General features: G+C 50.7%; 53 protein-coding genes, 1 tRNA gene, 1 pseudogene and 1 other annotated feature (1 of these 56 running past the window's edge). Of the genes and pseudogenes, 8 read left to right on the top strand and 47 right to left on the bottom strand.

The genetic code is table 11. From position 1 onward, the window contains the following. The first annotated feature begins 109 nt into the window (after positions 1-109). Positions 110-328, top strand: a binding site (T-box leader). Positions 329-573: 245 nt separating this feature from the next. Next, positions 574-2445, top strand: coding sequence for an arginine--tRNA ligase (locus B212_RS0103055; RefSeq protein ID WP_019908881.1), 1872 nt, complete (start codon positions 574-576; stop codon positions 2443-2445). Between the two features lie 387 nt (positions 2446-2832). Here the strand turns inward: B212_RS0103055 and B212_RS0103045 are convergent. After that, a tRNA-Arg gene (locus B212_RS0103045) sits at positions 2833-2906 on the bottom strand. 203 nt (positions 2907-3109) lie between these two features. Beyond that, positions 3110-3466, bottom strand: coding sequence for a hypothetical protein (locus tag B212_RS0103040; RefSeq protein WP_019908880.1), 357 nt, complete (start codon positions 3464-3466; stop codon positions 3110-3112). A gap of 143 nt (positions 3467-3609) precedes the next feature. Here B212_RS0103040 and asnB point away from each other — a divergent pair, with 143 nt between their 5' ends. Next, positions 3610-5454 carry an asparagine synthase (glutamine-hydrolyzing) gene (gene asnB / locus B212_RS0103035; protein WP_019908879.1) on the top strand — a complete coding sequence of 615 codons (1845 nt, stop codon included), beginning with the start codon at positions 3610-3612 and terminating at the stop codon, positions 5452-5454. A gap of 123 nt (positions 5455-5577) precedes the next feature. Here asnB and B212_RS0103030 read toward each other — a convergent pair whose 3' ends face one another. The 7 genes from B212_RS0103030 to B212_RS0103000 all read right to left on the bottom strand — a co-directional run bounded on the left by B212_RS0103030 (position 5578) and on the right by B212_RS0103000 (position 11682). Next, positions 5578-6414: an aldo/keto reductase gene (locus tag B212_RS0103030; RefSeq protein ID WP_019908878.1), complete on the bottom strand. Its 837-nt coding sequence runs from the start codon at positions 6412-6414 to the stop codon at positions 5578-5580. A 481-nt stretch (positions 6415-6895) separates the two neighbouring features. Continuing rightward, positions 6896-7351: a cupin domain-containing protein gene (locus B212_RS0103025; protein WP_019908877.1), complete on the bottom strand. Its 456-nt coding sequence runs from the start codon at positions 7349-7351 to the stop codon at positions 6896-6898. Between the two features lie 105 nt (positions 7352-7456). Continuing rightward, positions 7457-8392, bottom strand: coding sequence for an SPFH domain-containing protein (locus B212_RS0103020; protein ID WP_019908876.1), 936 nt, complete (start codon positions 8390-8392; stop codon positions 7457-7459). Beyond that, on the bottom strand, positions 8392-8826 hold the full coding sequence (locus tag B212_RS0103015) for an NfeD family protein (RefSeq protein ID WP_019908875.1): 435 nt from the start codon (positions 8824-8826) through the stop codon (positions 8392-8394). The genes B212_RS0103020 and B212_RS0103015 overlap by 1 nt, the downstream gene beginning before the upstream one ends. Positions 8827-9044: 218 nt before the next feature. Then, on the bottom strand, positions 9045-9686 hold the full coding sequence (locus tag B212_RS0103010; protein WP_019908874.1) for an XTP/dITP diphosphatase: 642 nt from the start codon (positions 9684-9686) through the stop codon (positions 9045-9047). 1 nt (position 9687) lies between these two features. After that, on the bottom strand, positions 9688-10446 hold the full coding sequence (rph, locus tag B212_RS0103005; RefSeq protein WP_019908873.1) for a ribonuclease PH: 759 nt from the start codon (positions 10444-10446) through the stop codon (positions 9688-9690). A 111-nt stretch (positions 10447-10557) separates the two neighbouring features. Then, positions 10558-11682 carry a GerMN domain-containing protein gene (locus tag B212_RS0103000; RefSeq protein WP_019908872.1) on the bottom strand — a complete coding sequence of 375 codons (1125 nt, stop codon included), beginning with the start codon at positions 11680-11682 and terminating at the stop codon, positions 10558-10560. Between the two features lie 182 nt (positions 11683-11864). Between B212_RS0103000 and B212_RS0102995 the strand changes: the two genes are divergently transcribed. Together B212_RS0102995 and B212_RS0102990 are read left to right on the top strand one after the other, a co-directional pair. Next, positions 11865-12440: a phosphatidylglycerophosphatase A family protein gene (locus tag B212_RS0102995; protein ID WP_019908870.1), complete on the top strand. Its 576-nt coding sequence runs from the start codon at positions 11865-11867 to the stop codon at positions 12438-12440. Further along, on the top strand, positions 12437-13219 hold the full coding sequence (locus tag B212_RS0102990; RefSeq protein WP_019908868.1) for a hypothetical protein: 783 nt from the start codon (positions 12437-12439) through the stop codon (positions 13217-13219). The genes B212_RS0102995 and B212_RS0102990 overlap by 4 nt, the downstream gene beginning before the upstream one ends. Before the next feature lie 93 nt (positions 13220-13312). Here the strand turns inward: B212_RS0102990 and B212_RS0102985 are convergent, their stop codons facing one another. From B212_RS0102985 to nifB, 14 genes are all read right to left on the bottom strand, one after another. Beyond that, positions 13313-14344: an MBL fold metallo-hydrolase gene (locus tag B212_RS0102985; protein WP_019908866.1), complete on the bottom strand. Its 1032-nt coding sequence runs from the start codon at positions 14342-14344 to the stop codon at positions 13313-13315. 43 nt (positions 14345-14387) lie between these two features. Next, positions 14388-15122, bottom strand: coding sequence for a class I SAM-dependent methyltransferase (locus B212_RS0102980; RefSeq protein ID WP_019908865.1), 735 nt, complete (start codon positions 15120-15122; stop codon positions 14388-14390). 229 nt (positions 15123-15351) lie between these two features. After that, positions 15352-17043, bottom strand: a complete 1692-nt coding sequence (locus tag B212_RS0102975; RefSeq protein WP_019908864.1) for a glycoside hydrolase family 13 protein — start codon at positions 17041-17043, stop codon at positions 15352-15354. Positions 17044-17455: 412 nt separating this feature from the next. Next, the gene (locus B212_RS0102970; protein ID WP_019908863.1) at positions 17456-18229 is read right to left on the bottom strand and encodes a Cof-type HAD-IIB family hydrolase; all 774 of its coding nucleotides are present in this window, start codon (positions 18227-18229) and stop codon (positions 17456-17458) included. 164 nt (positions 18230-18393) lie between these two features. Beyond that, positions 18394-19536 carry a homocitrate synthase/isopropylmalate synthase family protein gene (locus B212_RS0102965; RefSeq protein ID WP_019908862.1) on the bottom strand — a complete coding sequence of 381 codons (1143 nt, stop codon included), beginning with the start codon at positions 19534-19536 and terminating at the stop codon, positions 18394-18396. Further along, positions 19533-20285: a HesA/MoeB/ThiF family protein gene (locus B212_RS0102960; RefSeq protein ID WP_019908860.1), complete on the bottom strand. Its 753-nt coding sequence runs from the start codon at positions 20283-20285 to the stop codon at positions 19533-19535. Before B212_RS0102960 ends, B212_RS0102965 begins: the two co-directional genes overlap by 4 nt. Before the next feature lie 40 nt (positions 20286-20325). Beyond that, the gene (locus B212_RS0102955; protein WP_019908859.1) at positions 20326-20892 is read right to left on the bottom strand and encodes a DUF269 domain-containing protein; all 567 of its coding nucleotides are present in this window, start codon (positions 20890-20892) and stop codon (positions 20326-20328) included. Continuing rightward, on the bottom strand, positions 20876-21286 hold the full coding sequence (nifX, locus tag B212_RS0102950; RefSeq protein ID WP_019908858.1) for a nitrogen fixation protein NifX: 411 nt from the start codon (positions 21284-21286) through the stop codon (positions 20876-20878). Before nifX ends, B212_RS0102955 begins: the two co-directional genes overlap by 17 nt. Then, entirely contained in the window at positions 21261-22589 is a 1329-nt protein-coding gene (gene nifN / locus B212_RS0102945; protein ID WP_019908857.1) for a nitrogenase iron-molybdenum cofactor biosynthesis protein NifN, read from the bottom strand. Before nifN ends, nifX begins: the two co-directional genes overlap by 26 nt. Beyond that, entirely contained in the window at positions 22579-23973 is a 1395-nt protein-coding gene (gene nifE, locus B212_RS0102940; protein WP_028530579.1) for a nitrogenase iron-molybdenum cofactor biosynthesis protein NifE, read from the bottom strand. Before nifE ends, nifN begins: the two co-directional genes overlap by 11 nt. A 29-nt stretch (positions 23974-24002) precedes the next feature. After that, positions 24003-25562 (bottom strand): nitrogenase molybdenum-iron protein subunit beta, encoded by a 1560-nt coding sequence (gene nifK, locus B212_RS0102935; protein WP_019908854.1) that lies wholly within the window; start codon positions 25560-25562, stop codon positions 24003-24005. After that, on the bottom strand, positions 25559-27016 hold the full coding sequence (gene nifD / locus B212_RS0102930) for a nitrogenase molybdenum-iron protein alpha chain (RefSeq protein WP_019908853.1): 1458 nt from the start codon (positions 27014-27016) through the stop codon (positions 25559-25561). The genes nifK and nifD overlap by 4 nt, the downstream gene beginning before the upstream one ends. Positions 27017-27112: 96 nt before the next feature. Then, entirely contained in the window at positions 27113-27979 is an 867-nt protein-coding gene (gene nifH / locus B212_RS0102925; protein WP_019908852.1) for a nitrogenase iron protein, read from the bottom strand. 6 nt (positions 27980-27985) lie between these two features. Continuing rightward, on the bottom strand, positions 27986-29356 hold the full coding sequence (gene nifB / locus B212_RS0102920) for a nitrogenase cofactor biosynthesis protein NifB (protein WP_019908851.1): 1371 nt from the start codon (positions 29354-29356) through the stop codon (positions 27986-27988). A 701-nt stretch (positions 29357-30057) separates the two neighbouring features. Here nifB and B212_RS0102915 point away from each other — a divergent pair. Next, complete coding sequence (locus tag B212_RS0102915) at positions 30058-30885, top strand: TerC family protein (protein ID WP_019908850.1); 828 nt, start codon at positions 30058-30060, stop codon at positions 30883-30885. A 118-nt stretch (positions 30886-31003) separates the two neighbouring features. Here B212_RS0102915 and B212_RS0102910 read toward each other — a convergent pair whose 3' ends face one another. The 14 genes and pseudogenes from B212_RS0102910 to B212_RS0102840 all read right to left on the bottom strand — a co-directional run bounded on the left by B212_RS0102910 (position 31004) and on the right by B212_RS0102840 (position 46014). Next, entirely contained in the window at positions 31004-33355 is a 2352-nt protein-coding gene (locus B212_RS0102910; RefSeq protein WP_019908849.1) for an S-layer homology domain-containing protein, read from the bottom strand. A gap of 189 nt (positions 33356-33544) precedes the next feature. Then, a complete protein-coding gene (locus B212_RS0102905) occupies positions 33545-34885 on the bottom strand; it encodes a sensor histidine kinase (RefSeq protein ID WP_019908848.1) in 1341 nt (446 codons plus the stop codon). After that, positions 34878-35594 carry a response regulator transcription factor gene (locus B212_RS0102900; RefSeq protein WP_019908847.1) on the bottom strand — a complete coding sequence of 239 codons (717 nt, stop codon included), beginning with the start codon at positions 35592-35594 and terminating at the stop codon, positions 34878-34880. Before B212_RS0102900 ends, B212_RS0102905 begins: the two co-directional genes overlap by 8 nt. 69 nt (positions 35595-35663) lie before the next feature. Continuing rightward, positions 35664-35918, bottom strand: coding sequence for a hypothetical protein (locus B212_RS0102895; RefSeq protein WP_019908846.1), 255 nt, complete (start codon positions 35916-35918; stop codon positions 35664-35666). A 169-nt stretch (positions 35919-36087) separates the two neighbouring features. Further along, positions 36088-36840, bottom strand: a complete 753-nt coding sequence (locus B212_RS0102890; protein WP_019908844.1) for an ABC transporter permease — start codon at positions 36838-36840, stop codon at positions 36088-36090. Then, the gene (locus B212_RS0102885) at positions 36834-37610 is read right to left on the bottom strand and encodes an ABC transporter ATP-binding protein (protein ID WP_019908842.1); all 777 of its coding nucleotides are present in this window, start codon (positions 37608-37610) and stop codon (positions 36834-36836) included. Before B212_RS0102885 ends, B212_RS0102890 begins: the two co-directional genes overlap by 7 nt. Then, the gene (locus B212_RS0102880) at positions 37591-38607 is read right to left on the bottom strand and encodes an ABC transporter substrate-binding protein (RefSeq protein ID WP_019908841.1); all 1017 of its coding nucleotides are present in this window, start codon (positions 38605-38607) and stop codon (positions 37591-37593) included. Before B212_RS0102880 ends, B212_RS0102885 begins: the two co-directional genes overlap by 20 nt. 375 nt (positions 38608-38982) lie before the next feature. After that, the gene (locus tag B212_RS30635; protein WP_019908839.1) at positions 38983-39468 is read right to left on the bottom strand and encodes a hypothetical protein; all 486 of its coding nucleotides are present in this window, start codon (positions 39466-39468) and stop codon (positions 38983-38985) included. 15 nt (positions 39469-39483) lie between these two features. Continuing rightward, positions 39484-40068: a nitroreductase family protein gene (locus B212_RS0102865; RefSeq protein ID WP_442950095.1), complete on the bottom strand. Its 585-nt coding sequence runs from the start codon at positions 40066-40068 to the stop codon at positions 39484-39486. A gap of 32 nt (positions 40069-40100) precedes the next feature. Then, positions 40101-41498, bottom strand: a complete 1398-nt coding sequence (sufB, locus tag B212_RS0102860; protein ID WP_019908836.1) for a Fe-S cluster assembly protein SufB — start codon at positions 41496-41498, stop codon at positions 40101-40103. A gap of 24 nt (positions 41499-41522) precedes the next feature. After that, the gene (sufD, locus tag B212_RS0102855) at positions 41523-42833 is read right to left on the bottom strand and encodes a Fe-S cluster assembly protein SufD (RefSeq protein WP_019908835.1); all 1311 of its coding nucleotides are present in this window, start codon (positions 42831-42833) and stop codon (positions 41523-41525) included. Further along, positions 42830-43617: pseudogene (sufC, locus tag B212_RS30630) on the bottom strand (Fe-S cluster assembly ATPase SufC). The gene sufD and the pseudogene sufC overlap by 4 nt, the downstream one beginning before the upstream one ends. Then, a complete protein-coding gene (locus B212_RS0102845; protein WP_019908833.1) occupies positions 43617-44129 on the bottom strand; it encodes a MarR family transcriptional regulator in 513 nt (170 codons plus the stop codon). The pseudogene sufC and the gene B212_RS0102845 overlap by 1 nt, the downstream one beginning before the upstream one ends. A 166-nt stretch (positions 44130-44295) precedes the next feature. After that, the gene (locus B212_RS0102840) at positions 44296-46014 is read right to left on the bottom strand and encodes a cellulase family glycosylhydrolase (protein WP_019908832.1); all 1719 of its coding nucleotides are present in this window, start codon (positions 46012-46014) and stop codon (positions 44296-44298) included. 297 nt (positions 46015-46311) lie between these two features. Here B212_RS0102840 and B212_RS0102835 point away from each other — a divergent pair, with 297 nt between their 5' ends. The 3 genes from B212_RS0102835 to B212_RS0102825 all read left to right on the top strand — a co-directional run bounded on the left by B212_RS0102835 (position 46312) and on the right by B212_RS0102825 (position 48382). After that, positions 46312-46647 (top strand): hypothetical protein, encoded by a 336-nt coding sequence (locus B212_RS0102835; RefSeq protein ID WP_019908831.1) that lies wholly within the window; start codon positions 46312-46314, stop codon positions 46645-46647. A 203-nt stretch (positions 46648-46850) separates the two neighbouring features. After that, entirely contained in the window at positions 46851-47036 is a 186-nt protein-coding gene (locus tag B212_RS0102830; RefSeq protein ID WP_019908830.1) for a hypothetical protein, read from the top strand. Between the two features lie 377 nt (positions 47037-47413). After that, the gene (locus B212_RS0102825) at positions 47414-48382 is read left to right on the top strand and encodes a bile acid:sodium symporter family protein (protein WP_019908829.1); all 969 of its coding nucleotides are present in this window, start codon (positions 47414-47416) and stop codon (positions 48380-48382) included. 116 nt (positions 48383-48498) lie between these two features. Here B212_RS0102825 and B212_RS0102820 read toward each other — a convergent pair whose 3' ends face one another. The 10 genes from B212_RS0102820 to B212_RS0102775 all read right to left on the bottom strand — a co-directional run. Next, entirely contained in the window at positions 48499-50430 is a 1932-nt protein-coding gene (locus tag B212_RS0102820; RefSeq protein WP_019908828.1) for an AraC family transcriptional regulator, read from the bottom strand. 229 nt (positions 50431-50659) lie between these two features. Next, positions 50660-51247, bottom strand: coding sequence for a nitroreductase family protein (locus tag B212_RS0102810; protein ID WP_019908825.1), 588 nt, complete (start codon positions 51245-51247; stop codon positions 50660-50662). 30 nt (positions 51248-51277) lie between these two features. Further along, positions 51278-53251 carry an AraC family transcriptional regulator gene (locus B212_RS0102805; RefSeq protein ID WP_019908824.1) on the bottom strand — a complete coding sequence of 658 codons (1974 nt, stop codon included), beginning with the start codon at positions 53249-53251 and terminating at the stop codon, positions 51278-51280. 363 nt (positions 53252-53614) lie between these two features. Further along, the gene (locus B212_RS32945; protein ID WP_019908823.1) at positions 53615-54376 is read right to left on the bottom strand and encodes a hypothetical protein; all 762 of its coding nucleotides are present in this window, start codon (positions 54374-54376) and stop codon (positions 53615-53617) included. A 54-nt stretch (positions 54377-54430) separates the two neighbouring features. Continuing rightward, a complete protein-coding gene (locus B212_RS33605) occupies positions 54431-54574 on the bottom strand; it encodes a S26 family signal peptidase (RefSeq protein ID WP_084673225.1) in 144 nt (47 codons plus the stop codon). Positions 54575-54641: 67 nt separating this feature from the next. Continuing rightward, positions 54642-55115: a hypothetical protein gene (locus tag B212_RS0102795; RefSeq protein WP_028530576.1), complete on the bottom strand. Its 474-nt coding sequence runs from the start codon at positions 55113-55115 to the stop codon at positions 54642-54644. A 14-nt stretch (positions 55116-55129) separates the two neighbouring features. After that, positions 55130-55441 (bottom strand): DUF6933 domain-containing protein, encoded by a 312-nt coding sequence (locus tag B212_RS35865; protein WP_442950108.1) that lies wholly within the window; start codon positions 55439-55441, stop codon positions 55130-55132. 824 nt (positions 55442-56265) lie between these two features. After that, positions 56266-56652 (bottom strand): retropepsin-like aspartic protease, encoded by a 387-nt coding sequence (locus B212_RS0102785; RefSeq protein WP_019908819.1) that lies wholly within the window; start codon positions 56650-56652, stop codon positions 56266-56268. Then, a complete protein-coding gene (locus tag B212_RS0102780) occupies positions 56649-56897 on the bottom strand; it encodes a hypothetical protein (RefSeq protein ID WP_019908818.1) in 249 nt (82 codons plus the stop codon). The genes B212_RS0102785 and B212_RS0102780 overlap by 4 nt, the downstream gene beginning before the upstream one ends. 156 nt (positions 56898-57053) lie before the next feature. After that, positions 57054-57671: the 3' portion of a hypothetical protein gene (locus B212_RS0102775; RefSeq protein ID WP_019908817.1), read on the bottom strand. The gene runs 411 nt beyond the window's last position; 618 of the gene's 1029 nt are visible here — the last part of the coding sequence; the start codon falls outside the window, past its right edge; the stop codon is at positions 57054-57056.

Below are 57671 nucleotides of genomic sequence, written 5' to 3'. Positions count from 1 at the left end.
ACTGCAGATTGACCCGGTGCTCCACCGACCTATGCGCATAACAGGGCTGTCCATCTGCACATCGCTATTGCTTTCTCCCAAAAAATCGCTATACTGATAAAAAATCATTCTACAATCAATGAACGGGAAAGTAGTGATCTTGATCTAGTCCCAGCGAGCCGGGAGAGTGGAAACCGGTACAGACCTTATCATGAAGCGCACCCGGGAGATGGACTTCTGAACTGGCAGTAGGAAGCCCCGGCGAAAGGCCGTTAACCTGTGAGGTGGCTGAACCGCTGTGTTCGGCAACGAGAGTGGTACCGCGAGCGCTTAGGCCCTCGTCTCTTTTGGAGACGCGGGCTTTTTTGTGTTTGCAGGACCGGTGTATTTTTATTGCGGCTACGCTATATAAGTTAAACATCATAAAAAAAGGCAGGAGTGCGGAGGGGAAGTTGGGATACTTACGGAGCGAATGCGTACGCCTTTATGTTTGGAATTCCACCGAGATCAGCGGTTCCAGTCAGAGAAATCCAAACCTAACAGCGGCCGGAAGTTCAACTTATATAGCCGGCAATCTTGAAGGAGGGGGATCTTTTGTTAAGTCAACTCATTAAACAGCATTTGGAACAAAGTGTGCATAACGTATTCAGCAGCCTTGGCGCTGCCGGTGCAGCTCAGGTAACAATCGCTCTGGAGCAGCCCGCCAATGCCGATTTCGGTGATTATTCAAGCAGCATTGCCATGCAATTGGCCAAAACCCTGCGCAAAGCGCCTATGATTATCGCAGAGCTGATTACAGGTGAGCTTCAGCAAATGGGTGCTGCCAGCGGCGTGCTACAGCGGATTGAGATTGCCGCTCCGGGGTTCATTAATATGTACATCAACTGGCAGGCCTGGGCGGGCCATTCCTTTGAACTTCCCCCGGCTGGCGGGGATAAGGTCATCATAGAGCATACTAGCGTAAATCCGAATAAAGCCTTGCATATCGGGCATCTGAGAAACTCCTGTATTGGAGATGCACTAGTCAGGATTTTGCGGAAAACAGGATATAACGTGGAAGTCCACAACTATGTGGACGACCTGGGCAATCAACTGGCGGATACGGTGGTAGGTCTGCTTCAGGTGCCGCTATCGGGAGAGTATGTCCGTTTCGGGGATTACTGCTGGGATCTTTACGCCGCCATCAACAAGGAATATGCGCAGCAGCCGGAGACGGTACACAAACGCACCGAGATTCTCCACGCACTGGAGGAAGGCCACGGCAATACCGCCTGGCTGGGCAGCCTGGTTGCTGAAAGGATTGTAAGAGAGCATGTGGAGGAACTGAAGAGCTTCGGCATCGGCTACGACCTGCTCGTGTGGGAGAGCAATATTCTGAAAGAAGGCTTCTGGTCCTCCGCTTTTACCTTGCTCAAGCAGACAGATGTCTTTGTTCAGGAGACCTGGGGGAAGCTCGCAGGCTGCTGGATTCTGAAGCAATCGGCTGTGGAAGGAGCAGAGCTGGATTCGGAGGAGCAGCAGAAGGATAAGGTGCTGGTGCGTTCGAACGGGATTTTGACCTATACCGCCAAGGACATCGCCTATCATCTCTGGAAATTCGGCTTGCTGGATAAGGATTTCGCCTATAACGAGTTCAGTGAGGGGTTGTGGACCACTGGCTTGACTGGAGCACAACTGCCTTTTGGACAAGCGGACATGGTCATCAATGTCATCGACTATAGACAGGAGTACCCGCAGGCGATGGTGAAGCAGGCCTTGGAGGTGCTCGGGTACACCGCGCAGGCAGAGAAGCTGCATCATGTAAGCTACGGCGTGGTTTCGCTAAGTCCGGCTTCCGCCGCTGAGCTTGGCATTGACACCTTGGACGGCAAAAGCTCATACGCCATGTCCGGCCGCCAGGGCATCGGCGTCAAGGTGACGGATCTGGTCCAGCTCATGGAGAACACCATCGAAGCCACCCGCCCGGACAAAAGCGGACTCCCCAGCCGACTCATCGCCACCGCCGCAATCCGTTATTATCTCCTGCGCTTCAATCTGGGCACGGAGATCGTGTTTGATTTCAAGCAGGCCACAGAAATATCCGGCAATACCGGAGTCTACCTGCTCTACACCTACGCCCGTGCAGGCAGTGTGCTCAGCAAAGCGGAGAGCAGCAGAGCTGTGGAGGGAACGGGATCACTTCCCCTGTTCCCTCCGCAGCTAGACAAAGCAGAGCATGCCCTGCTGCGGCATCTTAGTGCCTGGCAGGACATCTTGTATACGGCGAGCATCGAGCTGACGCCTAATACGATCTGCAATTACGCGCACGCGCTGGCTTCGCTGTTCAACAATTTCTATTCAGCCTGCCCGATTCTCAAAGGGGAGGAAGCCGCCATACGTTTCCGTCTCTGGCTCACCCTCCGCTTCCAAGCCACCTTAGGCGAGGTTCTTGATGTGCTTGGCCTGCCTAAGCCGGAGCGGATGTAGGTAAGAGTTGTCCGTTTATCACGGACCCGGGCACAACCATAGGGCAATCGCTTAGGAAATGAACTAAAAACCGTAGGCAGGCTTATTCGATCTGAAACAACGGCGGAACTGCCGTTGTTGGAGCGAGGAGGGGTGATTCGATCTGAAATAACGGCGGAACTGCCGTTGTTGGAGCGCGATTGGGTGATTCGATCTGAAACAACGGCAGAACTGCCGTTGTTGGAGCGAGGAGGGGTGAAGTGGGGAAAATCCACCTCACTTAACTTCTTGTGCCTCTTCGGGCTGATTGCGAAGCGGGCGCTAACGAAGACTATGCTCCAACGAACCCAAGGCGTTCTCTTCCTCCTGACGCACAAACAGCCTTCCCGAAGGAAGGCTGTTTTGTGACGTCCCGGAAGGGATTCGAACCCCCGACCGTGCGCTTAGAAGGCGCATGCTCTATCCAGCTGAGCTACCGGGACAAATGTGCAAATGGAAAGATTTTATTACATATGTATTAACGCAACGTTATTTATTATAACTTATTCAGCAAATTTTTCAAGGCCTCGCTCAAAAAAGTGGAATCTTTATCACCTATTCCGACAGCTCTAACCCCGGAGCGGAATCACAAAGGGATTCCGCTCCTCTCTCTAATCCGCCGCCACAGCAGGCTCAGCGGCATGTCTCAAGACGGCTTGTGAAAATGCGCCTCCAGTTGTTTTTTCAGATCACCAAAAATAAGCAGCTCACGCTGGAACTTGGAACGCTCATCCTCAGGGCTCATGACAGGGCTGCCGGTGAATGCACTGACTGTCACATCCTGAAAGGCATCATGCAAATTGTTATCAAACCAATCGGTTGCCGTATCCGCATCATTCGTTAGAATGCGTACAATTTCATAACCTTCCTCGCGCTGGTCCTCCACAATGTACACCAAAAGTGCGGAATCGCCCACAGCTCCCGGCAATACGCCAACTTCTGCACAAGGCGCACCGTCATATTCGGTCATTCTGCGGATTTTGGCATCTTTAATGTAATACATGGATTATCATCCCTCCTGGCTAATTTCCTTCTGCCTTAGTGTTCGGATAAGGACATACATTTTATCCCTTCCTTCGGCATATATCTGTATTACTTGGCAAAAAAGAAAGGACAACAATCGCACAAAAGAGAGGATGAACCATAATGTGCGGAATAACCGGATTTATCCAGTGGCGCGGCGACCTCACACAGCACTCGCAACTGCTTGTAAAAATGACTGAAACCTTGGAGAATCGCGGGCCGGATGCCGCCGGAACCTGGATCTCCGGACCCTGTGCCTTCGGACACCGCAGACTTAGCGTTATCGACCCCGAGAACGGTGCCCAGCCGATGATCGCCCGCCATGACGATAAGGTCTACGCGATTGTGTATAACGGCGAACTATATAATGCTCCTGAGCTCAAAATCGAACTCAAGCAGCGGGGGCATCATTTTCTCACAGAATGCGATACCGAGGTTCTGCTCCACGCCTATATCGAATGGGGACCGGAATGCACGGTGAAGCTCAACGGGATATTTGCCTTTGCCGTCTGGGACAGCTTGCGCGATCAGGTATTTCTGGCACGCGACCGTCTCGGGGTGAAGCCGCTGTTCTACAGCCAGGTGGACGATGTGTTCGTCTTTGGCTCTGAGCCCAAAGCGTTGCTTCAGCACCCCAAAGTGAAGCCGAATGTAGGACCGGAGGGCCTAGCCGAAATTTTCATTATTGGTCCGGCCCGTACACCGGGACATGGGGTATACAAAGATATATTCGAGCTTCGTCCCGGTCATGCCATGATTTACAGCAGAAATGGAATCCGCAAGTACGCTTATTGGGAACTGGAAAGCTACACGCATACAGACAACGTGGACGAAACGGCCGCCAGAGTGCGTGAATTGCTTCAGGATACGCTGGAGCGCCAACTGGTTTCTGATGTTCCGGTCTGCTCGCTGCTCTCCGGGGGACTCGATTCCAGTGCGCTGACCGCGCTCGCCGTAGACTATTACAACCGGACCGGCCAAGGCCGGGTGGACACCTACTCCGTCGATTATGTCGATAACGACAAGCATTTTAAAAGCCATGCCTTTCAGCCGGGAGCAGACGGTCCTTGGATTAAGCGGATGGTCGATGAATTGAACACCAACCACCATTATGTGAACTTTGATACTCCCGAGCTGGTAGCCGCGCTGGACAACGCCCTCTATTCCCGCGATTTGCCGGGGATGACCGATGTGGATTCGTCGCTGTACTTATTTTGCCGGGAGATTAAAAAGAACGCCACTGTCGCCATTTCCGGCGAAGCCGCTGATGAGATTTTTGGCGGATACCCCTGGTTCCACCGTGAGGAGATGCTGTCTTCCGGCACCTTCCCCTGGTCCGTAGCTCCGGACATGCGCGCGGGCCTGCTGTCCCCGGAAATCCGTGAATGGATTCGTCCGCTGGAATATTTGGGCGACAGATACAGCGATGCAGTAGCCGAGGTGCCAAAGCTTGACGGCGAGAGCGGCAAACAGGCGCAAATGCGCGTGATGTCCTATCTCAACATTACCCGCTTCATGCCCACCCTGCTGGACCGCAAGGACCGGATGAGCATGGGCGTAGGTCTGGAGGTCCGCGTGCCTTATTGCGATCACCGCCTGGTGCAATACGTCTTCAACATTCCCTGGGAAATCAAGACCGTCGGCAACCGCGAAAAAGGCATTCTCCGCAAAGCGCTGGAAGGCATCCTGCCGGACGATGTGCTCTACCGCAAAAAAAGCCCATATCCCAAAACGCACAACCCTGCTTATTTGAATGCAGTCCGGGCGCAAATGCTGGGCATTCTGGATGATTCCACTTCTCCGATTCTGCCTTTAATTGACGCCGCCAAAATCCGTGAAATTGCCGCGTCCCCGGAATCTTCAAGCAATCTGCCGTGGTTCGGCCAACTGATGTCCGGCCCGCAACTGTTTGCCTACCTGGCCCAGGTCAATCTCTGGCTGCGTAAATATAATATTTCTATTGGTTAAAATGGACGGCGTTTCAGCGGCTTATCTGCCGCTGTTGTCTTATCCCAAACCAAAGAGCAAGTCCCGCGAAGGAGACTTGCTCTTTGGGCAATACAATATTTTACCGGTACCGTTCACTCCGGTTTAGAAGTTGAAGTTATCCGGGTCCGGGCCGAAGCGGTGGTTCCGGTTCAACGCCTCGATGGCCTTAACATCCTCATCGCTGAGGGTAAAATCGAAGAACCCGGCATTCTCGGCAATGCGCTTGGCATGCACAGACTTCGGAATCGTAACGACGCCTTGCTGCAGATCCCAGCGCAGCACGATTTGTGCTGCGGTTTTGCCGTATTTGCCAGCCAGCTCCTGCAGCAGTGGCAGATCCAGATTGCCCTGCATCAGCGGGCTCCAGGCCTCTACCTGAATGTCATGAGCTTTTGCATATTTCAGCAGTTCACGCTGGGTGAGCAGCGGATGGAACTCCACCTGATCCACAGCAGGCACGACTCCGGTATCCTCAATAATTTCCTCCAGATGATGTGGCTGAAAATTGCTCACGCCAATGGATCTGACCAGCCCCTCTTGTTGCAGATGCACAAGCGCCTTCCAGGAATCACGGTACTTCCCGGCCACCGGCCAGTGGATTAAGTACAGGTCCACAACATCCAGGCCAAGCTTTTTGCGGCTAACCTCAAAAGCCTTCAGCGCCGGCTCATAGCCCTGATCGCCATTCCAGAGCTTCGTCGTGATGAACAATTCATCCCGGGGCACACCGCATTCACGGATGGCTTGTCCTACACCCTCTTCGTTCTTATATCCGGCAGCCGTATCAATACTGCGGTAGCCCGTCTCCACTGCCAGCTTTACTGCATTGATGACCTCATCACCGTTCTTAGCCTGCCATACTCCCAGCCCCAGCCAGGGCATCGTTACTCCATCATTTAGCGTAGGTCCTCCAGAAAATGGTCCGTTTGCTTCCGTCATTATTAACCCTCCAAACGTAGTGGTATGAAGTGGACACGACTCCGCGCCCTTTACACCGGACGGCATCCGTCCCCGCTTACAAGTATGAGGATGATTTATCCATATCCAAAATCAGTATAACAGTTCATACTCAGGATGCCAAAAATACCAGTCCAAAACACCAAACAACGGTATTTCTGCCGTTGTTACTGAGCATATCCACCCATGCTGCTCCAACAACAGCATTTCTGCCGTTGTTACCGACAAATCTGCCCGCGCTGCTCCAACAACGGCAATTCTGCTGTTGTTACTGAGCAAATCCGCCCGTTCGGCTCCAGCAACGGCATTTCTGCCGTTGTTACTGGCCCCTTGCCCCTCAGGCGATTATAGTCCAAAGTAGCTTCCTTCCAACTCCATATAACCCTTACCACATGTAAAAAATCATACTTCCCCTACAAAAAAATAGAGTGCGGCTGCCTACACAGTCCACACTCTATTCCCTTTACTTCCCGATCAGCTTGAAATCGTCGAAATGGAATTCCGGCGATACGATGCAGGAGACCAGCGTTGGCTCCTCGCCGAGCGGGCGGGCGGCCTGCCATACCCCTGGCGGAATCACAACCTGCGGCTGCTGTCCGGCGGCAATATCAAGGCCAAGAATCACTTCGGTCACATCCTGCGGCTTGTCGCCGTTGCCGCCAAGGCTCAGGACAATCGGGCTGCCGGAATGCCATAGCCAGATCTCAGAGGACAGCACTGTGTGCCAATCCGAGGTTTCATCAGCATGGAGCAAAAAATAAATAGAAGAGGCCGAGGCTCTTGGCCCGGAGTAGCTCTCACCCAGATGTTCCCGGGGAATTTCAAAAGGAGCATTCCACAGCCGTTTGTACCAGCCGCCTTCGACGTGTGGCTGCAGCCCCAACGCTTCTACCAGCGGTGAAATTTCTTTTTGCGTCATCATGTTCTCTCCTAAGAGTTTTGCGTAGCAAAACTGGCATCGTAAGCTTGCGCTTCGTTTTGCTTTTACTTTAACGGAATGTGGCTCAATTGTAAAATATCCCGCTTACTTGCTCTCCTTGCTCGCCTTGAACACCTCGGCCATAGCCCCGAGCGTGCCGAGCGTTTCAACGGCGCTGGTTGGCAGGAATACCTTGTTCGCAGGCCCCTTGGAAATTTCGGTCAGCGCGTCAAAGGATTGATACGCCAGCACCCGCTCATCCAGCCCTGCGCTGCTGATCAGCGCAATCCGCACTTTCTCCGCTTCAGCTACCGCCTGGATCGCTTTGGCCTGGCCCTGCGCTTCCAGCTCCTGTGCCTGCCGCAAGCCTTCCGCCTGACGGATACGCGCTTCCTTGTCGCCCTCCGCCTTCAGGATTTTGCTCTGCTTGTCACCTTCGGCACGCAGGATCATATCCTGCTTCGCGGCTTCCGCCTCCAGCACAATCGCGCGTTTGCTGCGCTCAGCCTTCATCTGCTTATCCATCGCTTCCTGAATATCAAGCGGCGGCTTGATATCAATAACCTCTACGCGCTCAATCCGCACGCCCCATTTCTCGGTCGCTTCATCGAGCGCGAGGCGGATATCCGAAGAAATCTTTTCCCGGCCGGACAAGGTTTCATCCAGCTCCAGCTTACCGATAATCTGCCGCATTGTCGCTGTGGAAATGTTGCGCACACCGTACACATAGTCGGAGATTCCGTAGGTTGCTTCCTCCGGACCCACCACCTGATAGAAAATAATCGTATCAATCTGCACCTGCACATTATCCTTCGTAATCACCGTTTGCGGCGGCACATTGGCCTGCTGAATCCGCAAATCGTGGTACGTGCGCACATGATCAATGATCGGAATCAGAATATTCAGACCCGGTGTGAGCAAGCGGTGGAACTTACCGAGACGCTCTACAACGCCTACCCGCTGCTGAGGTACAATTTTGATCGTCAACGCCACAAATACGACAACAACAAAAATAATAATCCCTATAATAGCCAATTCCATCAGTACATATCCCCCCATCGGACTACTTCAATAATTGTGGAGCTTCTGCCAACCACCTTGACTATTTCATCCTTGCCCAGCGGCTCTATTGAGGTTGCGCTCCAGATGTCGCCGCCTACCTTAACCTGGCCATAACGCCCCGGCTCAATGGGCTGCACGACCAGGCCCTGTCTGCCTACAATATCTGTCCCTGCATCCTTAAACCCGCGTGAGCTGCGGAATCTCGCCACCAGCGGCTTCGAGAATACCGTCAGTCCCAGCGCCACCAATGAACCTGCAACGACCTGAAGCAATATCGCATCCGGCAGCAAAAGCGAAACGAGACATGCCGCCAAAGCCCCAATGCTTAACCAAAGCAGATAGAACGTAAGCGTCATCATTTCAACGACAAACAGGACACCGGCTGCAATTAACCAAAACACCCAGATCACCATCGGCGAACCCACCACCTTCCGCTATATACTACTATAACGAAATTAAAGGCGTGACGTTGCAAAACTTTTAAAAAAAGCTCACAAAACATCTATATTTCCAGGTGAGAACGGCTACGCCGTCCATACAAATTATATTTGCAAAAAAGGCCCGCCCGCAATGTTGCGGACAGGTCCCTCTTAAGCATCCTGCCAAAAAAATATTCACACGCACCGGTTCGTTAGTTCCCTTGCTGCTGCTCAGCAGCCAGCTTCTCGGTCAGAAGACGCAGCGCCATACCCCGGTGGCTGATGGCCTGCTTTTCTTCCAGCGTCAGCTCGGCCATTGTTTGTCTGAACTCCGGCAAGTAAAACAACGGATCATAACCGAAGCCGCCTCCGCCCGCCTGCTCTGAGGTAATCCAGCCTTCCACTGTGCCTTCGGCAGCCAGTTCTTTTCCAGTAGCCGGATCATACAGGGATAAAACACAGACGAAGCGTGCTGTGCTGAGCAGCGGCTGATCGGTATCCTCACCCTGCTTCAGCTTCTCCAGCTCACTCAGCAGCTTCAGGTTGTTCTCTTTGTCATCTGCATCTTCCCCCGCATAACGGGCCGAATAGACACCCGGTCTTCCGTCCAGGGCATCTACGCAAAGACCGGAATCATCCGCCAGGACAGGCAGGCCGAGGGCATCTCCGACTGCTTTCGATTTTTTCAGAGCATTCGCGGCAAAAGTATCGCCATCCTCCACCACATCCGGCAGCTCAGGATAATCGAACATGCTCTTCACCTCCAGCCCCAGCGGTGCAAAAGCATGCTGGAACTCGCGCACCTTGCCCTTGTTCTTCGTCGCCACAATCAAAATTCCGCCGCCGGATTTCATGCTACACCCCTTGCCCCGGCTGGCCGGAAGCAATTTTGAGCGCTATTTCGCCCAGCACCTCTTTTTGCACAGCGATCAGCTCGTAAATCCCCATCTCGCCCAGGCCCAGCAGCTCGTCCAGCTCCTGCCGGGAGAACGGGCGCTCTTCGCCGGTGCCCTGCAATTCAACAAAAGCCCCTTTGCCCGTCATCACCACGTTCATATCGACCATCGCCTTGGAATCCTCTTCATAGTTCAGATCGAGCAGCGCCTGATCACCTACAATGCCGACGCTGACCGCAGCCAGATAGTCTGTAATCGGGAATACGCTCAGCTTATGCTGCTGCGCAATTTTTTGGATGGCAAAGGCCATAGCCACAAAAGCGCCCGTAATCGAAGCCGTCCGTGTTCCGCCATCCGCCTGAATGACATCGCAGTCCAGGGTGATGCTGCGTTCGCCCAGCGCGTGTAAGTTCACTACAGAACGAAGCGCCCGGCCGATCAGCCGCTGAATTTCCATCGTACGTCCGGTCAGCTTGCCGCGTGCCGCCTCCCGCTGATTACGCGTCTGTGTCGCGCGCGGGAGCATGGAATATTCGGCGGTCACCCAGCCTTTACCCTGTCCCTTCAGGAACGGCGGAACCTTCTCATCTACGGTTGCCGTACAAATGACCTTGGTGTCCCCCATTTCAATAAGGACAGAGCCCTCAGCATATTTATTGGTTTGGGTAGTTATCATCAGCGGCCGAAGCTGGTCCTGATTGCGCCCGTTTGATCTCATCTTTTCTGCCTCCTGCGTCTCTAGCTATATGTTTGGTTGCCGCAAATTCATAGCAAGCTTTATTCTACCAAAGAGCAGGCACAAAAGCATCTTTTAGCCTTTACAGACATTTTACAAAGGCAGGGCGTTCACATATTCCGGTGCCGATACCGGCTGGCCGTAGTCCACGTTGTCTGTGCCGGTAACCTTCTTTTGTCCGTTGAGGCGGATTTGCACCATAGCATCCTCCGAATTCTGCGCGACAGTCAGCACAACGGACTCCAGCATTTCAGCCGGCACACCTTGACCGTCCGCAAACATATCATCCTTCAGCGAAACGGTGACAACCCCATTCTGCCCGGCTTCCACGGAATCCAGCACGGTATCCTGCGTCATTACCATCTCCAGACCATTGTCCGGGTCGGGTCCGGCAATCAGCTCCTTTAACGCCGCCTTTACCGTGTCCTGCCCTGCGGGTACGAAACGGGTCACCGGCACATAATACTGATAAGAGCCATCAGATGCTGCAGCGGAAAAATAAACCGTCACCGCGCTCGAATTCATCAGCAGCGGTCCATGCTTCGGCAGGTTGATGCCGATGGTGCGGGACAGCGGGCGGTCAAGCGGAGTCCCCTTCAGCGGCATCTCCGTCAGCTTTTTGCCGTCTACCCAAAGCTGTACCCCTTGAATTCCGTCCTGGCCGGTCAGGGTCCAGGTGATCGCTTCAAGAATTTTACGTTCATCTGCGGCCTCATAATCATTAAACTTCGAGTTGAATTCGACTACAGCCAGCTTGGCTTTGTCTACGGAGACATTTTTCACTTCCGTTCCGGCCGGCAGCACACCCGTGAAACCCTCCGGCAATGCCGAAGCATATGCGCCCTTGCTGACCAGTGCCGTTAGTGAATCCTTCAGCATTGCGGCAGCATCGCCTTTTGGAAGACTCACGGATACCGGAGCGAGCAGGCCGTGCCCATCCTCCAGGAAGACGGTTGTCCGTTCTCCAGCCGCCGCAGGAGCCGCTGCATCAGTACTGACACCTGCCGTAAGATCCGTGCCGTCGAGTGCCGCGGGTGCGAACACTCCTGAATCCGGCGTGCCGCCGTCACTAACCTGGAGCATTTGCGCTTCAGCTTGGGCAGGCGGAGGATCAACTGCCGCCGATTCCGAACCAAACAGACTGCAGCCCGATAACGTTAATGGAACAGCGAGCAGGCAAGCCGCAGACAGCCCGCGGATTTGTTTCCTATGCTTCATAAATGATTACCCCTTTCAACACTTAAGTTCAGTTGTATTGCTATGTATACGAGCCCTCTGTCCAAAAAATAACAACTGCTTATCCTAAATTGCCCGGGGTTCCGGATCATTGGACAATTCCCGCACAACTGGGTACAATTTTCTATGCAATTAACTAATGACTCACTACGGGGTGATTGATCATGGCTCATTCAAAAATACCTTACAGTCTTAACAGTCAAAAGGTCGCAGAGGCAACCCGGTTCTGGCTGGACAAACGCGGAGTAACCCTGGAGGAAATCGCCGAGCTTGTGCTGTTATTGCAAAGCAAATATTATCCGGGTCTGACCCTGGAAGAATGTGTGCATAACGTGGAAATGGTGCTGAGCAAACGCGAGGTGCAGAACGCCGTGCTGACCGGCATCCAATTGGATGTGCTGGCCGAAGAGGGCAAGCTGCTCTCTCCCCTGCAGGATATGATTGAGAATGATGAGGGATTGTACGGCGTTGATGAGATTCTGGCTTTTTCAATAGTGAATGTATACGGCAGCATCGGCTTCACGAACTATGGTTACGTGGATAAGCTGAAGCCGGGTGTGCTGGAGCGGCTGAACGATAAAACAACCGGCCAAATCCACACCTATTTGGACGATATTGTTGGCGCTGTTGCCGCAGCCGCGAGCAGCCGCATTGCCCACCGGAAGCAGGCCGAACGCGAGCAGGAGCTCGGGCAGCCGCACGCGCCGGAAGACCATGAGGAAGGTAAACAAAAACAATGACCTATTCGTTCGTAATCAATCCTGTTGCGGTACAAGAGTTCGACAGTGAGGATGAGCTGATCGAACGGTGCAAGGAATGGAATCTGTTATCCAGTACGGCAACCCGAGTCAAAACCTATCTGTACAAAGGACACGGCCATTCGCTGCCTTGTGAAATTGTAGGATACGTAGATACTCTGACTGTTGTCATACAATTCGAGAATAAGCAGCAGCATTGCATTCATCCCGCCTACTTAAAAGAAATGCAGACAGCAAGCTTTGGCCAAAAAACAGGCGCATTGACGGAGGCTGCGAAGGCGGACGACGCCGAAGAGACGGCGGAAGAAGCCGGGGTAGAGGTAAGCAGCACAGCGGCAAGCGGTGCAGAAATACCTGCAGGCGAAGAAGTTCCCACCGTGACTCTTGATCAAGAAGCGGAGGCAACGGAAACTGCAGAACCGGAAGCTCCCAAGAAGCCGGAGAAGTCCAAAAAGAAACCCGCTATCGTCCTGCCCGAAGAAAAGCTGGAAATGACAGCCATCGTAAAGGAGTTTACGACAGTTCCCAATCATTTCTCCGATAACGATGACGAAGTCATTATTTATGAAGGAGTTACTATCGCAGGACACGAGCTTGCAATTGAGGAAGTCTGGTCGAGCCACAGTGCAACGCTGAAAAAGCTGGAGCTGGCCATTGGGGATAAGGTTTCCTTTGAAGCCAAGATAGTTGCCAAGAAACTCACCCAGCATCCGGTAAAATATAAAATCAACAACCCGTCTAAAATGAAAAAAATAGACTAGTCAGTAAAAAGGCCAGGCAACGTATGAATGGTATCGGAAACCGATCCATACGTTGCCTGGCCTTTTTTATACTCTGCTGCTGTTCGCCGCAGCTTACTCAACTGCCGCGAACAGCGTCACTCCGCCGGGCTCCGGCTGGATGACGCTTGCCCGCTCCCGGCGCACCAGCTCAGCGAGATGCGCCATCGCTTCGCTCATGGCGAAGCGCATCTGGTGCGCGCTGGACACGCGGCCCCGGAACAGCGCTTCGCATACCGCGAAGCCGCTGAGCGGGCCGCCCCCCAGCAGAGCGGCTGCCGTATCCAGCCGCTCCTCATGATGGCGGAGCAGGCTGTCCGCCCGCTCCGCGAACCCCGTGAACGGTTCCCGGTGGCCCGGGAACGCACGGCTTACCCGGAGGCCGCGCAGTTCGCGCAGCCCCTCCATAAAGGTCAGCAGCGGCTGCGGTTCGCCGCCGGGCTGCAGGCCGACATTGGGCGAAATCAGCGGCAGCACAGCATCGCCGCACAGAATCTGCCCGCTGTCGCCGTGGTACAAAGACACGTGCCCCGGCGCATGTCCGCCGGTGACCAGCGGCTGCCACGCACGGTTGCCCATGATGAACGGCTCCGCCGTGTTCATATAGCTCACAACCGGCTGCGGCGTAACCTGGGGCAGGAAGCGCTCCAGATGCTCCCTGATTCCCTGCACCCAGTCCTCCGGCATGCCGTTCCGGGTGAAATACAGCGGCAGCGTCTCGTTCAAGACGGCCTCCGCTCCCCAGGTCCGCTGCGCCTCGTCATGGGCGCGCTCCGACATCCATACCTTGCCGCCGCTGCGGGCCTGCAGCCAGCCGGCAAGACCATAGTGGTCAGGATGATGATGCGTTACCAAGATATCGCGAATGTTATTCCAAGAATAGCCCGCACTTTGCAGCACATTCTCCCAAGCCTGCTCCGCCTCCGGCGTGTGCGGCCCAGGGTCAATAACTGTAAGCTGTCCGTTCCGGTCAGGCAGAATATAGCTGTTCACCCGGCGCAGCGGCGGGTCCATCGGAACAGGGAACTGGATAATGCCCCCTTCCCATGAGGTCAGCTCCGAAACAGAGTCCCCGCCATTTGCTGCCTTCAGGTCTTTTTCCCTCACGATGCCATCATCTCCTCCCCTGAGTCCTCTTCCCGATATCCGACTAAGGACGCACGCCAGTAAAAATCATCCGCACCGAGCTTTCCGCCTCATATTCATCTTCCTCATAGCTGCCGTGTACAGACTCAAGCTGCAAACCAGCAGCCTCAATCATCTCGCGGAATTTCTCCAGCGGATACAGCTTGACCCTTTCGTGATACACACGTGGTGTGCCGTCAGCCTTGGAGGTGAGGATAATGTCCTTCTTCACATAGCCATGCTCTATCCGCCGGGACTCGTCGATCAGAGTATTCCCGTCCTCGCGGACGGAGTGCGGCACCAAATTACGGATCACATGAGCCGGATTCAGAAAATCAACAATGAATTTGCCGCCGGGCACCAGCATCCGGTGAATTTCCTTCAGTACCTTAAGCTGCTCCTCATCCTCCTCGAAATACCCAAAAGAAGTGAACAGATTAACCACCGCGGCAAAACCGCCCTCAAGCGGCAGCTTGCGCATATCCGAACGTATCCAGGTGACAGCTTCGGCCCTCGCTTGTGCCCGTGCTTCACGCAGCAGCGCTTCCGACAGATCCACCCCTGTAACCTCGTAGCCCGCTTCCGCAAGCGCCAGAGAATGGCGGCCCATGCCGCAGCACAGATCGAGCACCTTGGCCCCTCGCGGCAGCTCCAGCCAGCCGATCATCCGCTCCACCTCGCGCCGCGCCCCGCCGAAATCCCTGTGGCGATATACGATTAAATAATCCTCGCCAAAACTGTCCTCATACCATTCACCCATAATCTTCCTCCTCCCGCAGCAGCACCCTGTACCAACCTCTATATGTATCCCAATGCGTGTATTTCAACCTAAGCTCTCCTGGTTTTCACAACTGTGCCCCTGCTTATCCTCCTAATACTTGGTTCAAATACATCGCCTAATGTAACGCAATTGTACCGTCTTTTGCCCGTAAACTCAAAAAAGAGTCGCCATTCCGCCACACTTTCCGCAGCAATGGCAACTCTATGCCTTACAACAACTTTTCCAGATACACTCTCGCTTCATAGGGACGCAGCGTCAACTTCCTTAAGCTCTCCTCTGTACCCGGCGTATAATTGGAGATCAGCAGCTCCAGCTTCTCCGCTTCCCAATCCTCCGGCAGCTCGAACACCGGCTCCCGCTCATAGAAATTCAGAATGACCAGCAGACGCTGCTCCTCCAGCGTGCGGGTATAGGAATAAATTTCCGGGTGCTCCGCAAGCAGCAGGCCATATTTGCCGTAGACTATGACCTGATGCTGTTTTCTTAGTTGAATCAGCTTCTTGTAATAATGATAGATCGAATCGGAGTCTTTCACCGCGCTGTCCGCATTAATCTCCCGGAAATTGGAGTTCACCCGAATCCACGGCACACCTGTCGTAAAACCGCCGTTCTCCCGGTCGTCCCATTGCATCGGCGTGCGGGCGTTGTCCCGGCTTTTTTTCTGGATAGCGGTCATGATCTCGGCTTCGGGAACACCATTTGCACGTTTGTCCTCATAATAATTAAGCGTCTCGACATCCCGGTAATCGTCAATCGACTGGAAGCCCGCGTTCGTCATGCCGAGCTCCTCGCCCTGATAGATGTATGGTGTGCCTTCCAGCATGTGAATGAAGGTTGCCAGCATTTTGGCCGACGGGATGCGGTAATACAGATCGTTGCCGAACCGCGATACCGAGCGCGGCTGGTCATGGTTGCACAAATAGTTGGCGTTCCAGCCTTTGTTATGCAGGACAGTCTGCCAATTGCCGATAATTTTTTTAAGCTCCAGGAGGCTCCAGGGTACCGTGTCCCATTTCCCGCCGCCAGGGGCCGCGCAATCGAGGTTCATATGCTCAAACTGAAAGGTCATGTTCAGCTCGCGGCGTCCGTCGCCAACATAATCCAGCGCCCGCTCCGGCCCAAGGCCCGACGTTTCTCCCACCGTCATAATGTCGTAATAATAGAGCACCTGATCGTGCAGATTCTGCAGCAGCGTGTGTACGTGCTCCAGATTGGAGAACATATCATAGGCCCTCACCGTTGCCGTCCCGTCAGGGTTAAGGGCATCTGGATAACCTTCTGTCTTCACAATATGGGCAATTGCGTCAAAACGAAAGCCGTCAATCCCCTTTTTCAGCCACCACTGCACCATTTCGTGCAGCTTCTCGATCACGGCGGGATTCTCCCAGTTAAGATCCGGCTGGAATTTGGAATACAGGTGCAGATAATATTCATCCGTAGCGGGATCAAGCTCCCAGACCGACCCGCTGAAATAAGACTCCCAGTTATTCGGGGGACCGCCGTTTTTGCCTTTTCTCCAGATATAATAATCCCGTTTGGGGTTAATCTTTGAGCTTCTGGATTCAATGAACCAGGGATGCTCGTGCGAGGTGTGGTTGAGCACCAGATCCATCATCAGCTTCATCCCGCGGTAGTGCAGCTCCTGCAGCAGCCGGTCAAAATCCTCCATCGTACCGAACTCCCGGTTAATATCGCAATAATCACTAACATCATAGCCGTTGTCATGGCCCGGCGATGTATAAATCGGACAGATCCAGATCACATCCACTCCCAGATCCTGCAAATAATCGAGCCTCGATATCACTCCGCGTAAATCTCCAATTCCGTCACCGTTGCTGTCCATGAAGCTGACCGGATAAATCTGGTACACAACGCTTTCCTTCCACCATTTAGGGTTCACTCAGGGTTCCCTCCGCTTCTGTGCTTCCTGCTTAGTTTATCTTGTCCACACTGACAGAAGAGAATAACCCGTTTGCAACGGACTAGGCAGCTCTTATTTCTACTGGAAGTCCTGTTTCCGCAAGTGAACGGACTCCAGCGCCTTTACGGGCGGACATGTACCCCAAATATACCTGCCGAAGAGGCAATAAGGGCTTTACAGTGCTTTACAGTCCGTTAAGAATCAGGAGGATGAATACGATGCCCCCCTCTCCCAACCACAAAAGCTCCGTCCTAAGTAAGCCACAAATTTAGAACGGATGCTCTGTACTAACTGTCCGGGCGGGAGACAGCCTAAGCCAAAAAGGACAAATCCACTGCAGCAAGCGCACTGGATTCGTCCCTTAGCTTCACAATATTTTAGAATTACCTTCCTACAGCAGACCCACCATCCGCAAGCCCTCAAGGATTCCATTCTCACTGACATGCTTGGTGACGTAACGGGCGACAGCCTTCACCTCATCCTCCGCATTGCCCATCGCGATACCATGCCCTGCAAGGCTGAGCATCTCCAGATCATTCAGACCATCGCCAAAAGCATAGATTTCTTCCATCCGGGCTCCGAGACGTTTGATCATTTGCTCTATGCCGGCTGCCTTGGAGCCGCTATCCGGCAGCACATCCATACACAGCGGATTCCAGCGGATAAAGTTGAACTCCGGGAACCTCTCTTCATACACAATCTGACTCTCCTGCGGACAAAATAACATCGCCTGATAGATGTCATTCTGAAGATAGTATCCGGCATCATACATCGGGAACGCCATCTTTAGCGAACCGATGCTCGTCTTGATGTACTCATGGTCTGGGACATTTACGCTCATGCCCACAGCATCAACATACGCTACAGGATGATCCTGTTTCTCAGCGAACAAGGTCATTTCCTGCAGAGAAGCCCTGGCCAGAGGATTGCGGTAAATCACTTCGCCTTCAAAAATAACATACTGTCCGTTGAGCGACACATAAGAATGAATGTCCAGCTCTTCGCGCAAATCCTCGAACATATACGGCGCTCTTCCGGTAGCAATAGCCACATTGTGGCCCCGTCTCTTAAGCTCCGCAATGGCTTCCTTTGTGGATGCGGGAACCCGCTTCTCCTCATCATAAATCGTTCCGTCAATATCAAAAAAGATCGTTTTTTTCGTCATCGCTTCTCCATTCTCCCCGCACTCGCTGCTTTTCTGTCTTGTTAAAATTGTAGTGGCTTGCTGCGCGCGATGCAAGAAGTCTTTGCACAAAAAAGCAAGCGGTGGTTGTCCTTCCTATAAGAAAGACAGCCGCGGCTTGCTATCATCGCCCTAACCTCTCAACCCTAAACCACATTACGCCCCCGCTGCCGCTCCTCCATCAGCCACTGCACCAGCATATATTCCGGCACCGTGCCTTTGCAGGCCTCCGCATATTCACGTACCCGCTCCAGCAGACGCTCTGCAGTATCCATGCTGACCGCAAGACCCCATTGATTCAGCGCATGGATCACGCCGCCAGTACCGGAATGCTTGCCCAGCACGAACCGTTGGCTGCGGCCCACCTCCGCAGGATCGAAGGTCTGGTACGTCGCTCTCTCCTTCATCAGCCCGTCCACGTGAATGCCTGACTCATGCGTGAACGCCAGGTGTCCCACAATCGGCTTCGCATCGCCAATATTGCGGCCGGATGCGGCAATGACCTTATCCGCCAGACCTTTGAGAAGATCCGGCCTCACACTGCACTCGCCGCCGTACAGATGCTTCCAGGCCATGACGACTTCCTCCATCGCTGCGTTCCCGGTGCGTTCACCGATTCCCGCTACTGTAGTGCTGGCCCAAGCCGCACCAGCAGCAATGCCGCTAAGCGTATTGGCGCAGGCCAGACCAAAATCGTTGTGGCAATGCACCTCCAGCTCGACGTCTTCAGGGACGGCACCTAGCAATGTGCTTACGCGCTCCGCGATTTGGCCGGGATGGTGGGCCGATACCGTATCCGCATAGCGGAATCTGCGAATACCTTCGTTGTACAGCAAATTCACCAGCCTGACCAGATAATTCATATCGGCTCTGGACGAATCCTCCATTCCCACCGACACCGTCATGCCCAGGCGCAGGCCATATTCGGCAGCACCAAGCAGCTTCTTCAGTCCCTCGGCAGGTGTGAGTCCCAGCTTACCCTGAAGCTGAATCTCCGAGACGGGAATAGACACATGGCTCCAGTTCACTCCCGTGGCCCGCGCCTTGTCGATATCCCCCGTAACTGAGCGGTTCCAGGTCATCAGCTTCATCGGGAGGTTGAGCCCGGCAATCGCCGTTATGTCCTCCTGCTCCCGCTTCCCCATAGCCGGAATTCCTACCTCGGCCTGCTCTACTCCGCTCTCCGACAACAGCCTTGCGATTTCCAGCTTTTCCGCCCTCTTGAAGGATACTCCCGCCGCCTGCTCCCCATCCCGCAGTGTCGTGTCGCAAAGCTTAAGACGTTTCACAGCTTACCTCCTTCTCCGCAGCAAGCGCAATTCGGATTACGGGAAATATGGACGCTGTAACAGGCGAAGTCGAGTGAGCTGAAGCGATGCATTACGCCCGCATAAGTTGTCCCTACCCCTGTAATCCATTTTACGGCCTCCAGTGCAGCCAGACAACCTGCGATCCCGGAGGTAGCTCCCAGAACCGGGAATCCGAATGGCTCCCACTGCGGCTGCACATCCGGGTACAGACATTCAAGACAGGGCGTGACGCCAGGAAGGACTGTGGTAAGCGAGATTTCAAATCCATACATAGCGGCTTCCACCATAGGTGTTCCGGTATCTACACACAGGCGGTTCAGAGCATATCTTTCCGGAAAATCGTATCTGGCGTCAATCACTATATCAGCATCCCGCACCCAGGGCTTGGCAAGATCATATTCAATTCTGGCATTATAGCCTTCGATTTCAACAAAAGGGTTCAGCCGCTTCAGGTGGGCAATCGCCGTACTCATCCGTTCCATCCCCAGATGGTCACTGTCCATCAGGATTTGCCGGTTGAGGTCGGGAGGAACAATAACCCCTTCATGGGCCAAAATCAGCTTGCCGACGCCCGCCGCAGCCAGATACAGCGCAGCCGTTCCTCCAAGTCCGCCGATTCCGGCCACCATGACCGTCGCTTCCTTCAGCGCCTTCTGCCCGTCTTCCCCCAGCAGCTTAAGCTGCCGGGTATACCGCTCCAGCTCCAAACCTCCGGCAAGCTGCTCCATTCCCGATTCCCCCTGTAACTGATGATGAACTTGCGGCCTGCTAGCCTTCCAGACTCAGCAGTCCGTGGAAGGCCGTCATTTCATTATATTTTTGCAGAAAAGCAAGGCCCTCCTCCACACATTCCACTCCATAGCGGATAGCCTTCTCCTCAGAGGTGAACGGGAACGGGAAGCCGGCCCGCAGACTCTTCAGCACCAGAACGACACGCCCGCTGTAGAGCAGCCCCCGGCCAAAGCCCTCCATATTTATCTCGGCAGTGCTTTGGACCATAATTCCGCTTTTCTCCTCCATGACTCCTGCAATGGCTTGAAAAATCACAGGAACCTGCTGGCGCACCTTCGGGGATACCGCACAGTTGAAATCGGATTGATTCCTATCTCCGGAGGAAGCCAGGAACAGCTTCGCGATCTTCTCCTGCGGGGACAGTGCAGCATACCGGCCAAAGAAATCGCCAGTGTCCAAAAGATGGCATAAACGGCGGACAAAAGCATCCGCCGTATCCTTATCCAGCTCTTTACCCGCCTTGCGGCGGCGGTTCCTCACCGTCTCACCAGCCTCTACAGCTTCAACCTGAAGCGCCGCCGTCTCATTAGCCATCGGTTCCATCCGCTTCCTCTCCTTCCCCTTTGCCTTCCTCTTCCGCCCGCAGCACCTTGGCCAGCCACATCGGCGGCTTGCCCTGCAGCAGTTCAACCAGGCGTTTCACCTGCTCATCAATGGGACTGCCGAAGGCTACTTTGACAGGCATAATCTTGCGCCGGGTTACCCTCGCAGCCGCTGAAGCCCCAATCTGCATAATGAAGATCAGTATACAGTCACTCACCGCTTCCAGTCGGCTGTCAATTTTCCCGGCCTCATCCTGGTTCAGATGTGCCGGCAGCTTGCGCAGCTCGATCAGCTCGCCGCCATTTTTGGTCACATTATAAACCGCAAACATTGAGCTTTGCCCGAAGTGGGCATTTACGCGGCTGCCGTCATCTGTGGCGAATGCTACTTTCACGGTGCCTAGCCTCCCTCTGCATCAACAAATTCCCTGCCTTATTGCTCCACTCCATAGCCCCCCTATAGCCTACAGAGACAGACATATACGCTCCCAGCTCACTCCAGACCGGGAAGCCTGCCGCCATAAATGCCGCGTCAATCCGCTGTGCTCCGGCAATGCCGTGGGAATTGCTGATCCACAGCTCAGCACCATTGCCGAGCACCTCGGCATCATCCAGATCCCCGATCCATACTTCGCGCTCCATCCCGGCAATAAGCGGTGTTTCATAGGAGGCAATCAATGCCTTCTGCTCCACCCCCAGCTCTTCAAGCCAGCCGGAGACGGAATACAGATGATCCGGCTCAAGCGCAGCCACCACAGACATGCCGGCAAATTGGAAATGGGCATCCAGCATGCTATCGAGCAGATTCTCGCGCTGCCAGCAGTAACGAAGCGGAACCGGCTCGCCGCTGATCTGATGCAGGAAATGCAGCAGCTCATCGGAAGCTTTAAGCCCCATCATACTCTCAAGAACCTTATACGGTGTGCCAAGCGCATTATGCAGCCGTCTCGCCGGACGCTCCATGCTGCCGCCGATGGCAATCGTCAGCCCCGACTGCAGACTCTGCAGCATGGAATCCAGCGGCACGCCGCCCCGGGTCAGCGGAGAGAATCCGGTCAGCAAATGCCCTGACAAGGAAGTCGAAATATCCGGCAGGGCAATAACCTCGAACCCGAAGCTTGAAATGATCTCCTTCAGCTCCATGACATCCGCCGGTGTCAGAAAAGATCCGGGGAGCAGCGTAATCTGCCGGGTATTCACACTTCTCGGACCCCGGTGTCCCACCTGCTGGATCATTTCATCAATGATGGCCTCCACCGCAGTGCTGAAGCCCGATTCCAGCGACCCGCGAAAGTCCGGCAGCACTACGGAAAAAGCAAGCCCTCCACGCATATTCCGCTCCCGCTTATACGACTTGAGCATAGTCTGATAGTCCACTCCGGCCACATCGGTCAGCTCTGTTCCGATTATCCCGATAATATCGGGGTGGTGCTTGCTCAGCACCAGATTCAGCGCCTCCTCCAGGTTACGGTTGGCATCAAAGATAACGTCCATTTCCTGCAGCGCGGAGGTCTGCACGGCGATAGGCTCACGGAAATGCCGGGTCAGCAGGGCCTTGGGAAAAGCGGAGCACCCCTGCGCCCCATGCATCAGCGGCATGGCACGGTAGCAGCCCTGCAGCGCCAGCACGGCGCCGAGCGACTGGCCGATCTTGATCGGGTTGACGGATGCCGGTTTCTTCCTTCTGTTAACGGTCATATGGCGGAGCCCCCTTATCCCAAGGCGCAGGGCTTGCTGCCAGCTTCCAGATCGGATTGGCCAGCGAATAGGTCAGCTCCTTGGCCAGCCGCAGCAGTCCTTCATAACCGGCATAAGCCTTGTGCCGCTCCTGATTGATGTCGATGAAGGGAACCTGCTCCTTCATCGCCACATACATATTGCGCCCCCCGGCGATCATAATATCCGCCTTGCGCTCCCGCACCGTCTTGAGAATCCGGCTCGCACCGCCCTCGGGAATATATTCGGTATCGTCGCTTACCCGGTCAGCGATCCGCCGCACATCATCCTCCGTGCTCTTATTCGTGCCGACGCCTACGACTTGAACACCCAGCTCCTTGAGCGCGGAAATGACCGACCAGCTTTTGACGCCGCCGGTATACAGAACCGCCTTCTTCCCCTTCAGCAGCTTGCGGTAGGGGCGCAGATCCTGGCTAAGCCGGGCTTCTTCACGTTCCGTCAGGCGGTCTACCCGGCGCTCCATCTCCCGGTCATTCATCAGGTAAGCCATTTGCCGCAGCGAATAAGTCGTCTCCTTGGCGCCGTAGAACGAGCCTTCGAAATACGGAATGCCGTAGCGGGACTCCATTTCCCTGGCGAGCCCCAGCAATGCGCGGCTGCAGACCACCATGTTCACCTTGGCGCGGTGCGCCCAGGTGATCTCTTTATATCTCGCATCGCCTGTAATGCGGGAGGTCACCGAAATCCCCGCACTTTTCATCAGCTTCTCGATATCCCACATCTCGCCGGCAATATTGTATTCGCCTATAAGATTTACCCCCGGAGGCAGCTCGGACTCCGGCTCCCCTGTCCCAATGACATACTGCAGCAGCGCATCACCGGCGAGGCGGTTGCCAAGATTCTTGCTGCCGACAAAACCCGGACTGTTAACCGGGATGACCGGAATTCCCAGCCGCTCTCCCGCCTCCTTGCAGACCGCATCCATATCCTCGCCAATCAGCGCGGTTACACAGGTTGAATATACAAATATTGCCGGAGGCGCAAAGCGCCCGGCAATATAGTCAATGCTCTCCTTCAGCTTTTTCTCTCCGCCAAAAATAATATCAGAATCGTTAAGATCCGTAGCGAAGCCATATTGAGACAGAGAGGGGCCGCTTGACAAGGCGCCTCTGCTCTCCCAACTGTTCCCGGCGCAAGCAATCGGACCATGAACAAGATGTGCAGCGTCCATAATCGGCAGCAGCGTGATTTGAGCTCCGTCGAAGGAGCAGCCTCCCGCTGCTTCACCCGGTTTGGGCCGTGGACAGGGCTTTTCTTTCGGAGGCAGGCTCCCGCAAGCCTCAGCATCAAATTCGTCTTTTCGAACAGGGTCCATCGGCGCTTCATCTCCTTCGCTAGGTTGCATTGAAGATTAGAATTCTCCCGCGTATGCCCTTACCGTACCAAGTCGTAGTTGAACTCGGAGTTGTTGCGGTCAAGCTCATCCAGTACGGTATTGACAAATAAGCTCAGCAAATTCAGAGCTCCTTGATACCCGAGAATCGGATAACGGTGCATATGATGACGGTCAAAGATCGGGAACCCCACACGGATCAGCGGCACATCGGCATCCTTGGCGGCGAATTTCAGATGTGAGCTGCCGATGGCCAGGTCCACCGGATCATTCAGCAGCAGGGAACGCATATGCCACAGGTCGTTTCCGATATAAAGGCTTGCTTCCGAGCCATATGGGCTGGATGCCAGAAGCGCTTCTGCTTCCACCTTGAACTTCACTTCGTTGAAATCAACATCTCCATTGGAGCAGACGATATGCACCGGCTCGATACCGACCTCAAGGCAGAATCCGATAAGTCCGATCAACAGGTCAGGATCGCCTACGAGGGCAACACGCTTGCCGTGAAGATAAGGGTGGCTGTCCGTCAAGGCATCCACCACGCGGCCGCGTTCTTCGATAAGCGAAGCCGGAATCGGCAGACCTGTCAGTTCGCTGATCGCTTCCAGCAGCTTATCCGTGCCGGTAACCCCCAGCGGCGTTGACAATGCAGTAAGCTGCTGGCTCCAGGTTCCGCTGATGAATTCCTGGGTTTTCTTGAGCGTGTATTTCTGCAGCGACAGTGTCCCCAGCGCATTGGCCGCGAGTGGCACATCAGCAAGCTTCGTGCCGCCGTAGTAATATTCATACTCACCGGTAGCCGGAGAATCATAGTTCCCGCTGTGATCGCCCAGTATTGTATATTTGGTATCAAATGCAGCGAGAATTTTGCGAATTTCGGCAAAGTTGCCGGTGTAAGGCTCAAAGCCAAGCATAATATTCAGCTTCTCACCCGATCCAGCACCGCTGCCAGGGTTAGCCTGAGCCCCGGAGCGTTCATAGAGATAACTCAGGATGCCTTTTAGCATCGAATCATAACCGGTGATATGCGAGCCTACAAAGCTCGGCGTATTGCAGAATGCCACAGGAAATTCTTCAGTAATCGCACCTTTGATGCGGGCATTGCCGATAAAGGAGGACAAGTCATCACCGATGACTTCAGCCATACAAGTCGTACAGAGGGCAATCATCTCGGGCTTGTAGAGAGCGATGCTATTTTCCAGTCCGTCGATCAGATTGTTCATGCCGCCGAATACCGCAGCATCCTCGGTCATCGAAGAGGAGACCGCCGGCGTAGGCTCCTTGAAGTGGCGGCTGAGATGACTGCGGAAATAAGAGTTGCAGCCCTGCGAGCCGTGAACGAACGGCAATGTGTTTTCGAATCCCAGTGCAGCCATTACCGACCCAAGCGGCTGGCAGGCTTTATGCGGATTGATGACCACAGCTTTGCGGTCAAAGTTCTTTTGCATATACTCTGCGGATTTGGAGTAAGATAGGGCCTCCGCTGTATCCTGTTCGCTGCATGGCGCTTCGAATTGCATCTTGTTTTGCCGCTGCTGAACGTAGCGTTCCTCTGAGAACAATCGGTTGTAGTCCGGGATATCCAGTCTGTCCTTGCTCATACGCCCGCCCCCTCCTTGTGCGCCTTCTCCTTCTTGCTGATCAGATTCCAGACCGGACTGTTCACCGTCATATCCATATCCTTGGCAAAAACCTTGAAGCCGTCAAAGCCATGATACGGTCCGCTGTAATCCCAGGAATGCATCTGGCGGAACGGAACACCCATCTTGTGATATACATACTTCTCTTTGACCCCTGAGCCTACCAGATCGACATTCAATTTCTGTGCCAGCTCCTCCAGCTCATACGCAGTCGGATCGTCCATAATGATTGTGCCTTCCTTCATCATCGGAAAGGTCTTCTCATAGTCGTCCTTATGGGCAAATTCATAGCCGGAAGCCACGATATCCATGCCCAAATCCTCATAAGCGCCGATGGTATGGCGGGAACGCAGACCGCCGATCATCAAGAGCACCTTTTTACTTTCCAAGCGGGGTCTATATTTATTGATAATGGCATCCATTGATGGTTTATGCCTCGCGATCATCTTCTCGCAGTTCTCCTGAATCGTGTCATCGAACCGGGCTGCGATAGCCCGCAGGCTCTCGTAGGTCTTGGACGGCCCGAAGAAGTTATATTCCATCCACGGAATGTCATAGGCTTTCTCCATATGTTCAACCATGTAGTTCATCGAGCGGTGGCAGTGAATCAGATTCAGCTTCGCCTTATGGGCGATTTCCAGCTCATTCAGGGTACCGTCACCAGACCACTGGGCAATTACACGCAGCCCCATTTCTTCGAGCAGAATACGGGAAGCCCAGGCATCGCCGCCGATATTATAGTCGCCGATAATATTGACATCGTAAGGACCGGTTTCGGCCAGTTCAGCTTTACCAAGAACAAAATCACGAATGGCATCATTGGCAATGTGGTGACCCAGCGACTGGCTGACCCCACGAAAGCCTTCGCAGCGTACCGGAACAATCGGCATTTCCAGCTCCTTGGCCATTTTTTTGGATACCGCTTCAATATCATCGCCGATCAGACCGACCGGACATTCGGATTGTACGGAAATCCCTTTGGCAAGCGGGAACATCTCCGTGATTTCACGCATGATGACTTCCAGCTTCTTGTCACCGCCAAATACGATATCCGTTTCCTGAAAATCACTTGTAATCTGCATAGCCGTAAAATTGTCGATCCCAAGCGTCCCGTTCGCATAGTTGCGGCGTGTGCCCCAACTGTATTGTCCGCAGCCGATAGGGCCGTGGCTGATATGCACCATATCCTTAATCGGGCCCCATACCACCCCTTTAGAGCCTGCATAGGAGCATCCGCGCGGTGTCATTACACCGGGACGGGATTTAATATTGGACTTCAGGGCGCAGGTTCCGCAGGATTGAGCTTCTTCAGTATTGATCTGAAAATGCTTTTCACGGTCCTTTTTTGCCTTTTTGGGGTAGGCTTCCAGAACTTCTTCTACCAATTTCTTATTCTCTTCAATATTCAGTCCCATGTGTTGACCCTCCTTTTCGTGATAATCCGAATCCGATGAAGGCCGTATCTCCACTCCCGTTCACCGGATGCCTGATTCATTCCCGGTTGCTGCCCTTTATTGGCCGGAAGCCTGGAGCTTCTTGAGCGCGGCTTCTTCATCTTCGATGATACCGAATTCCATCAGCAGCTCTTCCAGCTCTTCCATGGAGATTGGCGTAGGGATAGTCAGCATTTTATTGTTGAGGATTTTCTCGGCAAGAATCTCATATTCTTTGGCTTGTTGATGGGCTGGGTTGTATTGGGCAACGGTCATTCTGCGGAGTTCAGCATGCTGCACGATGTTATCGCGGGGGACAAAATGGATCATTTGGGTATTCAGACGGCGGGCAAGCTCCATGATCAGCTCATCTTCACGGTCAGTATTCCGGCTGTTGCAGATCAGGCCGCCCAGTCTCACACCGCCGCTTGTCGCATATTTCAGAATACCGCGGGCGATGTTGTTGGCAGCGTACATCGCCATCATTTCACCGGAACAGACGATGTAAATCTCTTGCGCCTTGCCTTCACGAATCGGCATTGCGAAACCGCCGCATACAACGTCACCCAGTACGTCATAGGATACAAAATCCAGATCCTGATAAGCGCCCTCCTGCTCCAGGAAGTTGATGGCAGTGATGATCCCGCGTCCTGCGCAGCCTACGCCCGGTTCAGGCCCGCCGCACTCTACATTGATAATGTCGCCAAAGCCCGTCTGCAGCACGTCTTCAAGCTCCAGGTCCTCTACAGATCCAAGCTCAGCGGCCAGTTCGAGAACGGAGTTCTGCGCTTTGGTGTTCAGAATCAGGCGGGTGGAGTCTGCCTTAGGGTCGCAGCCGACAATCATAATTCTTTGCTTGAACTTTGTTGCGAGCTGGGCCAGAGTATTCTGGGAGGTTGTGGATTTACCGATACCGCCTTTACCGTAAAAAGCTATTTGTCTCATGATTCATCATCCCTTCGAAATGTTTGTATTTTCAAAATAAGAATTGTATTTCACACTTTCCAGAATAGCTTCCTGTATCCCGCCCTTGCGGACTAGAGGCAACACTCCGGCTTTGTTCAGGCTGGCACGCGGGCCGTCTCCGATACCGGAGCAGAGAAGAATGCGGCAATCGCTTAGAATCGTTATGATTTCTTGCAGCGTAGCGGCCTTGTCGCCGTTACAGTCTGCCTTGCCATGACAATAAGCCTGTATCTTGCGGACACCGAGCAACTTCACATCCGCTCCGTCAGTATCGTATACCAGGAATTCCGTGGCATGCCCGAAATGCTGATTGACCTTGTCGCCGCCTCTGGTGGCTACTGCGACTCTGACCTTGGGAGCATCTTGCTGCAATGGGCTCGCCTGCTTCGCTTGAACCCGCTCGCGGATCTTCGCGTCCAGTTCGCCCTGGAGCAACGCTCTTGCTTCTTTGTTGACTACCGGATCGGCTTCCATCGCTTCAAGCGGGAAATCCTGATTGCGGTCCTGGCCCAGCAGCCCGATAGCATCCGCCCGGCATTGCCGGCAGTGGCGCATCACCTTCATGCCGTCACGGCCGAGAAGCTCCTGCAGGTTGTGCAGCTCCTTCGGACGGGGCGCCTTGCGGCCATCCCGCTCATACTGGCTGCCGGGTGCGATAATAAGCGGTGTTACATTGTGCAGTGTGGCCCCTAGCTCTTTTACTCTTTTGGACACTGCGGGAAGATGTCCGTCGTTGACCCCTGGAATCATAATGGAATTGACCTTGACCAGAATCCCCAGCTTCGCCAGCATCTCAAGGCCCAGCAGTTGGCGGTTGATCAGCAGCTCTGCCGCCTCTCTTCCTTCAACCCGCACACCCTCGTCGAATACCCAAGGATAAATGTGCTCACCGACCTCCGGATCAATGGCATTGATCGTGATGGTAACATGGCGGATGCCAAGCTCCACAATCTCATCCACATGCCGGTAAAGCGTCAACCCGTTGGTGCTGAGGCAAAGGGAGACATCCGGCACATGCTTTTTGACCCGGGCAAAAGTGTCGAACGTCACCTCCGGATTGGCCAGCGGATCGCCGGGACCGGCTACGCCAACCACCGAGAGCTGCATCAACTGGGCGGCTACCCCTTTCACCTTGCGTTCCGCCTGCTCCGGGGTGAGCACCTCACTGACTACACCAGGCCTGCTCTCATTCACGCAGTCAAACTTGCGGTTGCAGTAATTGCACTGGATGTTGCAGGCGGGAGCAACCGGAATATGCATCCTGGCAAAGAACCGATGGGCTTCCTCGCTGTAGCACGGATGGCGGCTGATCTCCTCTTCTGCTTCACTTGATACACACGGCGACGGCTGCATCATTTCCCACCTCCTAAAAGTTTTACGAGCGTTACATCCTTGACTTGGCTTCGAGTAAAACTCACTTCGTAAGCATTCACTTAAGTTTTGTGAGCCTCAGCTTCACTGAATTCACTTCGAACAAAACTGACTTCGGAAGCACTCGCTTACCCTCTAATAGACTTTCTCTTCGCGGCACAAGCAGGTGTATGTTATGTTTTATTACACCGAATCGCTTGACCGCTTTAATTAGTTACATCATATTTTCATTCCTATACAGCGTCAATCGAGTTTAGGCTTAAAAAACCCTATATTTCCTTATGTTTGCAGTTTCGACATAACAAATGTTATATTATCTAACTTATATGTATCATGTTTCCGTTTCCATTTCAGCTTTTTTTATTGATATTTATTCTCACAGGCATTGACAACGACTCTTAAGTCATATATGATACTTTTAAGTCAACAACACAAATGATCAAATTTAATATATCCCGTAAAGGGGAGTAGCTGTTAGATAAAATCGTCAATACGAGAACGTGAGGATGTTCTCCGGTTTTATCGGCAATGAACCATTGTTAGCGAGACCTTTACCAATCAGGTTAGTCCTTCATTCCGAAGGCTGATCTGCTTGGTAAAGGTCTTTTTTATATATATTTGGTTAAAATAATGGTAGTGTAGGTATTTTTTGATGATATTTACATCCAAATGAGGAGGAAGCAGCAATGGATTGGGGATTATTATTAGAATACGGATGGGTCTTGCTCGTTCTCGTCGCACTGGAAGGGTTGCTCGCCGCAGATAACGCACTGGTACTGGCAATCATGGTCAAACATCTTCCTGATGAGGAACGTAAGAAGGCATTGTTCTATGGTTTGGCAGGGGCATTCGTGTTCCGCTTTGGTTCACTGTTTATCATCTCTTATCTGGTGGACATCTGGCAGGTACAAGCTATTGGTGCCATTTATCTGTTGTTCATCGCGGGTAATCATATTTTCCGAAAATTATTGTTCAAGAAACCGGAGGCTGAAGCGGCGGTCGAAGGTGCTTCTGAAGAAGGGACAGCCAAGAAAAAATCCAGCTTCTGGTTCACCGTGCTGAAGGTTGAGGTGGCCGACATCGCATTTGCCGTCGACTCTATCCTCGCAGCCGTTGCGCTGGCCGTTGCGCTTCCGCCAAGCGGAATAAGTAAAATCGGGGGTCTTGATGGGGGACAATTCCTTGTCATTTTTGCCGGCGGGTTCATCGGACTTGTCATTATGCGGTTTGCGGCATCCTTCTTCGTTAAGCTGCTGCACTCCCGTCCGGGCCTTGAAGTGGCAGCCTTCTTCATCGTTGGCTGGGTAGGTGTCAAGCTGGCGGTCATCACTCTGGCTCACCCTTCGCTGGGTGTGCTGTCCGAGGATTTCGCTCATAGCACCTGGTGGAAGGCCACCTTCTATATTGTGCTGGTAATCATTGCAGCCGTAGGCTGGTTCATGAGCACCGAGAAAACTGAAGAGAACGAGGGTCATGCCCCTGTTCGTGAAGCAGATAAACAGCTCGGGAAATAACCCGTGAATGAAAAACAAAAGCCTGCTCCCCGCCTGAAGGCAGGAAGCAGGCTTGCTGCGTCTACTTGATCGTCGGCAGCGCTGCTTGCAACGCGCACTGCCGCTATTCTGGCACAAGCTATTGCTGACTGATGCTCTGGTCCGTTTTGCCCTGTAGCTCTACCAGCTTCATAATAACAGTGGCAGCATCGGCTTTGGTTATCTTTTGCTGCGGATTAAATTTACCGCCGTCTCCCTGCAGCAGCCCCAGCTTCAAGACCAGCGCCACTGCGCCTTTGTCTTTAATGTCGGCGCTGTCGCTGAAGCTGCTCACGGCAGTGTCATTTTGCAGGAACGCAGAGAGCTTATTGTATTTCAGGAAGGAAGCCAGCAGCACGGCGAGCTGTTCGCGGCTGAGGGAATTGTCCGGCTGTAGCATAGTATCTTTGCTGATCCAGCCGCGGCTTAGGGCATAGCTGACCGACGGATAGTATTTACTGTCCGAACTTACACCAGCCACCGCCTTTCGCTCAATTCCGGTAGAATAACTGGTATAGTACGGCGTGGATGCTTTGGCAATCAAGCTGAACCATTCTCCAACCGTTATTTCCTGATCCGGCTTGAGCTTCCCGTCGGCGTCAGGAACAAGCACACCATACTTGACGAGTTCAGTTAACTGCTTCTCTGCAGGATGGCCTTTCAGATCAACCGCGGCAGGGGCAATCGTGGCAGCGTATGGATACACTTGAACCCATTTGCCCGTCATGGCATCCAGTACCTCATACTGATCCTTATCGTTAACCGGCGACGGATTATAGACTAACTTCACTTTGGGTTCTACGTACAGAATATTGCTATATCCGCCGGTGCGGTTATATTGCAGCTTCAGGGTATATTTGTCCTTGTAGCTCTTCAGCGCGTCGCTCCCCGATATGGCAGGGGTTGGCTGCTCCTTCAGCGTTTCGACTCCCGCGTTAACCAGAGCTGAATAGTTCTGGAGTCTGCCGTAAGTATCCATTACCAATGTTATAGCTCCGTCGCTTATTGGAATCCCCTTATAATAGCGTACAAATTCATAGCGGAACCCTTTTCCATCCGGAAGAACACTCCATGCTTCATCATGCCCGGCCAGCTTAAGCTCGCTGCTCGCCTGATCGTACAGACGGTTGATTAGAGCAAGAGCCTGCTTCTTAGCTTCCGCCTGAGTCAGCTTCTTGCCGCCGGCAGGAGCTGGCTGCGGTTTGGCATCGGCGCTGCCGGTAAACTGCTCTAACTGAAACACATTGATTTGTCCGGTTGCCGCATCTACCTCAGCAGAGGAACTGGAAGGAAATCCCGCTATGCTCCCTTTCCGTTCCGCCTCCCAGGTCAATCTCCATACCTTCTGCTTCTGGTTCGGATAGCTGGCCCCCAGCATTTGGCTGGACAGCTTGCGATCTGCCGGAATGAATGCTACCTGCTGAACAAGCTTTGCAGCTTCCTCTGCAGTAAGCTCCTTGCCTGTGCTGACCGGCTGGAACCGTTCTTTGGTCTGCGGTACCGTCTCATCCCTTGCTGAGAGAGCAGCAACTTCAGCCCCATCGTTATCTATACTTTTCCCGCTCTGGGCATCAATTGGATACAGGCCCTGCTCCTGGGGACGCCAGCCCAGAATCCACCGCTCCACCTGGTTGTCTTTGTAGACGGGAATGTAGTACAGCCCCACAGACAAGCCGTCCGTAAATTTCTTCTGCGCCGCTTCCAAAGAAACAGCAGGCTTAGCGGAAGGATACGCAAGTCCTGAGGACGGTTTGTTGAATTGAACGAAGTTTCCATTGCCGTCGATAGTGATCATTAGGGCATCCGATGTAGGCAAACCGTTCTTCAGAGTCTTGAAGGAGAAGCTGTATTGAACCGTTCCGAACAGCGCTCCACTGGCCAGATTAAGTGCATCATCGTCCTGAAGCTGAAGGTCTTCTTTACCCAGGGATGGCGCAGCGGCGGCAATAAAGAGCCGGGCCCGCTCCAGCGCTTCAGCACGTGTAATTTTGGGCGGATAATATGCTGTTTCTTGCGTTAAAGGAAACGAAAGGTACGTATTGACCAAGTCCCCGCTAACCGCATCAACCATGCTGGAGAAACCGTAGCTGGTGTTGCCAAGCTCATATCCCCAGTTAATGTTCCAAATCATTTGATTGGTGCTCGGAGGATACGTGTTGTCTCCACCCAGCCGCACACTCGATACGGTTGCATTCTTCAGCACAGGAAACAGCTCTCTGAGTTTTTCTACGGCCTGATCCTGCGTAATTTTGGCTTTGGATGCGTCCGGCGTTGCAGCGGCTTGTCCGGGAGCCTCCTTAACCGCAGTCGCTGCAGTGGAAGTAACGCTTGAATCCGCTGCGGCTAATCCGCCAGGCAGAAGCAGCGCGAGCGCGACTGTAGTGGTAAGCAAAGCTTTGGTGGTCTGATGTACGATATGAGTACTGTTTTTGGGACTATTTTTGCGATCCAACACATTCATCCTCCTCAATTTTTACCATATATTCTCTCTAAGTATAGAGATATATGCTTATTTTTTCCATATTTTATTTACGGCAGGAAACTACAGATTGCGAGAAATACGCAAAAAAAAGCCTCATCTGTCAGATCGAAAACGAGGCTTTTGCAGTCCCAGGCTGAAGAACACTCCAGCAAAGGGTATTCATTTAGGAAGATGAACACTGAACTCCGAGCCTGAGCCCGGCGTGCTTGAGACGGTTACCCGTCCTCCGTGCGCTTCGACAATCGCTTTTACAATCGTAAGACCGATTCCCGCTCCCCCGGTTTTACGGCTGCGCGATTTCTCTCCACGGTAAAAGCGTTCAAATATATACGGCAGCTCATCGGCGGCAATTCCAGCACCCGTATCGGCAATCATCACCCTTACTTCGGAAGACTCCTCAGCGAGGCTTATTTCTATACCGCCTTCCTTGGTATATTTAAGCGCATTATTCAGCAAGTTGACAAATACCTGCACCAGCCGTTCATAATCACCGTTAATAAAGATTTGCTTCTCATCCTTTAAGGTCAAGACAACCTTGTCCAGCTCCGGTCTGCCGGCAACCGAATGAACCGAGTCACGAAGCACGTCATTCAGAAGCAGCCGTTCATGCCGCAGTTGTATCATCGGGTTCTCTGCCGCATTCAGCTTCTCCAGATCATTAATAAGCTGCACCAACCGGATGATTTGAGCGTGACAAATCTGCAATCTCTCAGGAGTCGCTTCCCATATTCCATCCTGAAAAGCTTCAATATAGCTCTGGACGGTAGTCAGAGGCGTACGTAATTCATGCGCTACATCTGCCGTAAGATTTTTTCTTAGCTTCTCTTGTTGCTGCAACGTATCCGCAAGATAATTAAGCGCCAGGCCTACCTCTTCAATTTCCGTCTGCCTGTTACGCTGAAGCGGAACCCGCTCCGTCAAATTGCCTTCCCGCATCTTCACGGCGGTTCTCTTGATCTGCACTAGCGGAAGGCTCAAGCCTTTAGCCATAAGTCTGCTGTACAGATAGGCACCCGCAAGCACCAGCAGCAGCGCTCCCCAAGACAGCCGGTTGAACAGTTGGAGAAAATCCCGGTTTTGCGCTTGCTCCGCTTCGCCATCTCCCCGCATTTCAAGTGCGCCGATGTTCACTCCATCCTTCACAATCTCATAGCGGCTGGCAGCCGCAGCCTGATTCGCCGTTGACATCCCCATGCCCATGCTTCCTGTGTCCCAGACCAGCTTCCCTTCGGCATCGTATAGGCGTATGGAATAATTGCGCAGCATCGCCTGATGGGATATATTCATCAATGCATCCATCCCCCAAGCCTGTGCAGGATCATAGGCTTGCTCCAGATCGGCGAGCAGGAATCCGGCTTCGGCTTTCCGCTGGTTCTCGACATACCTTCCAAAGGAGAAGCTCATCACCAGATTGACTAGAAAAAAGATGATCAGCAGGGAACTGAGTGCGACACCCAGATGGGACAGCAGCAGTTTTTTTCGCAATCCGCCTTTATTCATCCCGGTTCACCAGAAATTTATAGCCGATTCCGAACACTGTGCCTATAAACTGGGGATGCCGTGGACTATCGCCGATTTTTTGCCGCAAATTCTTGATGTGCACATCTATCGTCCGCTCAAAGCCGTCAAAATCATCGCCCTGGATAAGATTTACCAGCTCATAACGGCTGAAGGCCCGCTTGGGATTCCTCGACAGACACTCCAGCAGCTTGAATTCAAGGGGTGTCAGCGCAAGCAGCTCTCCTTCCAGCTTGACCTCATGCCGCTCAGAATCCATCCAAAGCCTCCCGCCCCCGAAGCTCAAGCTGCCTTTCGGCTCCTGGTTCTGAGCATGCTGCGCCCTTCTAAGCAGACTGATTACGCGGGCCAGCAGTTCCCTTGGACTGAAGGGCTTGGTAATGTAATCGTCCGCACCCATCAGCAGGCCATTCACCATATCGTCTTCACTGCTTTTGGCCGTGAGCATAAGGATAGGCGTATTTGCATCTCTGCGGATGATTCTGCAAATCTCCTCGCCGGAAATATCCGGCAGCATCAGATCAAGCACCACCAGATCAGGCTTCAGCTCATCAAAAAGCTGCAATGCGCCGGTTCCAGTTTCAGCCTCATACACTCTATAATGGTTTTTCTCCAGATACGCTCTGATCACCTGAAGAATATCCGCCTCGTCGTCCACAAGCAAAATAGTTGGAGCATCCACCGCCATCATCCCTTCATCCCATCCTGAAACTTCATCATCTGCATTGCTGCGAAAGAGCGGCGTGGATGTATGGCGCAGTTAGAAGTTCATCATGCCTGATCTGCCGGATGAATTGCCCATCATGCCGCCCATGCCTGTTCCTTGATTCTCACGGCAATTGTTCACCATCTCTTTGATGCCGTCATCCGACAAGCCCGGATGCATTTGTTTTGCAAAGGGCAGCATCTTCTCCAACCAGCCCTGCCCGTTGTCAGCCCCCGCTGCATATACGCTTGTACCAATGCCCATTACCAGAACCAATGCCGCAATCCCTAACCAGATCTTCTTTTTCATTGTCGTTCTCCCCCTTCGTTATATACAAAGATTAACTCAGAGTTGTGAAGAACCTGTTTGCTTGCGGAGGAAACTTGAATTTTTGTGTTTGCAAAAAGACGGCCCGTTCATGAGCCGCCTTACAGTTATTACTATCCTATTCTACCTCAGCAGCAGCAACGTCCTCCCTTTACCGCCGCCATTTCATAAATCTGTAATCCAGAACATCGACGAGCAGGAACAGCACAAATCCGACAAGGCTGAACAGCATAATTCCTGCGTACATCTCAGGGTAGTCCAGGCGCAGCCAGGCATCCATAATGAAAAAGCCCATGCCATGCTCCGTGCCATAGATTTCGGTGAAGAACAATACGGAAATTGCAGTTCCAAGGGAAATCCGGATCGTGCTGAGAATGACCGACAGTGCGCCGGGCAGCGTCACATTCCAGAATTTCTGCGCGGTGCTTGCGCCGATGCTGGTCAGCACATCATAGGTGCTTTCGGGGATGGCCTTGATACCGTCACGCACAGAGATGATAACCTGGAACAGCAGAATCAGCATAATCATCAGCACCTTGGAGGTTTCGCCAAGCCCGAAGAACAGCATGACCACCGGCAGCAGCGCAATTTTTGGGATAGGATAGGTGAGGTATACTACCGGGTCCAGCAGCCGGTTCCATAGCGGCGAACGGCCCATTAAGAGGCCGATCAGCAGACCGATCAGCAGTGCCAGCAGCACCCCTTCAAAAATCCGCAGCAGACTATAGCCGACATTCAGCGCCACATCCTTTGCCCCTAGATGGAACATCGCCTTATAGACCGAGCCGGGGCTGGGAAGAATCGGATGATTCATCAGCAGATAAACAACATACCATACCGCATTCATGCATAAAAAGACAAACAACAGCCGCAGCAAGTGAGGAAGACGTCTTTTTTTCACCATTTCGTAAGCATTACCTTTCTGATGCGCTTGCTCTGCTCAAAATAATCATCGCTGTCCCGCTTATCCTCATGCTTCATCGCAAAGACAGCAGCGTTATCAAGGATTTCCGGCGTATCCTGCTTGCTTGACGGCATGACGATGATTCTCTGTCCCAGCAAAATCGCTTCCTCCACATCATGGGTTACAAACAGCGTCGTAGCCGGGTTAGCCAGCCAATTATCCAGAAAAATCTGCTGCAGCGCTTCGCGCGTAATGGCATCCAGGGCGGAGAACGGCTCGTCCAGCAGCAGAATAGTCGGCTGAATGGCAAACGCCCGGGCAATCGCCACCCGCTGCTGCTGTCCACCGCTCAGCGAGAGCGGGTACCGGGCGGCCAGCTCGGAAATTCCCATCGACTCCAGCCAATGGGTAATTTGCGCCTCCTGCGTTTCCTTGCGTCCTCCTGCCGGGCGGGTGATCTTCATCGCAATCTGAATGTTGTCATGAACGGTCTTCCAGGGCAGCAGCCCATAATTTTGCGGGACCAGTCCAATCAGCGTTTCTTTGTCATGTACGGATTTCCCGTTGAACAGCAGTTCGCCCTCATAGCCCGGCAGCAGTCCCGCCACCGCGCGCAGCAGTGTGGATTTGCCGCTGCCGGAAGGCCCGATAATCGTATAAATCCCATGCTCCGGCAAGGTCAGATTGACCTGCCCCAGAGCCAATTGTCCGCTTTTATATTCCACTTGCAGCTCTTTGATGCAGAGTCCGTTATTTTTTGAACTGGACATCGGAGATCACATCTTCAGCCGCAATATTTTTGGTCAGGAGGCCTGTCTCCCGCGCCCAGGCAAACGCCGCTTCCACTTCCTTCACATCCACCTGATTAGCCGGCTGGTATTCCGGTACTTTGATCTGGTCCTTCAAGGTATCCGGGTAGCCGACCTCCTTGATAATCAGATCAATATAGTCCGATTGGACATGCGATTTCATGTAAGCTACCGCTTCATCATACGCTGCATACATATCGCGAATTGCTTGTCCCTTGGCATCAATCGCGCTTTGCGGGAAGGCCAGCACAAACGGATTCACATTAGCGGTCTTGGTGGAGCTGAGCACGCGCAGACCAGCCGCTTTCCCCATCGTGACATAAGGCTCCGGCAAAATAGCCGCATCGGCTTTTTGGTTCTTCAGCAGCTCCAGACGGGTTGGAATTTGCGGCACTTCAGTCACCGTAATATCGTCTTCCGTCAACCCTGCCTGCTTCAGCATCGTCGCCACCGTATATTGTGTTGAAGTATTCTTGGACAGTATCACTGTCTTGCCCTTGAGATCCTTCACATCCTTAATCGCATCATTGCCGGTCAGCAGATCAAATTCACCGGTAGTGGTGCTGGTGATCTTCACATCTAGCCCCGCTTCATTATAGATCGAAATCGCCACCAGGTCGGCGCTAAGCCCATCCACTTTACCGGCCTGAAAAGCCACGTCACGATCCTTGGCGCTCTTGAACGTCTGAATCTCCAGATTCACGTTATGCTCTTTATCAAAGCCCCGCTCATGGGCAATAATGAATGGAATCGCATCAATGGATGGTAAAAGACCCAGCGTTAACGTAGCCGTCTCTGCGGGTGTACCGCCTGCAGCCGGCGCCTCTCCAGCCGCGTTCCCCTGTGTATCCGCTCCTGCATTATTCGTATTGGATGTGCCGCAGCCCACCGCCACTACACTGATCGCAGCGACCAGCATCAACAGCATTGTAAGGTGTTTCCAGTTCTTTCTCTTCATGTTTCTCCGGTAGCCTCCATCTTCTTTGTTTTGATTACTCATCGGCCTCCGGGGCAGCACAGAATATAATATCGCTTATGCGAATTTATTCACATAAGGGCATAAAGTGAAGCAGCTTCGCCGCCCTTTGAAAGTCCCCTCCCATATAGCAGGCCGGCCCTTCCTGCGAATATTCCGCGTTCGCGAGATGTATGTATACTGCCAGCTCCCCGAAAAGCTCAAGTAATGCAATTTTACACCCATTATTCACTTTTGTATATTTACAAATTGAAATACTTTCCACAGTGCATCCCACAGCAAAAAGCTCTCCCTTGCCTTGAGAAGCAAGAGAAAGCTGTACAAAACATTGGGGTACATCCATTTAATTGTATAACACTACAGCGACTCGAGCCTTACTTCTGTCACGCTAGCTGCCCTGTACGCACTCTCCGGCTCGTCCACAAACCCCATTTCCAGAACAGCAACGATGCATTCCTTATCCTGCACACCGAACAAGTAAGTCTGCTCCCGGTCATACATCCAATCCTTCATCGTCCGCCTTACCCCCAGTTTCCGTACGTGTGCAAGCAGTTGGAAGTTCTGAATAAGGCAGCAGACCGCGGCAAAATCCTCATCCCGCTTATACGAATCGCTCTCTTCCTTCATTGCGACAATCAGGAAAGCTGGAGCAGGGTCTTGCAGACCTGTCATGAAGCCGCCGCTGCCCGCCTCTGCATAAATAAATCTCCAAGGCTCCCTAAGCCCGTCATTTGGCGCCCACACGGCATCATTCAGCAGCTCGAGCACAAGCCACTGCGGAACGGGCCGGTCGGAAAAGGACCCGGGGCTGTATAGCCCCATGCTTAATCCGGTTAATGACACTTTTCATCCCTCCCTTCAAGCCTTCCGGCCTGTATAGACTGTCCATTTCTTCTCGGCTGACGTTCTTGCCCGGCCTCTTGGCGCCTTATCGAAATACCCCAAATGAATAATGCCGACAAATCTTTCATTCTCACGGACCCCGATACGTTTGAAAAACTCCTCACTTTGCATCATGGGTTCGGTATCCCACAGCATCCCAAGCTGCCGCTCCCAGCCAAGCAGTTGGAAATTCTGCAGGATGCTGCAGACCGCCGCATAATTCCGGTTACTCGCCCGGCGGTCCGGGCCGGTGCCAGCAATTACAACAACATGGCCGGGAATATCGGTAAATCTCTTTTTGAACAGCTCGATCATCTTGCCCGGAATCCACTTGCCAAGCCTGCTCCCGGTCATTTGCTCCAGCATATAATCGGCCAGCCGGGTGCGCGACTCGGACGTACCAGCGTATAGACAGCGCCAGATAACAGTATCCGAAGATGGAAACAATCCTGCGGCTTCATTCAGCAGCTCAACCACCAGTTCCTCGGCAACAGGCGTCTGATTGAACTTGCGGATAGTTCTCCGTTCTCTAATTAATGATGCCAGACTCAAGGTTCTCATTCTCCTCTCATACGGAGTTATGTCTCCGGGCTTTATCCGATACTTCCTTCCATCTCCAATTTGATCAGCCGATTCATTTCCACTGCGTACTCCATAGGAAGCTCTTTAGTGAACGGTTCAATAAAGCCCATTACAATCATTTGAGTGGCTTCTTCTTCCGTCAATCCCCGGCTCATTAAATAGAACAACTGCTCCTCGGAAACTTTGGATACAGTCGCTTCGTGCTCTAGGGTAATGGATTCATTCCGGATTTCATTGTAAGGGATCGTATCTGAGGTAGATTGATTATCAAGAATCAGGGTGTCACATTTAACACTCGATTTGGAACTGGCCGAGTCTCGGCTGAATGACGCAAGTCCCCGGTAGGTCACCTTCCCTCCATGCTTGCTGATTGATTTCGAAATAATGGTGGAGGTCGTTTCTGGTGCCAGATGAATCATTTTGGCTCCGGCATCCTGATGCTGGCCTTTACCGGCTACGGCAATGGAGAGCACTGAGCCTTTGGCTCCACGGCCTTTCAAGATAACGGAAGGATATTTCATCGTCAGTCTGGAGCCGATATTGCCATCCACCCATTCCATCGTTGCATTTTCTTCGGCAACCGCCCTTTTGGTTACCATATTGTAGATATTGGGCGCCCAGTTTTGGATGGTTGTATAGCGCATACGTGAATTTTTCCGGCAGATGATTTCAACCACTGCGCTGTGCAGGGAGTTCGTACTGTAGATTGGCGCTGTACAGCCCTCTACATAATGCACAAAGCTGTCTTCCTCTGAGATGATCAGCGTCCGTTCAAACTGTCCCATATTTTCTGAATTAATCCGGAAATACGCTTGAAGCGGAACGTCGCACTTTACCCCTTTGGGAACATAGAGGAAGCTGCCGCCAGACCATACTGCACTATTAAGCGCCGCAAATTTGTTGTCAGATGGTGGAATAATCGTCGCAAAATGCTCTCTGAACAGCTCCGGATATTCCTTTAAGGCCGTATCTGTATCTGTAAAAATAACACCTTGTGCCTCCAAATCCTTCTGAATGCTGTGGTACACAACCTCAGACTCATATTGTGCGGACACCCCGGCCAGGAACTTCTGCTCCGCTTCGGGAATGCCCAGCTTATCAAAGGTGGCTTTGATTTCTGCGGGAACCTCCTCCCAGGTCTTCCCCTGATGCTCCGAAGGCTTCACATAATACTGGATTTCATTAAAATCCAGCTCTTTCAGATTACCGCCCCACTCGGGCAGCGCCATGCCGTGGAACAGCTCCAGTGATTTCAGGCGGAAATCCAGCATCCACCCGGGCTCGCCCTTCATTTGTGAGATGGTTGCTACAATATCGCGGGTCAATCCCTTACCGGACCGAAACACGGATTCGTGATTATCCCGGAACCCATACTGATACTCTTCCGGATCGGACAATTGTTTGGGCATGCTCCTTTACCTCCTTAAGCCATTTTATTTAACTGCCGGTGACGCCTGTCCCAGCTTGTGTTCCACCAATAATCGAAGCTGATCTGCCGCACCCTCCAAGGGAACTTCATCAATGACCGGCGCCAAAAAACCATATACAATCAGCCGCTCCGCCTCTGCTCTTGAAATTCCCCGTGACATCATGTAGTAGACCTGTTCCGGATGGACCTGCCCAACACTTGCCGCATGCCCGGCTTTCACATCATCTTCATCAATCAGCAGAATCGGATTGGCATCACCTCGGGCTTCCGGATGAAGCATCAGTATTTTTTCGGTCTGCTGGCCGTTAGTGCCCTTTGCTCCTTTTTCGATTTTGGTAATGCCGTTCAAGATGGCTGTGGACTGCTCCCGCATTACGGCCCGAATGAACATATCACTGATTGAGTTTTGACCTACATGAACAATTTTCGTTGTTATATGCATCTTTTGATTGCCTGCCCCAACTGAAACCGTCTTAAGCCGGGCATTTGCACCACGTCCCAGCAGAATGGATGTTGTATCGCTCATGGCATGGCCTTCATTCATTTCCCCCAGAATCCATTCCACACTGCCCTCCTGTTCCACATACGCGCGCCGGTAGGTCAAGTCGGTAACTGCTTCATTCAGGTGATGCAGTGATGAGATATAGGCCCTTGCTCCTCTTTTCACGAAAACCTCGATAACACCGTTATGGCTCTGTTCCTGATTCCGGCCCATAGAAGTCACGTTCTCCACTACAGTAACCGAACTGTTCTCGTCTGCCACGATCAGCACATGGGGCATAAACCGGATGCCCGCCTCATCCGCAAAAGCCAAAATTTGCAGCGGCTCCTCAATCTGAACACCCGGAGGTACATACACGAAGGCACCACCGCTCCACAAAGCCGCATGTACTGCCGTCAGCACATTCTCATCACTCTTGAGCGCATGCATCAAATACGGCTGAACCCGTTCCGGATACAAGTTAGCTGCTAATTCCAGATCCATCAGGATAACGCCTTGTTCTCTCAGGGGACCGGATAGCCGGCTAAAGACATTTCCTGAGTTCCACTGGACCAGCACATTCTCCGATGACACCCAGCGCTGCAATGATGACGGCAGTTCCTCGACTCCTTCCAGTGGAGCATGTCCGCGATACCGCCCCCAATCCCCAATGCTCCAGTTTTGAAGCCGGACCTTCTCCAGCTCTGGCAGATCCAGAGCTTCCGCCAGGGCTGCCGCTTCCAAACGTTGTTCTGCAAGCCATTCCGGCTCCAGGCGCTCCCCCGCTTCCTCTGACACCAGATGCTTGATCAGTACCCGAGGTTCAGTCTTCATAAGCTCCCCTCCCCGGCATCTCCTTCATCGGCGATTCCATATTCCTCTCTAACCCAGTCATACCCTTCAGCTTCGAGACGCTCGGCTAATTCAGGACCACCCGATGTTACAATTCTCCCCTGCATCATGACATGTACAAAATCTGGTCTGATATAATTCAACAGTCTCTGGTAATGAGTAATAATTAAAATCCGCGTTCATCGCTGCGCAGCAGGTTGACGCCCTCAGCCACGATGCGCAGCGCATCAATATCAAGACCGGAATCAATTTCATCCAGCACAGCAATCCGCGGCTTCAGCATCATCATTTGCAGAATTTCATTGCGTTTCTTTTCCCCTCCGGAAAAGCCCTCATTCAGATAACGGTGCAGGAACTCCGGATTCATCTCCAACGCCTTCATGCTGTCTTCCATTATGCGGATGAATTTAATTAATGAGATCTCCTGCCCTTCTCCACGCTGTGCATTAAGCGCACTGCGCAAAAAATCCGAATTCGTCACTCCGCTGATTTCGCTCGGATATTGCATAGCAAGAAATAGCCCTGCCCGTCCGCGCTCATCTACATCCATTGCCAGCAAATCCTCCCCGTTCATTGTAACGGTGCCCCCGGTAACCTCATATTTGGGATGGCCCATAAGCGCTGAGGCCAAGGTACTTTTTCCGGTTCCATTGGGTCCCATGACCACATGAATTTCTCCACCGCGCACATTCAGGTCCACTCCCTTGAGAATTTCCTTTCCTTCAATCTCTGCTTTTAAATTACTGATTTCCAGACATGTATTCATCACTCAGCAACTCCTTCTGTTAATCTGAGTTCCAGTTCAACATTGTATTCCTGCAGAAATTTACGGATAAGCTGCAGCTCAGCGGCTGAGTACTTATCCACAAAACGGTAAAAGCGCTGTGCTTCAATTTCGTGCAGTTGCGCATGAAGATCAAATATTTTTTTCCCTTGCGGAGTAAGCTGGAAGTAGCTCTCTTTCTTGTTGTCATCCTTTTGTGTCCGATTAACGAGCCCATCCTTCAAAAGCCTGCCGCCGATTTTGGTAATGCTGGCTTTCGACAGATCCAGTATTTCCGCAATAGTCGTGCTGTTGACCGGTTCATGGCGGCCGATACAATCAATCACGTGAATCGCTGTAATGCTCTGCGGAAAGTTATTGATGGACTCCCTTTGGGCAAAAACGAGAAATTGATCAAGCTCCGTCTCCGCAAGAGATTCATGCATATGCAGAAATCTGATGTATTGCGCATACAACAGTTGTTTGAGAGAATCCGCTGATTCCAATGCGCTCATCCACTCCTCTTCAATAGCAATATTATTGTTTACTCGTGAACAATATACCACCATTGATAATGATTATCAACTACTTTCGCAGATCCCGTTCCACAGGACAGCAAAAAGCCTTCTTCTCCCCCACATCCATCGCAGGTTAAAAGAAGGCCGATCTTATTCGCTCATCCTACATTGTAGTGCCTGTAACCGTGGTTCCGTTCTTCGTAATCTTGTAGCTCACCACATCACCGTTCCAGAAATGGAACTTCAGAATGACATCGCCGTTATTCACTTCATTGAAAAAGGCCGGCAGCAGACTAATCTCATTGGTGGTGTAGGAAGGTGTGAATGCATAGGCGAATTCCTTGTACGGTGTCCAGTTTTGCGGACCGGCATTGCCGCCGGAGGTATACGTAGCTTCCATAGTAGCCAAGGTTGTTCCGTTAAAGGCTGTAGGGATTTTGAATGCGCTGGTCGTTCCCTGGACATTGCTCAACTTGGGCGTATTTGAGAGGACAACGTTAAAGGTCCAGTCCGCCCCTTTGTTGAAGCGGGCGGTGAATACCGCATTTACCCCAAGCTTGCCGGAGGAGGTCAGACTGGTGAGTCTGGCTGCTTTGAAGGTCAATTGATCACCGCTCAAAGTATAGTCCGTTCCCTGCGCCAACTGCTGGCTGCCGTACAGGATCGAGGACAGCGTATTGCCGTTCAGGTTAAGCTTCACCGTCACATCTTTGGCAGCAGCACCTTTTGTCAAATTAATGAGATCGCTTTCAGCAGTGGACGAACGGCCGGACCAACTGGCCTTCATCATATTGTAGAGCTGGGGATCGGACCATTGATAGGTTGTACGGCCAAAATGCTGGCCATTATCCCACAGCATCGGTGTAATCTGCTTGGATTTCAGATAATAAGCCAAATATTCGAAGAATTTCAATTTCTCGCCCTGCTCGATTACACCAGTATTTTTATCAAAACCGAGCAGACCGTATTCGCCCACAATGACTGGAATTCCTTTAGCTGTGAAGGTGTTGTACACATTGGTGAAGGTGGTGTTGATGTCATTCTGTGTATCCGTGTCGAACTTGGTATAGCCCGCAATGTTGACGCTGAACGGCCAGAAGCCATAGTAATGCACGGTAGCAATCAGGTTGGAGTCTTTCAGCTTGGTAATCGTGCTGTAAAGCGCATTCATGCGGGTCTGGGTTGGAGAAGCTTCAAGTGTCGAAAGTACCAGCGGACGTGTTGCATTATTCCCGCCCGATTTTCTGACGATGTTGTAGAAAGACACGTTCAGCTCATCCAGCATCTGGATCGCCTTGTTCTCATCCGTAGTTCCGCCATCGGTAAATCGCGGCTCATTGACGCTCTCGAACATCAGCTTATTAGAATATCCCTTGAATTTGTTCGCAACCTGTGTCCATATCGCGTTATAACGGGCCAGCACCTGATCATGCTGCTGCTCCATCTTGCTGATCCACAGCCAGGAATCATGGTGGAGATTGATCATCACATACAGGTTCTCGCCAATCGCCCAGTCCACAACCTGCTGAACACGGGACAAATAGGCGGGATCAACAGTGTAGCCCGGAGCCGCTCCGGTGTGAACATCCCAGGTCACGGGAATACGGATGCTTTTGTATCCTTGAGCCGCAATCTTCTTAATTAATTCCTGAGTAACTGCGGGGTTGCCCCAAGACGTTTCATCGGCTCCCGTTGCATCGAGCGTATTGCCAAGATTCCAGCCCGGCTGCATGGCATCGACATAGGATTGCAGACCTGTGGCAGCGGCAGCTTGTGCCTGCGGCGCCTCTTCAGCGGATGCAGCAGAGACTGCGGGTGTAACTAAAGCAAGCAGTAAAACAGCGATGAATGCTAGTGACAGGAACGATTTCTGTTTTGGCATAAAAAGTAATTCCTCCTTTTAGGTGTAAGGCTCCTTTTTAGAACAGATGCTGTGTTGTCTAATGTGCATATCATTCAGAAGGAAGGATGACTACTGCACAAAATCACCTCCGTACTTTTTTTGCAACCGCTTACGAAAACCAATATAGCATCTTTGACGGATGGTAAATATCCCAATAATTAGTGCAAAAATCCATTCACAATTATAGATTTTGGAAATTCATCAATTCCACAAGCTGGCTTGTCCCGAATTATGATATAATTAGCGAATCTTACACAGGTGAGGGGACCGCGAACCATGAGTGATCAGATTCTTCAACAGATTCTTGGGGAACTAAAGAGCATGCGCTCCGATTTGAATGAAGTGAAGGTTGACGTAAGCGGATTGAAAGCGGAATTAAGCGAAGTGAAAGCTGACTTAACTGAAGTTAAAGCCGACATTATCAGCATTAAAGAAGACACCAAGCTCATCCCGCTGATCCAGCAGGCGGTGTCGGAAGTAAATGCGGAAGTAATCGCTAACCGCGACACCTTGCATAGTATAGAAGAAACTCTAAGAAGTCATGACGTTACACTTGATATCTTATCAAGACGTTCCATAGATCAGGAAGCAGCCTTAAAACGGATTAAGTAGCAACGGCTGAAATGACCGTCCACGACACAGAGACACCATTCCCCGAGATAAACACAAACCCTAATAAATATATCATTTTCACGAGAAAAATTGTCTTTTTCCCGTGGACACATCTTCCAAATTCTTTTTTTTGTGTTATAATGAAAGCGTAACCAAAAAGAAATAAAAACCTTTGATTGCATCGTCCAAGGAGGATGAATGAAATGATGGCAGGACTTAAGGAGCTTAAAAATTGGGTATCCGGAATGTGGCAGCCGTGGATGACTTCGGAAGAAGGAGACTACTGGAAAATTGAATATTCCGTGGAGCGACATCTGCATACTCCGCCAACTCCTAATCCGCTTACCTACCAGGAAGAAGCACGCATCAAGAGTGTCAAATATCATTAACTGCTTCTATTGCAGATACAAATCAACTCACAATTCAACTTTTAACATAAGACCGCAAGAAGCCGGAAGCTATTCCGGTTTTTGCGGTCTTTTATTTTGGAGCAATAGCAGAAGCTGCTTAAATTCTGTCTGTGCTTTTGCAGGGACTACTTCAGTAATTCAGGCGCACATCAATTACATTTGCTTGGTAATGTTCCGATTTAGAGCTGTAAAGCGTTCGATTGTCTTTTTGATTATCATTTGAAATCAGGCCGAGCTTTTATCAGGCTCAAATCAGACACTACAGAAACCGGGGCAATCAGCGAATAAAATTCTCCTTCTTCGTCTTATTGGTATATAGTAGTTATATCCTATAATTGCGAAGGAAGTTATCCGATATGCTGCACTCTTTGAACAGGCGGCTGAACCGCATGATGCCCCTGATTACACCGGTCAGTATTCTCATCGGCGTAATCTGCGGCAGCCGCTTGTCTTCTTTTACCTACTTGTCGCCGTGGCTGTTTGCCTTTATGACGTTTGCCGGCAGCATCAGTCTGGGCTTCAGGGACTTATTGAGCGTAATCAAAAAACCCGCTCCGCTGTTTGTATGTCTGTTCGTCCTGCATGTGGCTATGCCCATAATTGCATTGGCCTTCGGACATCTAACCTTTCCGGGGGATACATATACGATTACCGGACTTGTCCTGGCCGCGGTTATTCCAACCGGCGTAAGCAGCTTCATCTGGGTCCATATTTATAAAGGCAATATCGCCTTGACTCTGTCGATTATTCTCATTGACACCATCGTGGCCCCGTTCGCCGTGCCCGGCATCCTCTCGCTGCTAATCGGAACAAATGTGCAGTTGGATGTGTCAGCCATGATGAGCAGCTTGTTCTGGATGATTGTTGTCCCTTCGCTGCTAGGCATGATATTGAATGAATGGAGTAAAGGCGCCATTGTGCCCGTCTGGAGTCCGAGAATGAACCCGTTCTCCAAGCTGGCTATGGCAGCAGTAATTGCCATTAACGGATCGGTTGTCGCCCCTTATCTGACAGACTTTAGCTGGCGGCTGGTTGGTCTGGCGGCTGTGATCGTTGCGCTCGCCTCCACGGGTTATCTGCTGAGTTTCAGCCTCTCCAAACTAATGGGCTGGAGCGAAGCGGATCAGACAGCGCTTATTTTCAATGGAGGCATGCGCAATATCAGCGCGGGAGCCGTTCTGGCGGTCTCCTACTTTCCCGCTCCGGTCGCTGTTCCTGTTGTACTCGGCATGATATTTCAGCAAATGCTGGCTTCCCTGGTCGGCTTCCTGATTGGCCGCCGTGTCAAGCCAGAGCCTTCGGACACAGCCTCCTCCGCCGCCTGACCTCAAACTGCACCTGCTGTTTCTCTCCACAATTATAGAGCTAAAAAACTACGACATCTATCAAGATCGCTTGTGTTGATTCCGAATGGAATCTAACAATCACTCTGACGAGTAATTTAGAGGCTTGTCAGCCATGCAGCCAACTCTTCGGTCTGGCTCAGAATAGCTATCGGGTCCCAGTAGCCGGAGCGTTCGCTTGTCCATAAAAAGACGTGATTATTTTTGACTGCCGGCAGCGAGCTCCAGATCGAGTCCGCCTTAAGTTCATCCAATGTTTTTGAATCGGAGGTTAGAATAATATAGTCTCCCGCATACTTTGGCAATAGTTCGGCAGAGAATGAAACCCAGCCAGGATCGGACAATGCGGCGGCAATATCCGCTGGAGGCTTAAAGCCGAATCCATTGTATACCGGCTGTCCGCCTTTGCCAAAGCTGGTTCCGACAGCCATCCAGCTTTTCTCACTCAACTCAAAAACTGAAAATGTGCTGTCCGCAGGGATTACCTTCAACACGTTTTCTTTGGCACTGGCCATACGTCTGTCATAGTCGCTGAGCCAGGCTTCCGCCTTGGCTTCTTCGCCGAGTAGCTCGCCGAAATAAGCGACCTCCTCGTGTACTGTTTTTAAGGAAGCGTAGGGAACGACGACAGTCGGCGCAATTTTTGACATTTGCTCATTTAGCTCAGGGTAGAAATCGTCCATAATAATCAAATCCGGTTCAAGCGACAAAATTTTCTCTACGTTGCCATTACCATCCCCTATGTTCTCAACATCTTTTAAATATTCCTGGAAATAAGGATTTTTAATATGATGATCGGATGTTCCAACAGGTGTAATGCCAAGCGCAATCAGACTGCCAAGATACTCGCCGGCGACAATTCGTTTGGGATGAAGGGGGACCTCCACCTCACCGTTAACCGTTTTAACGATTTTGGTCTGCGCCTGCTCCGCAGCAGCCTGCGTAACGCTTGGACTTGGCTGTGAGACTGTTGTCTCCGCAGTACCGTTCGTGCCGCATGCGCTCAGCACCAGAATGAAGCTTAGCAGCAATACCGATGCCAGCGTAGGCCTTGAATGTTTGAACATGAATAAATCTTCCTCTCCAATACCATGGTACTGATAATCGTTATCAATGACATTAGTATAGTTAAATGGCTCGGGAGGGACAATGGAGGATTTCATGATCATGGCCGGACGATCTTCTGGTTTCTTCTTGTCAGCATGCACTTCTCTATAGCGTATTGGAGAAACTCCTTTATACTTCTTGAACATTCTACCGAGATAGCTCGGATCTTGATAACCTACGCCATCTGCAATTTCCTTCAGTGTAGCATCCGTTTCAAGCAGCAGCGCTGCTGCCTTATCCATACGTACCTTGATTAAGTAGTCAATCGGGCTAAGCCCTGTACGGATTTTGAAAAAGGCGGAAAGATGGGGAACGCTATAGTTCAGACTTTCCGATAGTGATTCCAGCGTAATGGACTCCGCATAATGTTCATGGATGATGGCGGCGACCTGGGCGGCCAGGTCCCGCTTAGCCGGGCTTACACCGTGCATCTGCATTTGATGAAGCAGCTCATGCACAAACTGATACAATAAAGTCCGAACACGCAGATGCATAAGGGGTTGCCGTTTTCCCCAATCCTTGAACATTTCCCTCAATATCCGGTGCAGCGCTACCGGGTTGTCCGGCGTTATGCTGTACGAATAATCCAAAGGGTGAACCTGCCCGAATGGTGCGGCAAGCTCTGAGGGTACCGGGGGATTAACACTCACTTTATAATAGACACTATAGTATTCAAGGCCTTCGCTGCCTGCGGCAATGTCGAGCAAAGCACCTTTACCTGCATGAAGCACAGTAAATCGCTGCATGCGATAAACTTCCCGTCCCAGCTTAGCTGTTGCATTACCGCGTATCGACATGAGGAACAGGTTCGAAGGCACATAATAGGAACGAATGGATTCACCAGCCCTAATCGTGATGCGGCGAATATCTATGACTTTGCAATTTACATGATTCCATATAACAATAAGATCATTGATGTCCATGCCGTAGACTTGCCTCCACCCTGTAATTAGGAGCACTTTCGGTGCCCGGCAAAAGAATTACTATTAGTATATTCGGTTGCCTTATACCACGCAAACACTGGCAGTTCCTCAGCAAGGGGGTAATAATGTTGTTAGAAACAAAAAAACCTCCCCTCGCCCTTAGGCAAAAGAAGGCTTAAACATGCCACTCCAAAGCACAGCAGCTATATCCTGACGCCTTGTGCTGCTATTACTGCTGCTCCTCTCCCCCTGCGGCCGAGATACAGGTCAACAGTTCACGTGCAGGTGTACGAGGACGGGGTTTAGGAATCTTATCCTGATCGAAATAACCAAGATGAAGCGTACCGATGATTCTCTCACCTGGCTTCACGCCTGTCATTCTGCAGAAGTCGGGATCGAAATTATATTCATTCGTCTTCCACACTACCCCGATTTTCTGCTCCCAGGCCAGCAGTTGTATGTTCTGAATAAGGGCTGAGCCTGCACCCACAGCGTCTTCCCATTCCCGTTGTCTCGGATCAGCCTCAATAACAATAAGCAGATGGGCCTGGATACGTTCGCAGTAATCATTCTGCAGCTTCGGTCCCCAGCGCTCCAGCTCGTCCTTGGAGAACGTATGCAGCACTGCATCAGCAAATTGCTTCCTTCCCGCTTCCATAAATAAAATGAATCGCCACGGCTCCTTACGTGAATGCACCGGTGCCCACACGGCTGCTTCCAACAAATCTACGATCGTTTCTTTCGATAGCGGTTGTTCATTAAACTGACGGATTGTTCTTCTTCCACGAATTAGCAGCTCTATTGCTGATACTTCCATATCGGTTGATCTCCCTCCTGCTGCATTCCCTTATTGGGTAAGCCAATGCACCGCTTCTTCGATAATTTTACTTTGTCCGATGGGGCCGCCCGGGCCTTGGAACCACAAACCGTAGTCAACCACATAAACATGGTTATTCTTAACGGCTTTCAGGCCTTTCCACACCGCTGTCTTCTGTAATTCACTTGTTTCTTTCGGATCTGATGACAGGAGGAAAATATGGTCAGGATTAATAGAAGGCAACGACTCCAGAGAGATAATCTGCATAGATTCTGACGGATCAGGTATAGAAGCGGGAGGTTGCAGAGCGAGGTCATCATAAAGAACCTCATAGTTTCGTTTACTATAGTACCGGACTTCTTTATCCGATAAGCGCAGGAACATTACTGTCTCATTTCCAATCGCTTGCTTGATTTTCTCACGAGCCTCTGCAGCCTGCTTCTCATATTCTTTGATAACCTGCTTGGCTTGCTCCGTCTTCCCTAGCATTTCCCCCATTTTGAGCAGGCTCGTTTTCATGCGAATAATACCTTGCTCATCCTTGACTTTCTCCGCAAACAAGGTAGGAGCAATTTTATTGAGACTCTCGAAGGAATCACCCATGAAATCCTGACCAATAATGAGATCCGGATCTGCGGCTAAAATACTTTCGAAATTCGGCTCCACTTGCCAACCCAGATTTTGTTTTCCTTTCAGTCGGTCGGCCAGGTAAGTAGGAAACTGATCGCTGCCTTCTTCATTGCTCGATGCCGCCTGCGGTACTATGCCGAGTGCAAGCAAATAGTCAGTCGCGGCCGGGAACAATGAGATAATATGCTTAGGTTCGCCCTTAATGACGGTTTCTCCCCATGCATGCTTAATCACCCTCTCCTGTACTGCCGGCTGTTCGGTTGGCTGAACAACAGCGGTTGGTTGCACATTGCTGCTGTTCTGTCCATTTCCGCTTGCTGTCGAAGTATTCTGAGAGGAGGAGCAAGCAGACAATAATAGCGTAAAGCTAAGCAACAAAAGCATCGGAAAGGATTGTTTCGATTTCATAGGTGTGCGTGAGTCCCCTTCTCTTCTATATTGATAATGATTATCATCATCAATACGAATATAACCGCGAAGCTTATGCCTGACAATGGACAATTCTGACTTCACCATAGTATTATCCTGACTCGCTGGCAGACCCGTATAATCCCGTTTGAAACGGCCTGGCGACACACCTATATGCTTTTTGAATAAGCGGTTAAAATAAAGAACATCCGGGATGCCTATACCCTCAGCAATTTCCTGTAGGGAAACGTCCGTATGCAACAACAGCTCCTTTGCTTTGTTCATTCGAATCCGGGTTAAATATGCGATCAGACTGCTTCCTGTCTCTTTCTTGAAGCTTCTCGACAGATGTCCTGCGCTGCAGTCCAGAAGTTCAGCCAATGGATCGACCATAATCGGTAGAGCATAGTTTTCATGAAGATAACGAACCGCTTGAGCGACCAGATTAGGCTTAACAGTTGTAACGACCTGCGTATTCATCTGTCTCATCAAATCGTTAATAAACTGATAGAACAGCGTCTTAACCTGAAATTTGGCAAGCGCATCTGTCCGCTCCCAATACTGGTCTATTTTTTGGACTTTGTCGTATAAGACGACGGGATAGCTTGGGGCAAAAGCATACTGAATATGAAATGGCAAATGGCTCCTTAACAGCGCTTGATTCTCACGGCTGCTGGACAAAGACAAGTTAGCCCGATAGAAAATCAAGTAATACTCGAAGTAATCTTCCGTGAGGCTAATCTCCAGACATACTCCTTTGCCTCCATGCAAGACTTGCATCTTCCCAATAACGTACGCGGTGTCATCCAAAGTAACCGTGGCACTGCCCCGTATCGTATATAAAAACCCGCTGGCTGGCAGCCGATAAGCATTTACTTGTTCACCGGCTCGCAACACCCTATGCCGTACATCCCATATTTTGATCGAGGCCAGATTCCAAAGCTTAACATGCTCTTCTACGTGCATCGCTTCACCTTCCATAAACCTTTATGCATGCAAAACCAGCAAGACAAGCTTGCCTCTTCACTAACACCTATTCTAACGATAATCATTCTCAACTACAATGCATATCTTACTGCTAGCGCCGCATTGATGTTACGCCGGCCGCTGTCACAGCAAGCAAAAAGCCTTCCTTTACCCCGGGGTAAAGGAAGGCAATAAAAACTGATATCAAGCCACATTCTTCATCTCCACACCAAGGACAGATTAGGATTGAGTAACCGAAGTATAAATATTCGTGAAGCTGTTGCAATAAGAAATAATTAATTATTTGTCTTTGATGCTCTGCACTGCCCCAACCGAAGGAAGGAACCCTATCATACTTTATCCTCACATGTTTTCTAATTCGAATTCCTGTAGCCTAATCAACTCTTTTTTACCTCGATTTCCTTTTTTCGTTGTTGTATTTCCCTTTTCATCGGTTCTTCGCTGGATGAATTCTCCGGTCAATAGATTGATATCATCTTCGTCAGATTTATCAATTGTCGTTGTTCCTGTAAAGTAACTTCCCATCGTTGCTCCTATTAAAAACCAATCATTATCCTGGTACCTAAATCTATATTTATTGTACCATCTCCAATTGCTTCCTCCGTAATCGCTAACAAGGACTGAACCCCGATCAATGATTAGACTATCAAAAGGGTCTCCCCATACTCCACCTTCATCAGCTTTCAAAATGACATTATCGGCTATTATTGAAATGGAATATGTATCATTTTTACCGCCAAATGCAATTAAAAGTGATCTCGGAGACGCCGTTTGATCAACCACATTCTTCTCAATTACTGTTGCAATGTCTGGAATACTATCTTTATTTAAATCACCTTCAGCGATAACTGGCTCTCCTTTGATAAGTTCTAAAATATGCCATCCTGCTGGAATAATTGAATTTATATTTCCCACTTCCAATGCTTCTTTGTCTGTACCTGGAGATATACTGGTTGATGGCGTAATTGATGGAGTTGTTTTCTGCTCAACTATTGGAATGTGTGAATTATTAGTAGCTTCATTACTATTAGGATTTTCTTTACACCCAACTATAAAACTTAAAAGTGTAACAACACTAACAGAAGTAATTATTAATTTCTTCATCGAGTTACATTACTCCATTTCATAAACGATTTGGCATCTTCGATTTTCAATCAATTATTCTATTATCTTCCCAACAATTTGTTCTTTACTAATCGTGCCGAAAATTCTGCTATCCAAACTGTCGTTATAATTATCTCCGATTACAAAATATTGATTTGCTCCTGTCTCGTATTCACCGACTCCTGAGTTGTCGACCATTTTACTGGTAATTCGACTTGAACATGTACCGGGCGTTCAGGAGATTGGACTTTTACACGTTGTTATGCTATATGGTGTTATAATAAATGTTCTTCATGTATTTTTGATCCCCATAACGAATCTCTTTTGGGTAATCTTCGCTGCTGATCTCCGACTTCAGTAAATCATCATCACTCTCTTTTATTTTGCTTTTAATCTCTGCCCTTGAGTGTATATTATTAAGTATATTCCTTATCCACTTATCATGTTTCCTCTCACAGCGGACTCCTAATTTCACCATGTTATGCTGATCAGTAAAGTCGTTAAACAAATCTATTAATATAAAACTATCCTTATCATCTTTCGTAAAAAACACAAAAACATCTCCCTGTCCTGCCCTGCAAGGTCCTTCGCCATAGGAGATATACCGATCATATAATTCCATAATATTAAATCTTATATTTAATTGTCTCATTAATTCTTCTAAACAAAATACCTCATTTGTATCCTCTATTAAATCAAAAAAGGGTAGATAAAAAGAAAATTCAATATATCTCTTCATTCTAAATCCTTTCATTATTTCTTATCTTCCTTGAGTATTCTTACAAAGTACTGCCTTGCAATAGCTTGTTTAAATACATGTATTGGTTCTTCATAGTTTATTGGTTTGTGGATTATTCGATTCAGCCATTTCACTTGGGCTTCCTTGCTTTCAAATTTTGTTTGGGTAGCAGTACTGAAAAAACTCTTTACTCCGTCTATTATCAAACATAAACGACTTAAATCATTGACAAATAGTACATGTTTTCGTCTATTCAATTGAATAATATTGGCATGCCAGCTTAATAGCGGCGAATCGGGTTCATTCTCTTGAGGAGTAATCTTCATATCCTTCAATAAAGTTTGAGTTAATCTAAAGACGAACATTTCCAGTTCATTCCTTCCTTTTATCTTGCATAGGTCTCACTTGACGTTCATGCATTCACACACCCAGGAGGCTTAAGTGAGCAACAGCGAACGGGTCGTCAGACTTAGTCTCGCAGGTCTGTTGTTTCATCAAAAATGAGATTTCCTTTTAAGTTTAAGTACAATTCTTTTTGTATGTTCATAGTTATTCGCTCTTTTCTATATTTTTCGGGCTATTTCCTCTGAAGACCAAGGAGTGCCGATCCTTATATTCTCTTCAGTTTTATCTCTCCAATTTTCCTCCTCCAGTATATCAACCATTCTAAATATTGGGAATTAAAAAGAACCCTCAAGGTCGCTTGACCTCAAAGGTTCCAATGCTGATGGAGTCATTTATTAAGCTGTCACTGTAATCAGAAATGCGGGTAATTACTCTCGTTTCTTCCCAACCGCGCCATGTCCAGCATCAATATGGATTTTTTTGTGAGCTAAAATATCATACTTCCATTCGGAGCGATAGGGTCTCTAAAGTAATAGCATCAATCTTTTGTTCAAGTTCATCCAGTTCAAACATAAATAATGCCTTCTACCCGCATAATCATTACATAGGACGTCTTTGCTGACCATAGGCAAATCAATAATTAGTGATTTCGAATCGAAGGGCTTAAGCTTAAACGCGTCACTCCGAAGCACGGCAGCTAAATTTTTAGCTCTCCAAGCTCAATCAGGCAGGGCACCCGCTTGTGAACGGCCTTTTACGTTTAATTTCTGCATGACGCTCAAGGTGCAATTTGAAACATGCAGAGCTAATCGGTGAAATGAGGTGAGTAAAACTCTAACTTATCCATATCCACAATAAAGCCTTGTGTTCTCAGGACGTCGAGACCAAGTAACCCTTTATGAGACTTTGGAAGGACCCCGACATCAACCTCAATCTGCTCAATCCTAAGCGTATCTATTTGAATATAATCCATAACTTTTGTGTAAAACGGTACAGTGCCGCCAACCCCATAGGCTTCATAGACAGAGTCTCCGTTTTCATACGTAACGCCGATTTCCTCAAGCACATCAGGGCTGAACACCGTATGTGACGAGCCTGTGTCAATAATTATATCGTTCAATTGCAATGCTTGTCCACGGAAGCACACAACAAGTGAAACTGTAAGAAGTTGTCCATTGTACTCAATCTTCATACCTTACGTCTCACCCTCAATAATGGGTCTTTTCGCAAATGAATGACACAATCTACATTGGAGGTATGATAAACAATACTGCCAGGTTCGGCACTAAAAAACTCTCTGTTAGCATCCTTCTCATCTATCACCCGAACGGGTGCAACTTCCGTTATTATTTTTTTGTCTTCTTCTTCACGGTAGTCAAGAACTGAAAGCAAAACAAATTGGTTGGGAAACAATTCTCTTACCTGCTGCCACTTCATCACAGGTTCCTCCTTTTACCAAATTATTGAGTGGGTCCTCCCCTCACCCCTAAAGGCAAAAGAAGGCTTTAACATTAGAGAACTACTATCTTCAAAAAAAGAAAATCCAATTCAATAAACTTTGTACACAAGTTACTTGATCCCCTGAATTAGCTGTTAATAATTTTCCACTTCAACTTCTTTAGTATCCGGGTCCACTAGATACCATGCATAAATAACAGTATCTCTACAATATCTCACTCCTATTCTGTATCTTCCATCATCTGTTTTCCCTTCATACCCAAAATATAAAGATTCATCTTCATACTTGGGGATATAGAATCCTTTACTATTATCTACAAAACCATATTTAGTTATTAAAATCTTCATGGATTTCTGAACATTCAAGTATTCAGCCTCTCTTACAAAACGTCCAGAGCCAACCGTAACTATATTCTTTTTCCCCTTATAAGCATCATTTGAGAGGTAATCAAAAGAAACATTCCCATCATAAAGGGAGATTTTTGCTTTAATGGTATTGCCAAATGAATCTATCCCTGTGAAGTTAGCTTCCTGATTATAGTCAAAGTAAATATTGTTAACTATTTGTGCTGTGCCTGTTAGATCCGTTGAACTTTCAAGTACTACATGAGCGTGGTTATTCTCCAAAAATTTAATATTCATTTTACTGTAATATCCGGTTTGATTAGCAAAAGAAACATCGAGCCAAACCCCGTTATATTCAGGAAAAATTATAGTAGCAATATCCATCGTTTTTTCGTTAGATTCTGCTTT

Source organism: Paenibacillus sp. HW567 (assembly GCF_000374185.1).
GTDB lineage: Bacteria > Bacillota > Bacilli > Paenibacillales > Paenibacillaceae > Paenibacillus_AQ.
This window is presented reverse-complemented; position numbering and strand designations above follow the sequence as displayed.

Bases quoted from the DNA above. Each gene is read 5' to 3' on its own strand.
- B212_RS0103040 (WP_019908880.1), bottom strand. From the start codon at position 3,466: ATGTATTACATTAAAGATGCCAAAATCCGCAGAATGACCGAATATGAC.
- asnB (WP_019908879.1), top strand. From the start codon at position 3,610: ATGTGCGGAATAACCGGATTTATCCAGTGGCGCGGCGACCTCACACAG.
- B212_RS0103030 (WP_019908878.1), bottom strand. From the start codon at position 6,414: ATGACGGAAGCAAACGGACCATTTTCTGGAGGACCTACGCTAAATGAT.
- B212_RS0103025 (WP_019908877.1), bottom strand. From the start codon at position 7,351: ATGACGCAAAAAGAAATTTCACCGCTGGTAGAAGCGTTGGGGCTGCAG.
- B212_RS0103020 (WP_019908876.1), bottom strand. From the start codon at position 8,392: ATGGAATTGGCTATTATAGGGATTATTATTTTTGTTGTTGTCGTATTT.
- B212_RS0103015 (WP_019908875.1), bottom strand. From the start codon at position 8,826: ATGGTGATCTGGGTGTTTTGGTTAATTGCAGCCGGTGTCCTGTTTGTC.
- B212_RS0103010 (WP_019908874.1), bottom strand. From the start codon at position 9,686: ATGAAATCCGGCGGCGGAATTTTGATTGTGGCGACGAAGAACAAGGGC.
- rph (WP_019908873.1), bottom strand. From the start codon at position 10,446: ATGAGATCAAACGGGCGCAATCAGGACCAGCTTCGGCCGCTGATGATA.
- B212_RS0103000 (WP_019908872.1), bottom strand. From the start codon at position 11,682: ATGAAGCATAGGAAACAAATCCGCGGGCTGTCTGCGGCTTGCCTGCTC.
- B212_RS0102995 (WP_019908870.1), top strand. From the start codon at position 11,865: ATGGCTCATTCAAAAATACCTTACAGTCTTAACAGTCAAAAGGTCGCA.
- B212_RS0102990 (WP_019908868.1), top strand. From the start codon at position 12,437: ATGACCTATTCGTTCGTAATCAATCCTGTTGCGGTACAAGAGTTCGAC.
- B212_RS0102980 (WP_019908865.1), bottom strand. From the start codon at position 15,122: ATGGGTGAATGGTATGAGGACAGTTTTGGCGAGGATTATTTAATCGTA.
- B212_RS0102970 (WP_019908863.1), bottom strand. From the start codon at position 18,229: ATGACGAAAAAAACGATCTTTTTTGATATTGACGGAACGATTTATGAT.
- B212_RS0102960 (WP_019908860.1), bottom strand. From the start codon at position 20,285: ATGGAGCAGCTTGCCGGAGGTTTGGAGCTGGAGCGGTATACCCGGCAG.
- B212_RS0102955 (WP_019908859.1), bottom strand. From the start codon at position 20,892: ATGGAACCGATGGCTAATGAGACGGCGGCGCTTCAGGTTGAAGCTGTA.
- nifN (WP_019908857.1), bottom strand. From the start codon at position 22,589: ATGACCGTTAACAGAAGGAAGAAACCGGCATCCGTCAACCCGATCAAG.
- nifE (WP_028530579.1), bottom strand. From the start codon at position 23,973: ATGCAACCTAGCGAAGGAGATGAAGCGCCGATGGACCCTGTTCGAAAA.
- nifK (WP_019908854.1), bottom strand. From the start codon at position 25,562: ATGAGCAAGGACAGACTGGATATCCCGGACTACAACCGATTGTTCTCA.
- nifD (WP_019908853.1), bottom strand. From the start codon at position 27,016: ATGGGACTGAATATTGAAGAGAATAAGAAATTGGTAGAAGAAGTTCTG.
- nifH (WP_019908852.1), bottom strand. From the start codon at position 27,979: ATGAGACAAATAGCTTTTTACGGTAAAGGCGGTATCGGTAAATCCACA.
- nifB (WP_019908851.1), bottom strand. From the start codon at position 29,356: ATGATGCAGCCGTCGCCGTGTGTATCAAGTGAAGCAGAAGAGGAGATC.
- B212_RS0102915 (WP_019908850.1), top strand. From the start codon at position 30,058: ATGGATTGGGGATTATTATTAGAATACGGATGGGTCTTGCTCGTTCTC.
- B212_RS0102905 (WP_019908848.1), bottom strand. From the start codon at position 34,885: ATGAATAAAGGCGGATTGCGAAAAAAACTGCTGCTGTCCCATCTGGGT.
- B212_RS0102900 (WP_019908847.1), bottom strand. From the start codon at position 35,594: ATGATGGCGGTGGATGCTCCAACTATTTTGCTTGTGGACGACGAGGCG.
- B212_RS0102895 (WP_019908846.1), bottom strand. From the start codon at position 35,918: ATGAAAAAGAAGATCTGGTTAGGGATTGCGGCATTGGTTCTGGTAATG.
- B212_RS0102890 (WP_019908844.1), bottom strand. From the start codon at position 36,840: ATGGTGAAAAAAAGACGTCTTCCTCACTTGCTGCGGCTGTTGTTTGTC.
- B212_RS0102885 (WP_019908842.1), bottom strand. From the start codon at position 37,610: ATGTCCAGTTCAAAAAATAACGGACTCTGCATCAAAGAGCTGCAAGTG.
- B212_RS0102880 (WP_019908841.1), bottom strand. From the start codon at position 38,607: ATGAAGAGAAAGAACTGGAAACACCTTACAATGCTGTTGATGCTGGTC.
- B212_RS0102865 (WP_442950095.1), bottom strand. From the start codon at position 40,068: ATGAGAACCTTGAGTCTGGCATCATTAATTAGAGAACGGAGAACTATC.
- sufB (WP_019908836.1), bottom strand. From the start codon at position 41,498: ATGCCCAAACAATTGTCCGATCCGGAAGAGTATCAGTATGGGTTCCGG.
- sufD (WP_019908835.1), bottom strand. From the start codon at position 42,833: ATGAAGACTGAACCTCGGGTACTGATCAAGCATCTGGTGTCAGAGGAA.
- B212_RS0102845 (WP_019908833.1), bottom strand. From the start codon at position 44,129: ATGAGCGCATTGGAATCAGCGGATTCTCTCAAACAACTGTTGTATGCG.
- B212_RS0102840 (WP_019908832.1), bottom strand. From the start codon at position 46,014: ATGCCAAAACAGAAATCGTTCCTGTCACTAGCATTCATCGCTGTTTTA.
- B212_RS0102835 (WP_019908831.1), top strand. From the start codon at position 46,312: ATGAGTGATCAGATTCTTCAACAGATTCTTGGGGAACTAAAGAGCATG.
- B212_RS0102830 (WP_019908830.1), top strand. From the start codon at position 46,851: ATGATGGCAGGACTTAAGGAGCTTAAAAATTGGGTATCCGGAATGTGG.
- B212_RS0102825 (WP_019908829.1), top strand. From the start codon at position 47,414: ATGCTGCACTCTTTGAACAGGCGGCTGAACCGCATGATGCCCCTGATT.
- B212_RS0102820 (WP_019908828.1), bottom strand. From the start codon at position 50,430: ATGGACATCAATGATCTTATTGTTATATGGAATCATGTAAATTGCAAA.
- B212_RS0102810 (WP_019908825.1), bottom strand. From the start codon at position 51,247: ATGGAAGTATCAGCAATAGAGCTGCTAATTCGTGGAAGAAGAACAATC.
- B212_RS0102805 (WP_019908824.1), bottom strand. From the start codon at position 53,251: ATGCACGTAGAAGAGCATGTTAAGCTTTGGAATCTGGCCTCGATCAAA.
- B212_RS32945 (WP_019908823.1), bottom strand. From the start codon at position 54,376: ATGAAGAAATTAATAATTACTTCTGTTAGTGTTGTTACACTTTTAAGT.
- B212_RS33605 (WP_084673225.1), bottom strand. From the start codon at position 54,574: ATGGTCGACAACTCAGGAGTCGGTGAATACGAGACAGGAGCAAATCAA.
- B212_RS0102795 (WP_028530576.1), bottom strand. From the start codon at position 55,115: ATGAAGAGATATATTGAATTTTCTTTTTATCTACCCTTTTTTGATTTA.
- B212_RS35865 (WP_442950108.1), bottom strand. From the start codon at position 55,441: ATGAAGATTACTCCTCAAGAGAATGAACCCGATTCGCCGCTATTAAGC.
- B212_RS0102785 (WP_019908819.1), bottom strand. From the start codon at position 56,652: ATGAAGATTGAGTACAATGGACAACTTCTTACAGTTTCACTTGTTGTG.
- B212_RS0102780 (WP_019908818.1), bottom strand. From the start codon at position 56,897: ATGAAGTGGCAGCAGGTAAGAGAATTGTTTCCCAACCAATTTGTTTTG.